Source organism: Pontibacterium sp. (assembly GCF_964228735.1).
In the GTDB taxonomy this organism is placed as follows: Bacteria; Pseudomonadota; Gammaproteobacteria; order Pseudomonadales; family Balneatricaceae; genus Pontibacterium.
Window position 1 is genome coordinate 1 of record NZ_CAXRBQ010000138.1, and the last position, 57671, is coordinate 57671.

55 protein-coding genes (1 of these 55 running past the window's edge) are annotated in these 57671 nt (G+C 53.8%); 21 read left to right on the forward strand and 34 right to left on the reverse strand.

Features of this window, described 5'->3' with window-relative positions:
• Positions 1-46: 46 nt before the first annotated feature.
• The 5 genes from zapE to ACEQ15_RS15410 form a co-directional block, all read right to left on the reverse strand.
• Positions 47-1153, reverse strand: coding sequence for a cell division protein ZapE (zapE, locus tag ACEQ15_RS15390; protein ID WP_370280113.1), 1107 nt, complete (start codon positions 1151-1153; stop codon positions 47-49).
• Between the two features lie 111 nt (positions 1154-1264).
• Positions 1265-1975, reverse strand: coding sequence for an LrgB family protein (locus ACEQ15_RS15395; protein ID WP_370280115.1), 711 nt, complete (start codon positions 1973-1975; stop codon positions 1265-1267).
• Positions 1975-2343 (reverse strand): CidA/LrgA family protein, encoded by a 369-nt coding sequence (locus ACEQ15_RS15400; protein WP_370280116.1) that lies wholly within the window; start codon positions 2341-2343, stop codon positions 1975-1977. Before ACEQ15_RS15400 ends, ACEQ15_RS15395 begins: the two co-directional genes overlap by 1 nt.
• A 30-nt stretch (positions 2344-2373) precedes the next feature.
• Complete coding sequence (locus ACEQ15_RS15405) at positions 2374-2955, reverse strand: TMEM165/GDT1 family protein (protein ID WP_370280117.1); 582 nt, start codon at positions 2953-2955, stop codon at positions 2374-2376.
• 169 nt (positions 2956-3124) lie between these two features.
• A complete protein-coding gene (locus ACEQ15_RS15410) occupies positions 3125-3607 on the reverse strand; it encodes a copper chaperone PCu(A)C (protein WP_370280119.1) in 483 nt (160 codons plus the stop codon).
• Positions 3608-3807: 200 nt separating this feature from the next.
• On the opposite strand from ACEQ15_RS15410, the gene ACEQ15_RS15415 reads away from it, so the two are divergent.
• Positions 3808-4053, forward strand: a complete 246-nt coding sequence (locus ACEQ15_RS15415) for a hypothetical protein (protein WP_370280122.1) — start codon at positions 3808-3810, stop codon at positions 4051-4053.
• Positions 4054-4158: 105 nt separating this feature from the next.
• Here the strand turns inward: ACEQ15_RS15415 and aceF are convergent, their stop codons facing one another.
• From aceF to pdhR, 3 genes are all read right to left on the reverse strand, one after another.
• Entirely contained in the window at positions 4159-6123 is a 1965-nt protein-coding gene (gene aceF, locus ACEQ15_RS15420) for a dihydrolipoyllysine-residue acetyltransferase (RefSeq protein WP_370280123.1), read from the reverse strand.
• Between the two features lie 39 nt (positions 6124-6162).
• Complete coding sequence (gene aceE / locus ACEQ15_RS15425; protein WP_370280124.1) at positions 6163-8820, reverse strand: pyruvate dehydrogenase (acetyl-transferring), homodimeric type; 2658 nt, start codon at positions 8818-8820, stop codon at positions 6163-6165.
• 194 nt (positions 8821-9014) lie between these two features.
• A complete protein-coding gene (gene pdhR / locus ACEQ15_RS15430) occupies positions 9015-9782 on the reverse strand; it encodes a pyruvate dehydrogenase complex transcriptional repressor PdhR (RefSeq protein ID WP_370280126.1) in 768 nt (255 codons plus the stop codon).
• A gap of 368 nt (positions 9783-10150) precedes the next feature.
• Between pdhR and ACEQ15_RS15435 the strand changes: the two genes are divergently transcribed.
• The 7 genes from ACEQ15_RS15435 to ACEQ15_RS15465 all read left to right on the forward strand — a co-directional run bounded on the left by ACEQ15_RS15435 (position 10151) and on the right by ACEQ15_RS15465 (position 18605).
• A complete protein-coding gene (locus tag ACEQ15_RS15435) occupies positions 10151-11221 on the forward strand; it encodes a TRAP transporter substrate-binding protein (RefSeq protein ID WP_370280128.1) in 1071 nt (356 codons plus the stop codon).
• Between the two features lie 128 nt (positions 11222-11349).
• Entirely contained in the window at positions 11350-11877 is a 528-nt protein-coding gene (locus ACEQ15_RS15440; protein WP_370280130.1) for a TRAP transporter small permease subunit, read from the forward strand.
• A complete protein-coding gene (locus ACEQ15_RS15445; RefSeq protein WP_370280133.1) occupies positions 11877-13262 on the forward strand; it encodes a TRAP transporter large permease subunit in 1386 nt (461 codons plus the stop codon). The genes ACEQ15_RS15440 and ACEQ15_RS15445 overlap by 1 nt, the downstream gene beginning before the upstream one ends.
• A gap of 124 nt (positions 13263-13386) precedes the next feature.
• On the forward strand, positions 13387-16260 hold the full coding sequence (locus ACEQ15_RS15450; protein WP_370280135.1) for an FAD-binding and (Fe-S)-binding domain-containing protein: 2874 nt from the start codon (positions 13387-13389) through the stop codon (positions 16258-16260).
• Positions 16261-16282: 22 nt separating this feature from the next.
• A complete protein-coding gene (locus ACEQ15_RS15455; protein ID WP_370280136.1) occupies positions 16283-16771 on the forward strand; it encodes a universal stress protein in 489 nt (162 codons plus the stop codon).
• Positions 16772-16796: 25 nt separating this feature from the next.
• Positions 16797-17690 (forward strand): AEC family transporter, encoded by an 894-nt coding sequence (locus ACEQ15_RS15460; protein ID WP_370280137.1) that lies wholly within the window; start codon positions 16797-16799, stop codon positions 17688-17690.
• A gap of 3 nt (positions 17691-17693) precedes the next feature.
• Positions 17694-18605, forward strand: a complete 912-nt coding sequence (locus ACEQ15_RS15465; RefSeq protein WP_370280138.1) for an ROK family protein — start codon at positions 17694-17696, stop codon at positions 18603-18605.
• On the opposite strand, the gene ACEQ15_RS15470 is transcribed toward ACEQ15_RS15465, so the two are convergent.
• The 12 genes from ACEQ15_RS15470 to gyrA form a co-directional block, all read right to left on the reverse strand.
• On the reverse strand, positions 18595-18900 hold the full coding sequence (locus tag ACEQ15_RS15470; protein ID WP_370280139.1) for a ComEA family DNA-binding protein: 306 nt from the start codon (positions 18898-18900) through the stop codon (positions 18595-18597). The genes ACEQ15_RS15465 and ACEQ15_RS15470 overlap by 11 nt on opposite strands.
• Positions 18901-18993: 93 nt before the next feature.
• Positions 18994-19704 (reverse strand): orotidine-5'-phosphate decarboxylase, encoded by a 711-nt coding sequence (gene pyrF / locus ACEQ15_RS15475; protein WP_370280140.1) that lies wholly within the window; start codon positions 19702-19704, stop codon positions 18994-18996.
• 20 nt (positions 19705-19724) lie between these two features.
• Positions 19725-20918: a lipopolysaccharide assembly protein LapB gene (lapB, locus tag ACEQ15_RS15480; RefSeq protein ID WP_370280141.1), complete on the reverse strand. Its 1194-nt coding sequence runs from the start codon at positions 20916-20918 to the stop codon at positions 19725-19727.
• On the reverse strand, positions 20908-21213 hold the full coding sequence (locus ACEQ15_RS15485; protein WP_370280142.1) for a LapA family protein: 306 nt from the start codon (positions 21211-21213) through the stop codon (positions 20908-20910). Before ACEQ15_RS15485 ends, lapB begins: the two co-directional genes overlap by 11 nt.
• A 36-nt stretch (positions 21214-21249) precedes the next feature.
• On the reverse strand, positions 21250-21546 hold the full coding sequence (gene ihfB / locus ACEQ15_RS15490; protein ID WP_282350011.1) for an integration host factor subunit beta: 297 nt from the start codon (positions 21544-21546) through the stop codon (positions 21250-21252).
• Positions 21547-21648: 102 nt separating this feature from the next.
• Entirely contained in the window at positions 21649-23331 is a 1683-nt protein-coding gene (gene rpsA, locus ACEQ15_RS15495) for a 30S ribosomal protein S1 (RefSeq protein WP_370280143.1), read from the reverse strand.
• Positions 23332-23361: 30 nt separating this feature from the next.
• Positions 23362-24057: a (d)CMP kinase gene (gene cmk, locus ACEQ15_RS15500; RefSeq protein ID WP_370280144.1), complete on the reverse strand. Its 696-nt coding sequence runs from the start codon at positions 24055-24057 to the stop codon at positions 23362-23364.
• The gene (locus tag ACEQ15_RS15505; RefSeq protein WP_370280145.1) at positions 24057-26270 is read right to left on the reverse strand and encodes a bifunctional prephenate dehydrogenase/3-phosphoshikimate 1-carboxyvinyltransferase; all 2214 of its coding nucleotides are present in this window, start codon (positions 26268-26270) and stop codon (positions 24057-24059) included. Before ACEQ15_RS15505 ends, cmk begins: the two co-directional genes overlap by 1 nt.
• Positions 26267-27370: a histidinol-phosphate transaminase gene (gene hisC / locus ACEQ15_RS15510; protein WP_370280146.1), complete on the reverse strand. Its 1104-nt coding sequence runs from the start codon at positions 27368-27370 to the stop codon at positions 26267-26269. The genes ACEQ15_RS15505 and hisC overlap by 4 nt, the downstream gene beginning before the upstream one ends.
• A gap of 13 nt (positions 27371-27383) precedes the next feature.
• Positions 27384-28475, reverse strand: coding sequence for a prephenate dehydratase (gene pheA, locus ACEQ15_RS15515; protein WP_370280147.1), 1092 nt, complete (start codon positions 28473-28475; stop codon positions 27384-27386).
• A 22-nt stretch (positions 28476-28497) separates the two neighbouring features.
• Complete coding sequence (gene serC / locus ACEQ15_RS15520) at positions 28498-29583, reverse strand: 3-phosphoserine/phosphohydroxythreonine transaminase (protein WP_370280148.1); 1086 nt, start codon at positions 29581-29583, stop codon at positions 28498-28500.
• A 62-nt stretch (positions 29584-29645) separates the two neighbouring features.
• Positions 29646-32279 carry a DNA gyrase subunit A gene (gene gyrA / locus ACEQ15_RS15525; RefSeq protein WP_370280149.1) on the reverse strand — a complete coding sequence of 878 codons (2634 nt, stop codon included), beginning with the start codon at positions 32277-32279 and terminating at the stop codon, positions 29646-29648.
• Between the two features lie 270 nt (positions 32280-32549).
• Between gyrA and ubiG the strand changes: the two genes are divergently transcribed.
• The 3 genes from ubiG to ACEQ15_RS15540 are packed head-to-tail and all read left to right on the forward strand — an operon-like array spanning position 32550 to position 34715.
• A complete protein-coding gene (gene ubiG, locus ACEQ15_RS15530) occupies positions 32550-33278 on the forward strand; it encodes a bifunctional 2-polyprenyl-6-hydroxyphenol methylase/3-demethylubiquinol 3-O-methyltransferase UbiG (protein WP_370280150.1) in 729 nt (242 codons plus the stop codon).
• Between the two features lie 6 nt (positions 33279-33284).
• Complete coding sequence (locus ACEQ15_RS15535) at positions 33285-33962, forward strand: HAD-IA family hydrolase (protein WP_370280151.1); 678 nt, start codon at positions 33285-33287, stop codon at positions 33960-33962.
• A gap of 12 nt (positions 33963-33974) precedes the next feature.
• Positions 33975-34715 carry a YciK family oxidoreductase gene (locus ACEQ15_RS15540; RefSeq protein ID WP_370280152.1) on the forward strand — a complete coding sequence of 247 codons (741 nt, stop codon included), beginning with the start codon at positions 33975-33977 and terminating at the stop codon, positions 34713-34715.
• A gap of 68 nt (positions 34716-34783) precedes the next feature.
• On the opposite strand, the gene rluB is transcribed toward ACEQ15_RS15540, so the two are convergent.
• The 4 genes from rluB to ACEQ15_RS15560 form a co-directional block, all read right to left on the reverse strand.
• Positions 34784-35629, reverse strand: coding sequence for a 23S rRNA pseudouridine(2605) synthase RluB (rluB, locus tag ACEQ15_RS15545; protein WP_370280153.1), 846 nt, complete (start codon positions 35627-35629; stop codon positions 34784-34786).
• A gap of 129 nt (positions 35630-35758) precedes the next feature.
• Positions 35759-36148, reverse strand: coding sequence for an H-NS family nucleoid-associated regulatory protein (locus tag ACEQ15_RS15550; RefSeq protein WP_282350025.1), 390 nt, complete (start codon positions 36146-36148; stop codon positions 35759-35761).
• Between the two features lie 147 nt (positions 36149-36295).
• On the reverse strand, positions 36296-36913 hold the full coding sequence (locus ACEQ15_RS15555; protein ID WP_370280155.1) for an L-threonylcarbamoyladenylate synthase: 618 nt from the start codon (positions 36911-36913) through the stop codon (positions 36296-36298).
• A gap of 55 nt (positions 36914-36968) precedes the next feature.
• Positions 36969-37814 carry a PHP domain-containing protein gene (locus tag ACEQ15_RS15560; protein WP_370280156.1) on the reverse strand — a complete coding sequence of 282 codons (846 nt, stop codon included), beginning with the start codon at positions 37812-37814 and terminating at the stop codon, positions 36969-36971.
• A gap of 64 nt (positions 37815-37878) precedes the next feature.
• Between ACEQ15_RS15560 and ACEQ15_RS15565 the strand changes: the two genes are divergently transcribed.
• The 5 genes from ACEQ15_RS15565 to ACEQ15_RS15585 all read left to right on the forward strand — a co-directional run bounded on the left by ACEQ15_RS15565 (position 37879) and on the right by ACEQ15_RS15585 (position 40371).
• The gene (locus ACEQ15_RS15565) at positions 37879-38424 is read left to right on the forward strand and encodes a septation protein A (protein WP_370280157.1); all 546 of its coding nucleotides are present in this window, start codon (positions 37879-37881) and stop codon (positions 38422-38424) included.
• 13 nt (positions 38425-38437) lie between these two features.
• Positions 38438-38737, forward strand: a complete 300-nt coding sequence (locus ACEQ15_RS15570) for a YciI family protein (RefSeq protein WP_370280158.1) — start codon at positions 38438-38440, stop codon at positions 38735-38737.
• A 162-nt stretch (positions 38738-38899) separates the two neighbouring features.
• Entirely contained in the window at positions 38900-39526 is a 627-nt protein-coding gene (locus tag ACEQ15_RS15575) for an OmpA family protein (protein ID WP_370280159.1), read from the forward strand.
• A 51-nt stretch (positions 39527-39577) separates the two neighbouring features.
• Complete coding sequence (locus ACEQ15_RS15580; protein ID WP_370280160.1) at positions 39578-40015, forward strand: DsrE family protein; 438 nt, start codon at positions 39578-39580, stop codon at positions 40013-40015.
• Complete coding sequence (locus ACEQ15_RS15585) at positions 40012-40371, forward strand: rhodanese-like domain-containing protein (protein WP_370280161.1); 360 nt, start codon at positions 40012-40014, stop codon at positions 40369-40371. The genes ACEQ15_RS15580 and ACEQ15_RS15585 overlap by 4 nt, the downstream gene beginning before the upstream one ends.
• 98 nt (positions 40372-40469) lie before the next feature.
• Here the strand turns inward: ACEQ15_RS15585 and purL are convergent, their stop codons facing one another.
• The gene (gene purL, locus ACEQ15_RS15590; protein WP_370280162.1) at positions 40470-44372 is read right to left on the reverse strand and encodes a phosphoribosylformylglycinamidine synthase; all 3903 of its coding nucleotides are present in this window, start codon (positions 44370-44372) and stop codon (positions 40470-40472) included.
• A gap of 108 nt (positions 44373-44480) precedes the next feature.
• On the opposite strand from purL, the gene mltF reads away from it, so the two are divergent.
• On the forward strand, positions 44481-45944 hold the full coding sequence (mltF, locus tag ACEQ15_RS15595; RefSeq protein WP_370280163.1) for a membrane-bound lytic murein transglycosylase MltF: 1464 nt from the start codon (positions 44481-44483) through the stop codon (positions 45942-45944).
• A gap of 5 nt (positions 45945-45949) precedes the next feature.
• Here mltF and tadA read toward each other — a convergent pair whose 3' ends face one another.
• The 3 genes from tadA to guaB form a co-directional block, all read right to left on the reverse strand.
• Positions 45950-46477, reverse strand: a complete 528-nt coding sequence (gene tadA, locus ACEQ15_RS15600; protein WP_370280164.1) for a tRNA adenosine(34) deaminase TadA — start codon at positions 46475-46477, stop codon at positions 45950-45952.
• Between the two features lie 87 nt (positions 46478-46564).
• Entirely contained in the window at positions 46565-48145 is a 1581-nt protein-coding gene (gene guaA, locus ACEQ15_RS15605; protein ID WP_370280165.1) for a glutamine-hydrolyzing GMP synthase, read from the reverse strand.
• Between the two features lie 80 nt (positions 48146-48225).
• On the reverse strand, positions 48226-49695 hold the full coding sequence (gene guaB, locus ACEQ15_RS15610) for an IMP dehydrogenase (protein ID WP_370280166.1): 1470 nt from the start codon (positions 49693-49695) through the stop codon (positions 48226-48228).
• Between the two features lie 200 nt (positions 49696-49895).
• Here guaB and xseA point away from each other — a divergent pair, with 200 nt between their 5' ends.
• The 4 genes from xseA (at position 49896) to ACEQ15_RS15630 (ending at position 53602) form a co-directional block, all read left to right on the forward strand.
• Positions 49896-51248, forward strand: a complete 1353-nt coding sequence (gene xseA, locus ACEQ15_RS15615) for an exodeoxyribonuclease VII large subunit (protein WP_370280167.1) — start codon at positions 49896-49898, stop codon at positions 51246-51248.
• A complete protein-coding gene (locus tag ACEQ15_RS15620; protein ID WP_370280168.1) occupies positions 51248-52090 on the forward strand; it encodes a peptidoglycan DD-metalloendopeptidase family protein in 843 nt (280 codons plus the stop codon). Before xseA ends, ACEQ15_RS15620 begins: the two co-directional genes overlap by 1 nt.
• A 43-nt stretch (positions 52091-52133) precedes the next feature.
• Complete coding sequence (locus tag ACEQ15_RS15625) at positions 52134-52760, forward strand: FKBP-type peptidyl-prolyl cis-trans isomerase (protein WP_370280169.1); 627 nt, start codon at positions 52134-52136, stop codon at positions 52758-52760.
• Positions 52761-52831: 71 nt separating this feature from the next.
• The gene (locus tag ACEQ15_RS15630; RefSeq protein ID WP_370280170.1) at positions 52832-53602 is read left to right on the forward strand and encodes an alpha/beta fold hydrolase; all 771 of its coding nucleotides are present in this window, start codon (positions 52832-52834) and stop codon (positions 53600-53602) included.
• A gap of 144 nt (positions 53603-53746) precedes the next feature.
• On the opposite strand, the gene ACEQ15_RS15635 is transcribed toward ACEQ15_RS15630, so the two are convergent.
• The 6 genes from ACEQ15_RS15635 to bioF all read right to left on the reverse strand — a co-directional run.
• Positions 53747-54508: a putative metalloprotease CJM1_0395 family protein gene (locus ACEQ15_RS15635; RefSeq protein ID WP_370280171.1), complete on the reverse strand. Its 762-nt coding sequence runs from the start codon at positions 54506-54508 to the stop codon at positions 53747-53749.
• Between the two features lie 8 nt (positions 54509-54516).
• Entirely contained in the window at positions 54517-54765 is a 249-nt protein-coding gene (locus tag ACEQ15_RS15640) for a hypothetical protein (RefSeq protein WP_370280172.1), read from the reverse strand.
• 129 nt (positions 54766-54894) lie between these two features.
• Positions 54895-55584 carry a dethiobiotin synthase gene (gene bioD / locus ACEQ15_RS15645; protein WP_370280173.1) on the reverse strand — a complete coding sequence of 230 codons (690 nt, stop codon included), beginning with the start codon at positions 55582-55584 and terminating at the stop codon, positions 54895-54897.
• 45 nt (positions 55585-55629) lie between these two features.
• The gene (gene bioC, locus ACEQ15_RS15650) at positions 55630-56427 is read right to left on the reverse strand and encodes a malonyl-ACP O-methyltransferase BioC (protein ID WP_370280174.1); all 798 of its coding nucleotides are present in this window, start codon (positions 56425-56427) and stop codon (positions 55630-55632) included.
• Positions 56424-57194, reverse strand: coding sequence for a pimeloyl-ACP methyl ester esterase BioH (gene bioH / locus ACEQ15_RS15655; protein ID WP_370280175.1), 771 nt, complete (start codon positions 57192-57194; stop codon positions 56424-56426). Before bioH ends, bioC begins: the two co-directional genes overlap by 4 nt.
• Positions 57191-57671: the end of an 8-amino-7-oxononanoate synthase gene (gene bioF / locus ACEQ15_RS15660; protein WP_370280176.1), read on the reverse strand. The gene runs 677 nt beyond the window's last position; only the last 481 of its 1158 coding nucleotides appear in the window; the start codon falls outside the window, past its right edge — the gene reads right to left on this strand; the stop codon is at positions 57191-57193. The genes bioH and bioF overlap by 4 nt, the downstream gene beginning before the upstream one ends.

Sequence of the window (57671 nt, forward strand, 5' to 3'; positions counted from 1 at the left end):
TTTTACTCAGAATTCCAACTTTTTGCTGAAACAGCAGATCACCGCATCAAGCACGGTGCTCGCGCGCCAGATATTCGTGGGACTGCATCTCCAACAGCCGGCTCTGGGTACGCTCGATTTCGAACTCCAGGCGACCTTCCGAGTAGATTTCGTGGATCGGCTTTTCTGCCGACAGGATCAGTTTCACGCCGCTGTCGTAGAACTCATCGACCATGTTGATAAAGCGACGCGCCGCGTCGTCGTTAGAACGTCCCAGCTGCGGCACATCACTCACAAGTACTGCGTGGAAAATCTTGGCCAACTCGATGTAATCGTTCTGGGAGCGCGGACCTTCACACAGCTCCTTGAAGTCAAACCAGACCACGTCTTCACAGCAGAGGCGGGACTGAATGCCACGACCGTTAACCTCGATCACCTCTTTTTCCACCAACTCTTCCAAGTCAGGCGCCAGACTTCTGAAGCTGGCATTCAGACTCAGGTCAGCCTGATCATCCAGAGGGCAGTGGTACAACTCAGCCTGCTCCAGTGCACGCAGACGGTAATCCACACCGCCATCTACATTAAGCACTTCAGTGTACTTGTTCAGCAGGTCGATTGCTGGCAGGAAGCGGGCACGCTGCAGACCGTCCTTATAAAGACCATCCGGTACGATGTTGGAGGTCGCCACCAGTGATACGCCGTTAGCAAAGAGCTGCTCCAGCAGACCTGCCAGAATCATCGCATCAGTGATATCAGAGACAAAGAATTCGTCAAAACAGATAACCCGCGCTTCTTCGGAGTACTTCTTACCAATCACCACCAGCGGGTTTGGCGTGCCATCCAGCTCCTTCAGCTCTTTATGAACACGCTGCATAAAACGGTGGAAGTGGGTACGCATCTTCTGCTCGAACGGCAGACTGTCGTAGAAGGTGTCCATCAGGTAGGTTTTACCGCGACCAACACCACCCCAGAAGTAGAGGCCCTTAATCGGTTCAACCGTCTCTTTCTTGAACTTGCCGGACAAACGCTGCATCAGGCCTTTTTTAGGCTCAGCTTTGACCGCCGTCAGATCATCGTACAAGCGCTGCAGGTTTTTAACCGCCATTTCCTGTGCCGGGTCGTAAGAAAAATCGTCCCGTTCCAGGTCCTTTTTATAACGCTCTAAAGGAGTCATAGCCGCCGCCCCACTCTACACATTGATTGTTCATTAAGCAGGGGCGAACTTTACCTATCTAAGCACTATTTAGCAAATGCACAAAAGGTGTAAGCCATGCTATGACTGGGCTCAACCCAAACCCAGCAAGCTGATTAACGGCGGTAGCATAAAAGCGGTAAAAGTACCGGTCATCCCCATCGCCAGACCACCAAACGCGCCTGCAATGGCGCCATATTCAAAGGCGTACGCAGTGCCCATGGCATGCGCCGCAACACCCAGCGAAAAACCACGAATCGCCGGGTCATTTACACGTAGCAACTTGCAGATACACGGCGACATCAGGCAGCCGAGCGCGCCCGTGATCAACACCAAACCTGCAGTGAGGGAGGGATAACCACCTATCTTATCGGCAATGCCGATAGCAATCGGCGTCGTTACCGATTTGGGCGCAAGGGAAAGCAATGTCTGCATGGACAGATCGAGCCAGATACCCACAGCGATTGCGGTGAGCGCAGCGACCAGCGCACCTACAGTACACGCCACCAGCAATGGAACCAGCATCGATCGTACGCGAGCTAAGTTATCGTAAAGTGGTACAGCCAACGCCACCACGGCAGGCCCCAACAGAAAAGAGATAAACTGCGCGCCTTCCTTATAAGTATCGTAGGACGTATCGGTTAGCTTGAGCACACCGATGATCAACAGCAAGCCCACTACAACCGGGTGCAACAACGGAGTCCGGCCCGCAAGCCGATTGACCCAGGACGCGAACATAAACGCCAAAATGGTAACGATGATCCATACAAGCGGTGAGGTTTGAAAGTGCACCCAGAGGTCCATCAACCCATTTCCTCCGACGCGTCATCCTTCACCTTCCGTGCATTCATCCATTTTAGAAGCAGCGTCACCAGCAACAAGGTCACGAAGGTACTGACAACCAACGCCGCCAGAATTGCCACCCACTCTGCGGCGATCAGCTGGAAATGCACCATCAACCCCACACCCGCCGGCACAAGCATCAGCGGCAGAATTGAGAGCAGCCCTTCAGCGGATGTACGCAGCCCCGGAGCGACTTCTCCCCGCACCATCAATCCGATCAGCAGCAACACCATGCCCACAACCGCGCCCGGCACAGGGATACCCAAGCCGTATACGATAAGCTCGCCCATCAACTGACAGGCGATCAGAATCAGAAAACCTACAACCACTGCACTATCCCTTTTCGCATCCCTAGAGCACTACACCGATAACACGTCCATCAATTCGTATCCGGCGAGAAGGGCAAACAGAATAAAAATCACCCCGCTCCCGCGCTGTACCCAGGCCACTGACAACCGCTGCAACAACGTACGCCCAGCCAACACACCTAAAAGTGTTGTCCCAATCAGCGCCAGTGTTGATCCAAGCCATACACCCACCGCTGATTCCACACTCGCCAGGCCCGCTACCGCTAATTGCGTTTTATCACCAAACTCAGCCAGGAAAATCAGTAGGAATACGGACACCAACAGATGCTTACCCACTTTACTGTCGCCATCGTTCTCATCTTCATCGGCGCTCCTGAGTGCCTGAATACCAAACAACAAGAACAGCAGCATCACGATAACCAACACAATCCAGTCCGGCACCCATTGGGCAACAAGCACACCTACGGTAACACCCAACAGGTTAAGTGCAGCAAATGCCAGTACTGCGCCAATCAACACCACCGCCGATCGATAGCGGGCGGCCAGTGTCATACATACCAACTGACTCTTATCCCCAAACTCGGCAATAAATACCAATAGGAATGATTTAATGAGGGGCGCTAGAAGTTCCATCAGGCTCTGTTCCGGGTAAGTCGTAAGCGCGCATTATACGAACACTCAGGCACATCCGCACCCAAACGGTAGTCTTATGGCAGCGAAAGGAATGAGGGGAGATTGGACGTACTAGCCAGGACGGTAAGACATTCGGAGTCGGCGAGCGCCAACTCCGGGACAACAGCAGTTAGTGGTTGTGATGCTTCATTTTACCCTGCATCTCTTTCACCTTGGCCTGCACAGTCAGCTCCTGACCAGCGGTAAATTTGATAGTCACAGGAACCGTTTGGCCTTTCTGCAACGGCTCCTTCAGGTTGATCAACATCACATGATAACTACCCGGCTTCATCTCTACCTTGCCGCCAACCGGCACCTGCAGACCTTTAACCTCTGACATGCGCATCACACCATCAACCATGCTGGTCTGGTGCACTTCAACTACCTCAGCAACCGGGCTGGTAGCGGATTCGACCTGCAAAACCTTGTCGCCGGTATTCTGGATCTCCATGTACGCCGCAGAATTTTTCGCCACCGGTGGCACCAGGCGCACCCACGCACCGTGTGCCATGACACCTTCCGCCATCGCGTGTCCTGCACCGGCATATGACATACCGGACATTGAGATCGCAAGTGTAGCCGCACCTGCCAGACCAATCATTTTGCGCATCATATTTGAGCTCTCCCTAAGGTTTGTTGGCATGGTATCCGAGCCCTTCCATGAGCAAAAGGCAATTTGATGCGACCTATTGTCGCGCACCACCCTGAACAAAGGCGAACCATTGATCTTGAGCACAAACATACAACCCATATTTGCTAATGATAATTATTATCATTACGATATAAGAAACCACTGAAAATTCGGAGCTAAGAATGGCGTATATCATCGATGCATGGCTGGACTGCCCCAACCCCTACCTCAAGGTACTGAACAGCATTTCCGGTAGAGAGGTGTTGAACTTTGATCAGCAAGAACTGGATCACCTCCTAGAATCCGGCGAAATCTGCTTGAATGAGCTGATGTCGAATGATCAGCAGGTATTAGAGGAGGTCGTCAGACAACTCGCCCTGTATAGCTGCCGCAAAGAGCTGTACAAGAAAGCTTTTTTGCGGTGCTAAAAACGAAAAAAGGCGGTTAATAACCGCCTTAAAATCTGCGTATCCGTCCTGGCAAAAAAGAAGCCCTCTCACGAGGGCTGAGCCAAGGGATTGGAAAACAGTGTGTTACAGCACCAGACGACGGATGTCGCTCAACAGGCTGTTAACGTAAGTCAGGAACTTACCGGCATCACCACCGTTGATTGCACGGTGATCGTAAGACAGGCACAGCGGCAGCATCTTACGTGGTTCGAACTCCTTGCCGTTCCAGCGCGGTTCGATATCCGCCTTGGAAACACCCAGGATAGCCACTTCCGGTGCATTCACGATTGGGGTAAAGCCAGTACCACCGATACCACCCAGGCTGGAGATGGTGAAGCATGCGCCCTGCATCTCGTTTGGCTTGAGCTTGCGGTCTTTCGCTTTGCCAGCCAGCTCGATCGCTTCCTGAGACAACTCGTAGATGCTCTTCTTATCTGCATCCTTGATCACAGGAACCATCAGGCCGTTTGGAGTATCCACGGCGATACCGATGTTCACGTATTTCTTGTAAACGATGTGCTCACCGTCTGCGTGCAGAGATGCGTTGAACTTCGGATGCGCTTTCAGCGCCATCGCGATCGCCTTGATCATGAACGGCAGCGGAGTCAGCTTAACGCCGGACTTAGCCGCTTCGTCCTTCATAGACTTACGGAACTCTTCCAGCTCAGTGATATCAGCCTTATCGAACTGAGTCACGTGAGGAATGTTCAGCCAGCAGCGAGACATATTGTCGCGCGTTACTTTGGCGATCTTAGACAGTTTTTCAACTTCCACTTCACCAAACTTGCTGAAGTCTACTTCCGGGATCGGCGGAATACCGGAGCCACCGGTTACCGCTGCAGCTGCAGGTTTCTCAGCCAGCTGTTTCAGCGCAGCTTTCACGTACGCCTGAACGTCTTCTTTCAGGATACGGCCTTTTGGACCGGTACCGGTTACCTGAGACAGTTCTACGCCAAACTCACGCGCCACTGCACGCACGGCAGGACCTGCGTGTACGGAGCGGTTTTTCTTCTCCAGAGAGTTCAGATCAACCGACTTGTCAGCTTTCGCTGCCGCTGGCGCGGCTGCTGCAGGAGCTGGAGCCGCCGGAGCTGCTGCTGGAGCAGGCGCTGCTGCAGGCTGTGGAGCCGCCGGTGCTGGTGCACCTGCCACTTCCAGCTTCAGGATCAGATCACCTTCATTACAGGTGCTACCTTCAGCCATTACCACTTCTTTAACCACACCGCCTTTAGGCGCAGGAACTTCCATGGATGCCTTATCGGTTTCCAGAGCGATCAGACCGTCACCTTCTTCGATGGTGTCGCCCGCTTTAACCAGGACTTCAACCACATCTACATCGGTAGAACCGGACAGATCAGGTACCACGACGTCTTCAACGCCACCGGCAACCGGCGCAGCTGCTGGTGCTGCTGGTGCTGCCGGAGTTTCAGCCGCCGGAGCTGCCGCAGGTGCTTCTGCTGCAGGTGCTGCCGCACCACCCACTTCCAACATCAGGATCAGGTCACCTTCGTTGCAGGTACCGCCTTCGGCCATGATCACTTCTTTAACCACACCGCCTTTTGGTGCAGGAACTTCCATGGATGCCTTATCGGTTTCCAGCGCGATCAGGCTGTCGCCCTCTTCGATGCTGTCACCGGCTTTCACCAGCACCTCTACAACATCAACGTCTTCGGAACCAGACAGGTCAGGAACACGTACTTCTTCAACCGCAGAAGCCGCCGGAGCCGGAGCTGCGGCAGGTGCTGCAGCCGGAGCTGGCGCAGGCGCTTCTTCAGCAGCCGGAGCCGCTTCTGGAGCAGGGGCCGCGCCACCTACTTCCAGCTTCAGGATCAGGTCACCTTCGTTACAGGTCGCACCTTCCTGCATGATCACTTCTTTAACCACACCACCTTTAGGGGCTGGCACTTCCATGGATGCCTTGTCAGTTTCCAGTGCAAGCAGGCTGTCACCCTCTTCGATGGTATCGCCTACGTTCACCAGCACTTCAACAACATCAACATCTTCGGAACCGGACAGGTCTGGAACCAGAATGTCTTCAATATTGCTCACTTCGTTATCCTCCAATTAGCCGTTAGAAGTTCAATGGACTTAAACAGTCCAAGGCGCCGGTTTTTCCGGGTTGATGTTGAACTTCTGCATGGCTTTGGCAACGTCAGCAGCCTCAACCTTGCCCTCTTCCTGCAGCGCTTTCAGAGCGGCCAGGACAACGTAGTGACGGTTCACTTCGAAGAACTCACGCAGCTTGCTGCGGGTATCGGAGCGACCGAAACCGTCGGTACCCAGTACCTTGAAGTTACGTGGGATGTATTCACGCAGCTGATCTGCGTACATACGCATGTAGTCGGTAGATGCGATAACCGGACCGTCGCGACCTTCCAGACACTGAGTCACGTAAGACTTGCGTGGCTCTTCGGTTGGGTGCATCAGGTTCCAACGCTCAACTTCCTGCGCTTCACGACGCAGTTCGTTGATGGAGGTGGTGCTCCAGATATCCGCTTCGATACCGTACTCTTCACGCAGGATAGTCGCCGCTTCGCGCACTTCGCGCAGGATAGAACCACAGCCCATCAGCTGTACTTTCTTCTCTGCAGACTTACCTTCTTCCAGCAGGTACATACCTTTGATAATGCCTTCCTCGGCACCGGTTGGCATCGCTGGGTGAGCGTAGTTTTCGTTCAGCGTAGTGATGTAGTAGAAAACATTTTCCTGATCTTTGTACATGCGACGCAGACCGTCCTGCACGATTACAGTCAGTTCGTAACCGTAGGTCGGGTCGTAAGATACGCAGTTCGGGATCATCTGAGCCATCAGGTGGCTGTGACCATCCTGGTGCTGCAGACCTTCACCGTTCAGGGTTGTACGACCGGAAGTCGCACCGATCAGGAAGCCACGTGCCTGGGAGTCACCTGCTGCCCAGGTCAGGTCCATCACACGCTGGAAACCGAACATGGAGTAGAAGATGTAGAACGGCACCATGGTGCAGTTGTTGTTCGCGTAGGAGGTCGCACACGCCAGCCATGCAGAGAACGCACCGGATTCGTTGATACCTTCTTCCAGGATCTGACCGGTTTTGGACTCTTTGTAGAACATGATCTGATCAGAGTCGTGTGGCACGTAGCGCTGACCTGCGGAGCTGTAGATACCCAGCTGACGGAACATACCTTCCATACCGAAAGTACGTGCTTCGTCCGGTACGATTGGTACCACACGGTCACCCATGTTTTTGTCTTTCACCAGGGTGCTCAGCACACGGTTCAGGGACATCTGGGTAGACATCTCACGCTTGCCGCTGTCTTTCAGGTTGTTGGAGAATGCTTCCAACTCTGGCGTTTCCAGCTTTTCAAATTCGGTACGACGTACTGGGTAGAAACCGCCCAGCTTCTCACGACGCTCGAACATGTACTTCATTTCCGGAGAGTCCGGAGATGGACGGTAGTACGGTACGTCTTTCAGCTGCTCATCGGACAGCGGAATGTTGAAGCGATCACGGAAATCTTTCAGATCGTCCAGCGCCACCTTCTTCATGGAGTGGGTGTCGTTTTTCGCTTCGCCGGATTTACCGGTGCCGTAACCTTTAACGGTCTGCGCCAGGATAACAGTTGGCTGACCTTTGTGGTTCATCGCCTGCTGGTAAGCTGCGTATACCTTGTAAGGGTCGTGACCACCACGGTTCAGGTTCATGATGTCTTCATCAGACATATCCTTCACCATCTCCAGCAGTTCAGGGTACTTGCCGAAGAAGTGTTCACGGGTGTAAGCACCACCGTTCGCTTTGTAATTCTGCAGCTCGCCGTCACAGACTTCGTCCATGCGCTTCTGCAGCAGACCTTTGTCATCTTTCTCGAACAGCGGATCCCAGTGACGGCCCCACAGACACTTGATTACGTTCCAGCCTGCGCCGCGGAATACACCTTCCAGTTCCTGAACGATCTTACCGTTACCACGTACCGGACCATCCAGACGCTGCAGGTTACAGTTGATTACGAAGACCAGGTTCTCCAGCTGCTCACGGCCTGCCAGAGAGATCGCACCCAGGGATTCCGGCTCATCACACTCACCGTCACCCAGGAAGGCCCACACTTTACGGTCAGCACGGTTAATCAGATCACGCGCAGACAGGTAACGCATTACGTGTGCCTGATAGATCGCCTGAATCGGGCCCAGACCCATAGATACAGTTGGGAACTGCCAGAAGTCCGGCATCAGCCAAGGGTGTGGGTAGGAAGACAGACCTTTACCGTCTACTTCACGACGGTAGTTGTCCATCTGCTCTTCGGTCAGACGACCTTCCAGGTAGGCACGGGAGTAAATACCCGGTGCGATGTGACCCTGGAAGAACACCATGTCTGCATCGTGCTCACCTTCATTACCACGGAAGAAGTAGTTAAAGCCGATATCGTACAGGGTTGCAGAAGAGGAGAAGGAGGAGATGTGACCACCCAGACCTTCGTCGTTGTCGTTGGCACGCATTACCATCGCCATCGCGTTCCAACGGATAAAGGAACGGATACGACGCTCCATAAACAGATCGCCCGGCATACGAGCTTCATCTTTAGGAGCAATGGTGTTGCGGTACGGGGTAGTCAGAGTCGACTGGGAAGCTACACCCATATCAGTAGCTTTTTTACCCAGTTCACTCAGAATGAAACGCGCGCGGTCGTCGCCTTCGTTTTTGGCAACCGACTCCAGGGCATCCAGCCACTCTTGCGTTTCTACAGGATCGAGATCTTCGATGAAATCTTGCACTTTGCCTTCTCCACTCGGAATTTACGCAGAAATTCTTAAACAGCCCTAATACGTGCGCTCCAGCAACCATGCTGCACCGCAACAAAGCCATCGTTATTTTTGTGTAGTTATTATATTTGTAGTAATACTACATAATCGTGACTACAAAGTCCACATTGTGTAAATTTTAGCCACTTCTTGTAGTATTAATACATTCAAACTTCAGGGGTAATATTTGCGCGTCTTAGTGCACGCTCTAATCGAGTGTTTTCCTTCTGGCCTTCAAGCAGGGCATCTTCCACATATGCCAGGTGGTGATGCGCCGCCTCACGGGCCTTTTCCGGCTCTCCGGCCAGAATGGCATCCATCAGCACTTTATGCTGACAGTGAATCTTTTCGCGGTAGTCCGCTTTGGGGTAAATGTTCTGCAAGTTATCCCAGATATGCTGACGCAACAGACTGAACAGTGCGCGCATCATATGTAGCAACACCATGTTGTGTGTCGACTCCGCAATCGCCAGGTGGAAATCCACATCAGCATACACTTCCTTGTCAAACTGCTTGGTTTCATGGAAATGCTCCAAATCAGCATAGCACTGTCTGATCGCTTCTTTATCGGCTGGCGTGCTTCGTAGCGCAGCGTAGTAGGCCGTCACACCTTCAAGTGCGTGTCGGAATTCAAGCAGGTCGTACTGCGCTTCCGGATGGGTGCGGAACAACTCAAGTAAGGGATCGGAGAACGACCCACCCAGATCTTCAGACACAAAAGTCCCGCCCCCCTGGCGACTGATCAGCAATCCTTTGGCTACCAACTTCTGCACAGCTTCACGCAGGGATGGGCGCGATACCTCGAACTGCTTCGCCATTTCCCGCTCAGGAGGCAATCGCTGCCCCGGCTTCAGACTGCCCTCCAAAATCATGGCCTCCAACTGCTCCATGATTACATCTGAAATTTTGGGCTGCTTAACCCGTTGATATGCCATGCAAAATAACTCCCACAACCATATTGGTAAGACCAATAGTGTAATCGCTTCATCAAGCCAATTTCAAAAAACTTCCAACCACCATTAATCCTACCAACAGACCATTTATGTCTAAAATTGGTAATACCAATGCTATTGAATAAACCATATCTGATCAGGAATCAACCAAAACACCCTATAAGCCAGAAAAAACGCTGAATAATAAATACGAGCAAAAATTGATTGACAAATGATCACCTATGAAAATAAAGTACAAAACCATCTGCTGGTAAATTGGTATTACCAATCAGCAACAAGACAAGCAGTAACCATGATGGTTCTGTCCAAACGGTTCTAATAAAAACAACTAAACATCTAGAGGATGTGTCATGAAAAAGTTTGCTAAGTCCATGATTTCCGTAGCAATCCTGAGCGCAGCAGTGGCTAGCGTATCTGCTCCGGCACAGGCCGCTGACAAGATTCTGCTGAAAACCCCTGTAGCATTTGGTACTCACCTGCCAGCACTGGGCACACCAATCAAGTGGGTTTCTGAACAGCTGAAACTGGTCAGCGACGGCAAAATGAAGATGAAAATCTACGAGCCGGGCAAACTGGTTAGCCCTCCTGAGATCCTGGACGCTGTATCTTCCGGTAAAGTGAACTCCGGTTACTCCACTGCGGGTTACTGGCAGGGCAAAATGCCTGCAGCAGCACTGTTCTCTGCAGTTCCTTTCGGTCCGGAAGCGGGCGAATACATGGCATGGCTGTACTACGGTAACGGTATGAGCCTGTACCAGAAGATGTACGACACCGCGGGTTACAATGTTAAAGTCGTGCCATGTGCGATCATCTCTCCTGAAACCTCCGGCTGGTTCTCTAAGCCGATCGAAAAACCTGAAGACCTGAAAGGCCTGAACATGCGCTTCTTCGGTCTGGGTGCTTCCGTAATGGAGAAACTGGGCGTAGGTACTGTTCAGCTGCCAGGCGGTGAGATCTTCGGTGCGCTGGAGAAAGGTGCAATCGATGCAACTGAATTCTCCCAGCCTGCAATCGACCAGCGTCTGGGTCTGCACAAGATCGTTAAGTACAACTACTTCCCAGGTTGGCACCAGCAGGCAACCGTATTCGAACTGCTGATCAACAAAGACACTTGGGGCAAGATGTCCAAAGGCCAGCAGGCGATCGTAGAAACAACCTGTAAGGCGTCTATGACCAACGCGATCGCGGAAGGCGAATCCATGCAGTTCGAAGTTATGCAGAAAGCTGCAGACAACGGCGTAGAGATCCGCTACTGGAACCAGACCATGCTGGACACTTTCAAGTCCAAGTGGGATGAAGTTGTAGCAGAGAAAACTGCTGCAGATCCTTTCTTCAACGAAGTTTGGACTGACCTGAGCACCTTCCGTAAAGGTTACGACCTGTGGGAAGCAAACGCATTCCTGCCACGTGCTCAGAAGTAATCCAACAACACTTCTGTAAGGCCAATGTCGTGAGACAGCGGCCTTAGCTCAACGGGCCTTCGGGCCCGTCTGCATTCCCAGGGAACGGGCCATAACAACAAAGACTGTGTATAAGGGTGGGTATTCCTGTGACTGAAAACGAAAAGCTTCCATCAGTGCCGCTGGCCGATGGCATTGATCGCTTTATTCAGCGCATCGGCTTAACCGTCGCCTGGGTGTATGTAGCCCTGGTTCTGGTTATTATTCTTCAGGTTATTTTGCGTAAAGGTTTCGCCAGCGGACTGATCGCGTTGGAAGAGCTTCAATGGCATCTGTATGCCGTTGGTGTGATGTTTGGTCTGTCATATGCACAGACAACCAATTCCCACATCCGTGTTGACCTGTTCTACTCGAAGTTTCGTGCTAAAACCAAGCACCTAATCGAGATCATCGGCATCCTGGTTCTTGTGCTGCCGTTTATCGTTATCGTTTTTTTCCACAGTCTGGATTTTGTCGCCGACTCCTGGCGTATTAACGAACATTCAGATGCTCCATCTGGCCTTCCGTGGCGCTGGCTGATCAAAAGTACCATTCCTATTACTTTTGCCCTGCTTGGACTGGCGATGATTTCCCGCCTGATCCGTGACTTTACTTTGCTGCTGCGAGGAGATGCTTAATGGACATCAATGAGATTCTTGTCATTGCGATGTTCCTGTCGTTCATCGCACTGCTGTTTACCGGTATTCCTGTCGCTTGGGTGCTCGGTGGTATTGGCGTAATTTTCGCTGGTGCCGGTTACTTGGCCGATATGTACATGGACACCATGACCGGTCTGGATTACACCACACTGGGTCTTGTAGTTAACCGTCTTTGGAAGATCATGGATAACTGGATATTGGTAGCCCTGCCGATGTTCATATTCATGGGGATCATGTTGGATAAATCCGGCGTTGCTGAACGTCTGATGCAGTCCATGCAGGAGTTGTTCGGTCGCGTACGCGGCGGCCTGGCGATCACGGTTACTGCGATCGGTATCATCCTGGCAGCCTCTACCGGCATCATCGGTGCGTCGGTCGTACTGCTCGCCGTAATGTCCCTGCCGTCCATGACCAAACAGGGATATGCCATGCCACTGGCGCTTGGTACGATTGCCTCGGCTGGCACACTGGGTATTTTGATCCCACCAAGCATCATGCTGGTAATCATGGCGGACCAGTTGGGGCTGTCCGTAGGTGACCTGTTTATGGGTGCGGTAATTCCGGGCCTGATGCTGGGTGGCTTCTATATCCTGTACATCCTGATCACCGGTTTCGTGAAACCCGATGCGGCGCCGATTCCACCAGACGCCAAGCCGATCACAATGGGTGCCTTCATCAATGTGATGAAAGCGGTTCTACCTACGCTGGCGCTGATCTTTGTCGTACTGGGCTCCATCTTCGCCGGTATCGCAACCCCAACCGAAGCCTCCGGTGTAGGTGCATTCGGTGCAACCCTGCTGGCGATGTACAACAAGAAGTTCAACTTCAAGGTCCTGAAAGAAGTTGTCGGCGGCACCATGAACACGACTGCCTACATCTTTGCGATCTTTATCGGTGCGACCTGTTTCGCTCTGGTACTGCGCGAGCTGGGCGGGGACGAGATGATTGAGTCCTTCCTGACCGGTCTGCCATTTGGACCTTACGGCATCATCTTCTTTATCCTGGGTGTGATCTTCCTGCTGGGCTTCTTCCTGGACTGGATCGAAATCACGCTGATTATCCTGCCGCTGCTGGCACCGGTAATCTCTGCCCTGGGCCTGGATATCAACGGCTACGGTGTTGTGGATAATCCAGAGCTGGTGTGGTTCGTGATGTTGGTGGCGATGGCCTTGCAGACATCGTTCCTCACGCCGCCGGTCGGATTCGCGTTGTTCTACCTGAAGGGCGTATGCCCACCAAATGTGAAGCTGTCCGACATCTACAAGGGCGTTATTCCTTTCATCATCCTGCAGCTGATCGGCTTGCTGATCCTGGTTTTCTGGCCACAACTCGTCCTGTGGCTGCCGGCAACGGCTTACGGCTAAACACGGCCAATCCCTTGGCCGCCACTACCGCCCGCGTAGTGGTGGCCTTTTTTCCCTATAAGAAAAACACATAAGAATAACTGTCGAATAACAGACAGAAGAGCGTTGGTGAGGTTAATGGGCTATGAAACAGCAGTATCAGGCGTTTCATGATCAGTTGAAATCCTTTATTCCAGACACACGTCTGATCAGCGATCCGCTGAGAACACTGGCATACGGTACCGATGCCAGCTTTTACCGTCTTGTACCGCAGATCGTAGTACGCGTTGAATCTGCCGACGAAGTGTCCCGTATTGTTAAGCTGGCATCTGATAGCCAGATCCCTGTAACTTTCCGCGCCGCTGGCACCAGTCTGTCCGGTCAGGCAATCACCGATTCTGTACTGATCCAACTCGGTGATGGCTGGAAAGGTTACGAGATTTCCGACGATGCCAGCAGCATCAAACTGCAACCGGGTGTGATTGGCGGTCATGCCAACAAATACCTGGCACCGTTTAACAAAAAGATCGGCCCGGATCCGGCATCTATCAACGCCGCAAAAATTGGTGGTATCGCTGCCAACAACGCCAGCGGTATGTGCTGTGGTACAGCGCAGAACAGTTACCGCACGCTGAAGAGCATGAAACTGGTGCTGTCCGACGGCACTCAGCTGGATACCGGTTGCGAACAATCTCTTGCTGCATTCCGTGAGTCCCACAAAGGACTGCTGGACGCATTGGATGCCCTGGCACGCCAGACCCGTGAGAACGACGCGCTGCGCCAGCGTATCAACCACAAGTACCGCCTGAAGAATACCACCGGCTACTCACTGAACGCCCTGGTGGATTACGAGGATCCGATCGATATCCTGCAGCACCTGATGATCGGCTCCGAAGGCACACTGGGCTTTATGTCCGAGATCACTTACCACACGGTAGACGAATTCCCGGACAAAGCTTCCGCCCTGATCTTCTTCGACACTGTGCGCACCACCTGCGAAGCGGTCGCGATCCTGAAAAATACCCCGGTGTCCGCGGTGGAGCTGATGGACCGTGCCGGCCTGCACTCTGTGGAAAACAAAGAGGGCATGCCGGATTTCATCCGTGAATTGCCGGAAGACGCCGCTGCCCTGCTGGTAGAAACCCGTGCACCGGAAGCGGGCCTGCTGGCGGATCAGGTAGCGCAGATCAAGGCATCGATCGCGCACCTGCAAACCTCCAAACCGGTTGAGTTCACCACCGATCCAGAAGAGTACGCCAAGTACTGGGCAATCCGTAAAGGCCTGTTCCCGGCTGTGGGTGCGGTCCGTATGACCGGTACGACGGTGATCATCGAAGACGTGGCCTTCCCGGTAGAGCAACTGGCGGATGCCGTGCACGACCTGCACCAGATCTTTGAGAAGTACCACTACGACGAGGCTCTGATCTTTGGTCACGCGCTGGAGGGTAACCTTCACTTCGTATTTACCCAGGCTTTCGACAACGACGAAGAGCTGGCCCGTTACGAAGGCCTGATGGACGACGTGGGTAAGATGGTCGTGGAGAAATACGACGGCTCCCTGAAAGCGGAACACGGTACCGGCCGAAACATGGCCCCCTACGTTGAGATGGAATGGGGCGCTGATGCCTACGCTCTGATGTGGGAACTGAAAGAACTGCTCGACCCGCAAGAGATCCTCAACCCGGGCGTTATCCTCAACCGTAACAAGCATGTGCATCTGGAAAACCTGAAACCGATGCCTGCCGCCGATGAGATTGTGGATAAGTGTATCGAGTGTGGTTTCTGTGAACCGACCTGTCCGTCCCGCGATCTGACCCTGAGCCCACGTCAACGCATTGTGCTGTGGCGTGAAATCGCGCGCCTGGAAGCCACTGGTGAAGATGCAGAGCGTCTGGCCGAGCTACGTAAAGAGTATCAGTATCAGGGTACTGATACCTGTGCGGCTTGTGGTTTGTGTTCTACCACCTGCCCGGTGGGTATCAACACCGGCAACCTGACCCGCTCTATCCGCAGCCGCAACAACGAGAACCACACCAAGCTGGCACAGTGGGTGGCGGACCACTACGGCGGTGTCACCAAAGCCACTAAAGCGGCCTTCAAGGTCGCGGACGCAACCCATGCGGTATTGGGCACCAAAGCGATGTCAGCCGTGACCGGTTTTGCCCGCAAAGCCAGTGGTGGCATGGTGCAGCAGTGGACACCGTCCATGCCTACGGCCGCGCCTAAGATCGAGACCCACAAACCGATCACCAATCCAAACGCACCGAAGGTCGTTTACCTGCCAAGCTGCGCCAGTCGTACCATGGGCCCAGCCCGTGGTGATGAGGATCGCACCTCGCTGGCCGATAAAACCGAAGCACTGCTACGCAAGGCTGGTTTTGAGGTGATCTATCCAGATGATATGGACAAACTTTGCTGTGGCATGCCGTTCCAGTCCAAGGGGATGTTTGAGGCGGCGGACTCCAAGTCCAGCGAAGTTGAACAGATCCTGATGCAGGCGACCAACAACGGTGAGATCCCGGTGTATTCGGACACCAGCCCGTGCACCTTGCGTCTGCGCGAGAATATCAGCGAACAGATCAAGTTGTACGACACCGTCGATTTCATCGACCAGTTCCTGCTTGACCGTCTTGTGTTCGAGCCAATCAACGAGCCGGTTGCCCTGCACATTACCTGCAGCGCAACCCGCATGGGCCAGGCCGAGAAGCTGAAACGCATTATGAACGCCTGCTCCAACGAAGTTGTGATCCCGGATCAGATCACCTGTTGTGGTTTTGCCGGCGACAAGGGCTTCAGCACACCGGAACTGAACGCATCTGCGCTACGCACACTGAAGGACAGTGTGAGCAAATGTAAGACCGGTTACTCCACCAGCCGCACCTGTGAGATCGGCCTGAGCCACCATAGCGGCATCGATTACAAATCGATCGTGTATCTGGTTGACCGTGTCACTCAGCCAAAATTGAGCGCTACGGCAAGTACTGACGAAAACCAACGTATTCAGGCCACATCGGCCTGATTCGATAGCAGAGGAAAAAACGATGGCACTTCCAGCGATGAATACCATCCTGTACACCACTTCCCTGGGCAAACATACCCGTCCGGTTTTCCGTCATGCGGTAAACCTGGCACACCAGTTCAACGCTAAAATCGTCATGCTGCACGTGGTTGAACCGATTGGTGAACTGGGCCACGCACTGATCCAGAACTATCTGGATGAGTCCCTGGTGCAAAAGATGCACGATGAAGGTATCAACGCCATTAAAGATCAGATGCGCGAGCGCGTAGCGGCTTTCTGCGCTGACGAACTGCAGAGCCTGCCGGAACCGTTCGATCTGGACATCGAGCACGTGGTCATCGAAGGCAACCACACCGACTCTATCCTGCATGAAGCCAAAGCAATTGATGCGGATATGATCGTAATCGGTTCGGAAAACACCTTCGGCCACCACAGCCACACCACGCAGCAAGTGGTTAAAGGCGCAAAAGTACCTGTACTTGTGGTGCCAACCGGTAAAAAATACGCCTGATTTTTCCGGCTAAGGACACACCGAAATGGAAGACACTTCACTCGCCCTAATCGAACGCATCTTCCTTACGGTGTTCCCTCTGGTGGCGGTCGTTTCTGTCGGCTTCTTTTACGGGCGCGCCCGTAAGCCCGACATGAGCACCGCCAACCAGATCAATATGGACCTGTTCTGCCCGGCACTGATTTTCTCGGTGCTCTCTTCCAAGTCTTTTGATCCGGGAACCTACCAAAACCTTGCCATTGGCGCTGCAGTCGTTGTACTCGGTTCCGGCTTGTTGCTCTGGCCCCTGTGCCGACTGATCGGCGTGAAAGCCAAAACATTCCTGCCACCGATGATGTTCAGCAACAGTGGCAACCTCGGCCTGCCACTAATCGTACTGGCGTTTGGCGAAGAAGCCCTGCCGGTAGCGGTACTGCTGTTCCTGATCGAGAACACCTTGCACTTCTCCGTAGGCGTATACCTGCTGGATCACCGCACCCATCCGCTGTCGCTGTTTCGCATCCCGATGATCCAGGCGTCCGTCCTCGGTATCCTGTGGGGCACGTTTAACCTGCCGCTGCCTGAGGCTGTCGGCACATTTATCAGCATGCTGGGCCAGATCTCGATTCCACTGATGCTCTTTGCCCTCGGCGTACGGATGATCAGTGTGGATTTCAGCAAATGGCGTATCGGTTTGCTTGGTGCTGTGCTTTGCCCACTCAGTGGAGTTGTGATCGCACTGGCGCTACAACCGGTGTTGCAACTGAGCGATACGCAGTTTGGTTACCTGATCCTGTTTGGCGCTCTGCCACCGGCCGTACTGAACTATATGGTCGCCGAACGCTACAACCAGGAACCGGAACAAGTTGCCTCCATCGTATTACTCGGTAATATGGGAAGTCTGATAGCAATCCCATTAACCTTGGCTTTTGTGTTGTAGACGATGCGTATCGGTATTGATCTGGGTGGCACTAAAATAGAAGCAGTGGCGCTGGATCAATGCGGCGAGACCCTATTTCGAAAACGGGTTAACACTCCACAAGGTGATTACGCCGCAACCTTGGACGCTATCTGCGCGCTGGTTCAGGAAGCCGATCAGATTCTGGGAAGCCGCGGTTCAGTGGGTGTCGGCATCCCCGGCACTATCTCTCCTTCAACCGGTCTGGTTAAAAACGCCAACTCCACCTGCCTTATCGGCAATCCCCTCGATCAGGATCTAAGCGAACGCCTTGAACGCCCTGTACGGTGTGCCAACGACGCCAACTGCTTTGCCCTGTCCGAAGCCACCGACGGCGCGGCTGCCGGTGCCGGGTCTGTGTTTGGCGTCATCCTGGGTACCGGCGTCGGCGGTGGGCTGGTAATCAACGGCCAGATCGTGTGTGGCCCGAACTCCATCACCGGCGAGTGGGGCCATAACCCCCTCCCCTGGCCCAATAACAGCGAATCCTCCGCTGCTCCCTGTTATTGCGGCCAAACCGGCTGTATAGAGACCTGGTTAAGTGGGCCTGCGCTGAGTCGACAATATCAGAAGCTCAGTGGCCTTGATCTCAGCGCAGATCAGATCTGGAAGCTGGTCCGTGACAATGATCCGCTGGCACAAGCGATCAGCCAGCAGTACTACCGTCGTCTGGCAAAAAGCCTGGCGTCGGTTATCAACGTTATCGATCCGGAAGTAATTGTATTAGGCGGCGGCCTGTCCAACGAAAGCTCGCTGTATGAGGCAGTACCTGCCTTGTGGGGGGAATACGTCTTTTCGGATAGCGTGGCAACCCGTTTGGTGCCCGCGCAGTTCGGCGACGCCAGTGGAGTCCGTGGCGCCGCCTGGTTATGGCCACAAACGCCGGTTAAGGCTTAACCTCCGCTACGGCCGGTTTACCTACAATGATCAGATGGCGATTTTTCTCCACTGTCGCTTTTCCGATCCCTTTCACTCTGGCCAGATCATCCACATTCACAAACGGTCCGTTTGCACTGCGATAGTCCACAATGGCCAAGGCTTTCTTTTTGCCGATACCGGAAAGGTTTTGAGCAATCTCTTGAACACTGGCTGTATTCAGATCGATAGGCTCGGGTTGAGCCGCGATTGAGGAAAAAGAGAAGGAAAGAAAAAGCACGGCGAGCAGCGCCCGCACTGAACCAAGCAGGGTCATACAACAATCTCCATATCGTTAAAATAAAAAGGCCGGTTAATCCATAACCAGCCTTTTCTTTGTATCAAATCCCCCTGCAAGGGGCAATACCCTTTAAACCAGTGCGGCTATTTCGCTTTCAATATCAGCCAGGGCCTGTACCGGTTCGTCGGCCTTGGTAATCGGGCGACCAATCACCAGATAAGTACTGCCTGCTTCCAGTGCCTGTGCCGGTGTCATAATACGCTTCTGGTCGCCGACCGCCGCATTAGCTGGACGAATACCCGGGGTTACCAGCTGGAATTCTGGCGAGATAATTTCGCGCAGGGGCTGTACTTCCTGCGCAGAACATACGATGCCGTGCAGGCCACTCTCTTCGGTCAGTTTCGCCAGGCGTTTTACATGCTCCAATGGTTCGATATCCAGACCGATATCTGCCAGGTCCTGGCGCTCCATGCTGGTCAGCACTGTTACACCGATCAGCAGAGTCTCACTGCCGTTAACCTGTTCCAGTTCGTTGCGTGCCGCTTCCATCATACGACGGCCACCGCTGGCGTGGACATTCACCATCCACACACCCAGCTCAGCTGCAGCACGTACAGCCTTGGCTGTGGTATTTGGGATATCATGGAACTTCAGATCCAGGAACACTTCGAAACCCAGCGCATGCAGAGCTTCTACCACCGCCGGTCCGCTGCGGGTAAACAACTCCTTCCCTACTTTCACCCGACACCGTGCCGGATCAAGACGCTGCGCCATCGCCAATGCTTCAGCTTGGCTAGGGTAGTCGAGCGCAACGATAATACGCTTGGAATCTTTAATCATTAAAGCTCTCTCAAGTTAAGTTATTCGCCTTCCAGACCCTGAATAGGTCTGGTCGTGCTCCATTTTTTACAGGATGGACACTGCCAGTGCAGTGTCTTGCCGGAAAAACCGCAGCTGTTGCAACGATAGATCGGCTTCGACAGCTCCAGCTGTCCCGTCAAACCACGCAATACCCGTAAGCTGTCCCGCGCGCTCTCTGCGCCGTGTTCGATATGCATGTCGATCAGGCGGTTAAAACCTTTTACCGACGGCCGCTTCTTCAGCTCTTCGGTGATAAAGCTGCCCGCCACATAGAGCCCCTGCTCGTCTTTGATCTGCTCAGCCACCGCCAAGGTGACACTGGTCGACGGAGCCTTGGACATGCATTGCTTCAGATAGACATTAAGCTCTTTTTCATTACGCAGATGACCATAACAGGTACGCAGCATGGCCAAGGTCTCGCTCACAAAGACCGGATCGCGATCCGCCACCTGCTTTAAATGTTTGATCGCCTGACGCCATTCACTCTGATCCATGGCAATACGGGCATACAGCAGGCAACTACGCCCCCCCTGCGGATCGTAAATTTCACTACGCCGCAGGTAGGACTGAGCATCACGGTATTGATGGCGCTGAATCAGTGCCTCTGCCATCTCACAGCAATAGTGCGCCAGTTCACAGCTTAGCTTCTTACGTTCGTCCATCGGCAGCTGATCGGCTGCCGCTAGCGCCTTTTCCCACTCCGCCTCTTTTTCGTAGAGGGAGATCAACAGACGTTGAGCGTTTACCAGTGTTTCACGTACCGGACGCTGGCGGATAATTTCCAGCAGCAGGTTCTCGGCACGGTCCAACAGGCCAATAGCGTAGTAATCGCGCGCCAGTGCCATCTGCACACGCAGGAATTCACTGCGATCAAGGTCCGGACGTGCTAACAGATTCTGGTGAATCTGAATCGCACGTTCCACGTCGCCCTTACGACGAAAGAGCTTGGCTAATGCCAGATGGGCGGGAATGGTATCAGAATTGATTTCGAGCGCACGGATAAAGCTTTCGATCGCTTCATCGGTACGCTCGTTCAATAGGTAATCAAGTCCGGCGAAGTAGTCCCGACTGATATTATTGGAAAGGCGCTGATACTGCGCCTTATTGCGTTCCCTGCGTCCTAGCCACCAACCTGCGGCCACCGCCAGAAAAAGCGGAACGATCAGCAGGTAGTTTTCTAACTCAGGCGGCATTCTTCAAACCAGCTGTTCTCAGCTGATCCAACTCCTTCTGTGCATTGGAAACACGGCGACGCTCGGCACGCAGACGGGTGCGCAGCAGCAAGATACTCACAACGCTGATAGCCATCCCCAGGATGCCACCCAGGATAAAAGTTGCTACCAGCCACAGGGACAAGCTTGCTTCCGGCAATTTGATCAGCACCAGATCTACCGCCACCATTTGGGTGTTGTTGATTGTGAACATCACGCCCACAAACAGGAACAACAGACACAGCAACCCGAGGATTGCACCTTTAATCCAACGCACTTATCTAAACCTCTTATCTTGAACCGTTTCCGGGTATCAGTAACCCTGCTCCAGGCTGGAGTTTACCTGTTCTCGCAGCTCCTTGCCTGGTTTGAAGTGTGGAACGTGTTTAGCATCCAGCTCCACTGACTCACCCGTCTTTGGGTTTCGTCCGACACGTGGGGCACGGTAGTGCAGGCTAAAACTACCGAAACCACGAATCTCAATCCGGTCACCTTGAGACAACGCCTCGGTCATCTGATCGAGCATCGCCTTCACCGCCAATTCTACATCCTTTACCGACAACTGGTCATGTCGATCAACCAAACGTTCTATTAATTCTGATTTGGTCATGGCTAGCCTCTGGATTTTCGTTTTTATTGCTTGAGTCGCCCATGGTCCGCGACAGCAGAATCCCTACAAACGAAAGAGGAGAGCAATGCTCTCCTCCATGAATCAGGACTTATCTTTATTCATCTGTGCCTTAATCAGATCACCAATGGTGGTCGGACCGGACACATCAACAGATTGCTGATTCACAGACTGCATCGCAGCTTTATCCGACTGCATCTCTGCCTGTTTAACCGAGATATTGATCAGTCGATTACGACGATCCACGCTACTGATCATCGCTTGTACTTCATCCCCTACATGGAACGCAGTGGTCATATCAGCAATTGCATCCCGACTCGCATCGGATGCTTTCAACAGCGCTTCGACCCCTTCAGCCAGTTCTACGCGCGCCTGTTTTGCTTCTACTTCGCGGATTACACCGCTGACCTTACTGCCTTTACCATTCTGGTTTACAAATTCCGCAAACGGATCGGTCGCCAGCTGCTTCAGGCCCAGTGCGATACGCTCACGCTCTGGGTCAACCGACAGCACTTGCGCCTCAACTTCATCACCTTTGCTGAAGTTTTTCACGGCAACTTCACCCGGTTCGTCCCATGAAAGATCAGACAGATGAACCAGACCATCGATGCCGCCGTCCAGGCCAATAAACACACCAAAGTCGGTGATCGATTTGATCTTACCGCTGAGACGATCACCTTTCTTATGGGTGGCGGCAAACTGCTCCCAAGGGTTCGCCTGACACTGTTTCATGCCAAGCGAGATACGGCGGCGCTCTTCATCGATATCAAGGATCATGACCTCAATTTCGTCCCCGATCTGTACAACTTTGGAAGGGTGAACGTTTTTGTTGGTCCAGTCCATCTCAGAGACATGCACCAGACCTTCAATGCCGGATTCGATCTCTGCGAAGCAACCATAATCGGTCAAATTAGTGACTCGTGCCTTGACGCGACTGCCTATATTGCAAGTTTTCTTCAACTGCGTCCAAGGATCGTCCGCCAGCTGTTTCAGACCCAGCGATACACGATTGCGCTCGCGATCAAAGCGCAGCACCTTCACATCGATCTCTTCGCCGATCTTCAACACTTCGCTTGGATGTTTAACACGCTTCCAGGCGATGTCTGTAATGTGCAGCAGGCCATCCACACCACCCAGGTCGATAAACGCACCGTAGTCAGTGAGGTTTTTAACCAGACCTTTAACCACACTGCCCTCTTCCAGCTGCTCGAGCAGTTTTTCACGCTCAATGTTATACGCAGCTTCAAGCACAGCACGGCGAGACACAACAATGTTGTTGCGCTTGGCGTCCAGTTTGACCAGTTTAAATTCGAGATCCTGCCCTTCGAGATGGGTTGTGTCACGCATTGGGCGCACATCAACCAGAGAGCCTGGCAGGAAGGCTTGGATACTGTTCACGTTGACCGTGAAGCCACCACGTACTTTACCGGTAATGGCGCCGGTGACGATTTCATCCTGTTCAAAAGCTTTCTCCAGCTCTTTCCAGGCTTCAGCACGTTTGGCTTTTTCGCGGGAGAGGACCGTAGATCCGAAACCGTCCTCTACCGCTTCAAGGGAAACCTGGACCTCATCACCAACGGCGATGGTCAGTTCCCCTTTGTCATCAAAGAACTGCGCTTTGGGGATCACCCCTTCAGACTTGAGGCCCGCATTTACAACCACGAAATCACTATCGATTGCGACAACAACGCCGGTAACAATAGAACCGGGAGCCATATCCAGATCCTGGAGGCTCTCCTCGAAAAGTTCTGCAAAACTTTCGTTCATAGCTGTACGATCCTCACCATCTAAACAGAGTTAGCGGAGCCCTTTGTGTCGTACCTCTTCCAGTACAGCGGCCAGCACCTCGTCAATTGAGAGCTTGGTCGAATCAAGAATGATCGCGTCCTGCGCTGGTTTCAGAGGTGCCACAGAGCGGTTCATATCACGCGCATCACGGGCTTGAATGTCCTCTAATATAGCTTGAAGACTAGCACCCACCCCCTTGTTAATCAACTGGTTATAGCGTCGGTTGGCGCGCTCTTCTGCGCTGGCATCCAGATAGATTTTTAGCGGCGCATCGGGGAAAACAACGGTTCCCATATCGCGCCCATCAGCGATCAGACCCGGCTCGGTGGCGAACTCACGCTGGCGGTTCAGCAGCGCTTCACGCACTTCAGGGATAGAAGCAACAACGGAAGCATCACCACCGACTTTCTCGGTACGGATGGTGTCGGTCACCTCTTCACCTTCCAGTACGATGCGGATGCCATCGCTACCCTCTTCAGCGCTGAACTGAACATCCAGGTGTTCTGCCAGTACGGTCAGCGCTTCCTTGTCTTCCAACGCTACCCCATGGTGGTGGGCGGCCAGTGCAACGAGACGGTACAGCGCCCCGCTGTCCAGCAGGTTCCAGCCCAGCTCCTGAGCCAGCAGCTGGCAAAGGGTACCTTTGCCGGAACCACTTGGTCCGTCAACGGTAATAACCGCCGCTAATTCTTTTCCCTCAGACATCAGCTGTCTCCCTTAATCACGTTTAATCCCACTTCCTGTGCCAGTTCAATAAAGGTTGGGAATGATGTCGCCACATTGGCGCAATCGTTAATCTTAATTTCACCGGTGGAGCGCAGTGCCGCAATGGTGAAGGACATCGCGATACGGTGGTCACCGTGGGCGAATACTTCGCCACCGTGCAGCTCACCACCCTGGATGATCGCACCGTCCGGTGTACCTTCAATATCTGCGCCCAACGCCTTCAGGCCATCAACCATCGCCTGGATACGGTCACTTTCTTTTACGCGCAGCTCTTCCGCACCGGTTACGACTGTTTCGCCTTCCGCACACGCCGCCGCGATAAACAGGGCCGGGAATTCGTCGATTGCCAACGGCACCTGATCTTCAGGTACGCGGATACCTTTCAACGGTGCGTAACGAATACGGATGTCAGCCACGGGCTCTCCACCCACTTCGCGTTCATTCAGCAGTTCCAGGTCAGCACCCATCAGCTTCAGGATATTGATCACACCCACACGGGTCGGGTTGATACCCACGTGCTCCAGGGTCAGATCGGAGCCTGGGGTGATTGCCGCTGCGACCAGGAAGAAGGTTGCGGAGGAGATATCTGCCGGGACGTCGATCTCGGTTGCAGTCAGCTTGCCGCCGTTACTCACAGAAACTTTGCTACCTTCCACATCAACTGCGTAACCGAAACCCTGCAGCATACGTTCAGTATGGTCACGGGTCGGAGCCGGTTCGGTTACCGAGGTTGTACCATCCGCATACAGACCTGCCAGCATCAGGCAGGATTTAACCTGCGCACTCGCCATCGGCATATCGTAGTGGATCGCTTTCAGCGGCTGACCGCCTGTGATCTTCAGCGGCGGACGACCGCCCTCACCGGTTTCGATCTCTGCCCCCATCAGACGCAGCGGTTTAGCGACACGTTCCATAGGACGCTTCGCCAGGGATTCGTCACCACTCAGCTCCGTATCAAACTGCTGTGCGGACAACAGGCCGGAAAGCAGGCGGATTGTGGTACCAGAGTTACCCACATAGATTGGCCCCGGTGGTGCCTGAAGGCCGTTCAGGCCAACACCGTGAATGCGTACCTTGCCCTGATTTGGCCCTTCGATAACAACACCCATGTCACGAAACGCCTGCAGGGTTGCCAATGCATCTTCACCTTCCAGGAAGCCGCTCACCTCAGTGATACCTTCCGCCAGGGAACCCAGCATAATGGAACGGTGAGAGATCGATTTGTCACCCGGCACACGGATGGTTCCTGCGACGGAGCCACCTGGCTGCGCGCGGAAAATTACGTTTTCATTATTCATATTATTTGAAGATGCTGTATCTGAAAGAATTCGGGAAAAATGTTCGCGGGCGGCTTTGGCACGGGTAAAAGTGCCCAACATCATATCGCCATCGCCCTCTTCGATCGCAGTTCGCAACCGGGCCAGCCCCGCAGTAAAACGGTCCAGCTGCCGCAACAGCGGCTCTTTGTTCGCTAGACAGACATCATGCCACATGGTCGGATCGCTGCCCGCGATACGTGTAAAGTCTCTGAAGCCACCGGCGGCATAACGGAAAATATCCAGGTTTTCCTCTTCGCGCGCCAGCGTATCCACCAGTGAGAAGGCCAACATGTGTGGCAGGTGACTGGTCGCTGCCAGCACTTCGTCGTGACGTGCGACATCCATGCTAAGGACTTCTGCCCCCGTATACCGCCACATCTGATCAACCTTCGCGGTTGCATCGGGATCGGAATCCGGGAGGGGTGTGATTATTACCTTATATCCGTTAAAAAGCTGTGAATCCGCCGCGGCAACACCACTTTTTTCTGAACCGGCAATCGGGTGGCCCGGGATAAAGGTGTTGGGTACTGTACCAAACACACGCTCCGCCGCTTCCACCACGTTACCTTTGGTGCTGCCCACATCGGTCAGGATAGTGCCGTCGGTCAGGTGCGGTTTAATCTGTTCCAGCACCGCCTCGGTCGCTTTCACCGGAACCGCCAGCACGATCAGGTCGGCACGGGAAACCTCTTCTGGAAGCCCCGTGGCCATTTCGTCGATGACACCCAGACGCAAACCGGTTTGCATCTCTTTCTCATCACGATCATAACCAACGATGCAGGCGCCAGCGTTCTGCTCCCGCAGGGCTTTCGCCAGCGAGCCTCCAATCAACCCCAAGCCAATGACCAGGACTCTGTTCACCCAACTACTCACGCAGACAACACCTTAGCCAGAGCATCCAGACAACGCTGGTTCTCATTCGGCAGACCAATACTAATTCGCAGATGATTTGGCAGTCCGTAGTTAGCTACGGGTCTGACAATCACCCCTTCATGTAACAATGCCTGGTACAGTGGTCCCGCATCCTGCTGCATATCCACCGTCAGGAAGTTGCCTGCTGAGGGGATCCACTCCAAGCCAAGCTTTTCCAATCCCTGCTCGAGTTGAACCATACCTTCGCTGTTAAGGCGCACCGATTCGGCCAGGTAGGCATCATCGTTAAGCGCCGCAACCGCCGCCGCCAGTGCAATGGCATTCACGTTAAACGGTTGACGGATACGGTTCAGCAGATCGGTAATGGCGTCGTTTGCCACAGCGAAACCTACACGCATTGCAGCCAGACCATAGGCTTTGGAAAAGGTGCGCGTCACCACCAGATTCGGGTATTCCGCCAACAGGTTCAGACCGTCAGGAAAATCTTCCAGTGCCACGTATTCGGTATAAGCCTCGTCGAGTACAACGATGATATGTGACGGGACTTTATCCAGAAAAGCACGCAGCTCTGCCTCACCCAACCAGGTTCCGGTCGGATTGTTGGGGTTGGCAATAAAGATCATGCGGGTACGCTCGGTGATGGCCGCAGCCATCGCATCAAGATCGTGCCCATAGGCTTTGGCCGGAGTGACTACAGCATTGGCCTCCATCGCTTGAGTCACCAGCGCATACACCAGGAAGCCATACTCCGAGTAGATCACCTCATCACCAGATCGGATAAATGTACGGCCAAGCAGATCAAGTACATCATTTGAACCGTTACCCAAGGTGATACAGTTTTCAGCAATATCAAACTTGCGACTCAGTGCACGCTTCAACTCAAAGCCGTTGCTGTCGGGGTACCGGCTCAGCTCGGTGACCACATTACTCACCGCCTGACGGACCTGTACGCCCGGTCCTCGCGGGTTTTCATTGCTGGCTAGCTTGACGATATCGCTGATACCCAGCTCCCGCTCAAGCTCCTCTACCGGCTTACCCGGCAGATACGGGTGTAATCCCTGCACACCCGGTGTGGCCAATGCCTTAAAGTCACAGCTCATAACGCGGTGCTCCTTACAGTACCGCGCAAGGGTAAGAGCCCAACAATTTCAGCTCGTCGCTGCCAGCGGTGACTTCAGCCAATACTTTCTTCACAGCCTCATCGGAGCTGTGGCCTTCAAAGTCGATGTAGAACATGCAGCCATTGCTCAGTGCGCGGGTCTCAACACGGGTCAGGCTGATCTGGTGACGGTAGAACGGCTCCAGCAGCTGGTACAGGGCACCCGGCTTGTTCTTGGTGGACACCAGAATCGATGTTTTATCCACACCACTGGAATCCACAACCTGGTTACCCACAATCAGGAAGCGGGTGCGGTTGTCCGGCTGATCTTCGATGTTGCGTGCACCGATCTCCAGTTCATACAGCTCTGCCGCCATATCACCGGCAATCGCTGCCATGGTACCGTCGCAATCTCCGATCATGCGGGCAGCTTCGCCGTTGGACATCACAGCTACACGCTCGGCATCCGGCAGGTGACTGTCAAGCCAGGCACGGCACTGTGCCAGGGACTGGTGGTGAGCTACCACACGGGTAACACCAGACAGATCAGCACCGTCTTTCAGCAGCAGGTGCTGATGCACCGGCAACTCAACTTCACCACAGATGGTGACGTCGTAACGCTTAAACAGGTCCAGTGTGTGGTTAACGATGCCTTCGGAAGAGTTTTCGATCGGCACCACACCGTAGTGGGCATTGCCGGACTGCACTTCACGGAACACTTCACTCACAGAGTTCAGCGGTACACTCACCGCTGAATGGCCAAAGTGCTTCAGTGCAGCCTGCTGAGTGAAGGTACCGGCAGGGCCCAGAAACGCCACGCGCATCGGCTCTTCAAGCGCCAGACACACAGACATCACTTCACGGAACAGACGTGCCACGTCTTTGTCCGGCAGTGGACCGGCGTTGCGCTCCATTACACGACGCAGCACTTGTGCTTCGCGCTCAGGTCGATAGAACACCACCTCTTCATCGCCCTGATGCTTAAGTTTAACCTCGGCAACTTGCTGGGCGCATGATGCGCGCTTATTCAGCAGTTCGTGGATCTGCTTATCGATGGAGTCGATCTGCTGACGCAGGACGCCTAATTCCTTTTCCTGATCACTCATAACAAACTCTTCTTACTTAACTCTAGGCGGTGTGTTGTTCTGCAAACTGCTGCATGAATGCGATCAACGCATCCACGGAGCTTTCAGGCACAGCGTTATAGATGCTGGCACGCATACCGCCCACTGAACGGTGACCTTTAAGGTTCAGCAGACCTGCTTCCTCAGCCGCGCTCAGGAAGGCCTTATCCAGGCTGTCATCCGCCAGTGTGAAAGGGACGTTCATCCAGGAACGACCGTTGATTGCTACCGGGTTGTTGTAGAAGCTGCTGTTGTCGATAAACGCATACAGCTTGTCAGCCTTGCGCTGGTTGACCTCCGCCATCGCTTCCAGCCCACCCTGCTCTTTCAGCCACTTGAACACCAAGCCGGCCAGGTACCAGCCAAAGGTTGGTGGTGTGTTGAGCATGGAGTCGTTTTCCGCATGCACGGTATAGTTCATCATGGTTGGCGCAGATTCAGCACAACGACCCAACAGGTCTTCACGGATGATGACTACCACCAGACCCGCAGGTCCGATGTTTTTCTGCGCACCCGCGTAGATCATGCCAAACTTGCTCACGTCCAGCGGGCGGGACAGGATGGTGGAAGACAGATCCGCCACCAGCGGCACATCACCGGTCTCCGGGATGTAATCGAATTCCAAGCCACCGATGGTTTCGTTAGGCGTGTAGTGCACGTAAGCCGCTTCCGGATCCAGCTTCAGCTCATCCTGTGCAGGAATGGTAGTGAAGTTGGTTGCCTCGGTAGAGGCAGCAATGTTTACGTCACAGTATCGCTGCGCTTCCTTGATCGCTTTCTTCGACCAGACTCCGGTGTTGATGTAGTCCGCTTTGGACTTATCACCCAGCAGGTTGAGAGGAATCATACCGAACTGTGCGGTAGCACCTCCCTGCAGGAAGATCACCTTGTAGTTGTCAGGAATCACCAGCAGGTCACGCAGATCCTGCTCTGCCGTTTCCGCTACGGAGACAAACTCCTTGCTGCGGTGGCTCATCTCCATAATGGAGAGACCGTTACCGTGCCAATCGAGCAGTTCTTTCTGTGCGATTTCCAGTACAGCTTCCGGCAGTGCCGCCGGGCCAGCGCTAAAGTTGTGCTTACGTGTCATAGTCGCCTTAAATAAACCATCAGTGTGCAGGTAAAAAGTGCGGCAATAGCCGCACTTTTGGTTTATGCGTCGTCTGACGCTTCCGGGGTTTCTGCAGCATCTGCCTGCTCGGCAGCTGGCTGCTCAGCGTTGGTATCGTCAGGCACTTCTGCCTCGTCGTCCTCGCTTTCCTCCGGTTCTTCAATACGGGCCAGGCCCACCAGACTTTCGTCTTCAGCAACACGGATCAGGGTAACACCCTGGGTATTACGTCCCAGCTCCGAGATCTCCTCGGTGCGGGTACGTACCAGTGTGCCCTGGTCGCTGATCAGCATCACGTCGTCACCTTCGAAGACCTGGACAGCCCCTGCCAGATCACCGTTACGCTCGGACCACTGCTGAGCAATCACGCCCTGACCACCACGGCCTTTCACCGGGAACTCATCGATGGCGGTACGCTTACCGTAACCGTTGACGGATGCGGTCAGAATTACGCCGTTCTCCTGCGGAATGATCAGCGCGATCACGCGGGTCTCATCCGCCATACGGATACCACGGACACCGCGTGCGGTACGGCCCATCGGACGAACGTCGTCCTCGTGGAAACGCATCGCTTTACCGGCGCTGCTCATCAGCATCACATCGTCGTTACCGTTGGTGATTGCTGCACCGATCAGGCGGTCGCCTTCGTTCAGATCCAGTGCAATCAGCCCGGATGTACGCTGACGAGAGAACGCACTCAAGGTTACTTTCTTCACGGTACCCAGTTCGGTCGCCATGAAGACGAATCGATCATCGCTGTATTCGTTAACCGGCAGGATAGTGGTGATACGCTCACCCTCTTCCAGCGGCAGAATATTAACGATAGGACGGCCACGAGCCGTACGGCTGGCTTGAGGAATTTCGTATACCTTCAACCAGTACACTTTACCGCGGCTGGTGAAACAGAGAATCGTGTCATGGGTATTCGCCACCAGCAGGTGTTCGATGAAGTCTTCATCTTTCACTGCCGTCGCAGATTTACCCTTACCACCACGGCGCTGCGCCTGGTAGTCAGTAATCGGCTGGGTCTTGGCGTAACCACCGTGGGAGATGGTCACCACCATGTCCTCTTCGGTGATCAGGTCAGCCACGGTCAGGTCCTGACGGGATGCAATGATCTCGGTACGACGCTCGTCACCGTACTCTTCCAGAACCGCTTCCAGTTCTTCGCGGATCACTTCCATCAGGCGTTCGTGAGAACCCAGGATTTCCAGCAGCTCGGCAATACGTTCCAGTAGCTCCTGGTATTCGGCGATCAGTTTTTCATGTTCCAGACCGGTCAGACGGTGCAGACGCAGTTCTAGAATTGCCTGTGCCTGTGTCGGGGACAGGTGGTAGTGACCGTCACGCAAGCCGTACTGCTCGTCCAGATCTTCCGGACGGCAGGCATCTTCACCAGCACGTTCCAGCATGGAGACCACATCACCCGGTGCCCACGCCTGAGCAATCAGCCGCTCTTTCGCTTCCGCTGGAGTTGGCGAGCTCTTGATCAGCTCGATCACCGGATCGATGTTCGCCAGCGCAATCGCCAAACCTTCCAGGATATGGCCACGCTCACGCGCTTTGCGCAGTTCGAATACGGTACGGCGGGTTACCACCTCGCGGCGGTGACGAATGAAGTTTTCCAGCAGGGACTTCAGATCCAGCGTACGTGGCTGGCCATCCACCAGTGCCACGACGTTGATACCGAACACGCTCTCCATCTGGGTCTGCGCGAACAGGTTATTCACGATAACCTCTGGTACTTCACCGCGACGCAGTTCGATCACGATGCGCATACCGTCCTTATCGGACTCGTCACGCAGCTCGGTGATACCTTCCAGCTTCTTCTCTTTAACCAGCTCGGCGATCTTTTCGATCAGACGGGCTTTGTTCAGCTGGTATGGGATCTCGGTAACGATGATGGATGCTTTACCGCGTGAGTCTTCCTCCACATGGTGCTTGGCACGCACGTAGATACGACCACGTCCGGTGCGGTACGCCATCAAGATACCGGCACGACCGTTGATAATGCCGCCGGTCGGGAAGTCTGGCCCCGGGATGTACTCCATCAGTTCGTCAACGGTCAGATCACCGTTTTCGATCAGGGCGATACAGCCTTTCACCACCTCGGTGAGGTTGTGAGGTGGGATGTTGGTTGCCATACCCACCGCAATACCTGCAGAACCGTTCACCAGCAGGTTCGGTACACGGGTTGGCAATACTTCAGGAATCTTCTCGGTGCCGTCGTAGTTGTCTACGAAATCGACGGTCTCTTTCTCCAGATCTGCCAGCAATTCGTGGGAGATCTTGTCCATGCGGATCTCGGTGTATCGCATCGCCGCAGCGGAATCACCGTCAACCGAACCGAAGTTCCCCTGGCCATCGACAAGGGTGTAGCGCATGGCAAAGTCCTGCGCCATGCGAACGATGGTGTCATATACGGCACTGTCACCATGGGGGTGGTATTTACCGATTACGTCACCCACCACACGCGCAGATTTTTTGTACGGCTTGTTCCAGTCGTTGCCCAGTTCATTCATCGCGAATAATACGCGGCGGTGAACCGGCTTGAGGCCGTCACGAACATCAGGAAGTGCTCGGCCCACGATGACACTCATGGCGTAGTCCAGGTAGGACTGCTTGAGTTCATCCTCAATATTTACTGGCAAAATCTCTTTGGCTAGTTCACCCATTCACTATCCTTCGATCAGCTCATCCGGCGACTGAATCCGCCGGTTCTTTATAACCGGACGAGTATACCACATCAGAATCACAATGCCTGTAAAATGAAGACATTAGGTACATATAGTTGAAAGCATAAAAATCGCTCCTACGGCCTTAGAAAAGCTCTCAGAGGCATTCCCCCATTTTCAGTTGTGCAAAAGTTGGACGATTTTCCCTGCTATGCGCTCCTCCGCACCAGTGGTAAAATGACCGCTCACCAAGGGAGACCTGCTGTAACCATGAGCACGAATAGCCAAGCCGAAAATCTGAATGTCGACCACGAAGAGATCGCCAAGTTTGAACAACTGGCCAGTAAGTGGTGGGACCGCAATAGTGAGTTTAAACCCCTGCACGACATCAACCCCCTGCGCGTGGGCTTTATCGACCAGATCGCACGTCTGGCCAGCAAAGAGGTACTGGACGTAGGTTGCGGTGGCGGCATTCTGTCCGAATCCATGGCCCAGCGCGGTGCCACCGTGACCGGTATCGATATGGGCGAAGCGCCATTGAAAGTCGCTAAGCTGCACGGTCTGGAAAGCGGCGTAAAGGTCAGCTACAAGCAGATCCCGGTTGAAGAGTTGGCGGCACAACAGCCAGAATCATTCGACGTTGTCACCTGCATGGAGATGCTGGAACACGTCCCAGATCCTTCCTCCATTGTGCGCGCCTGTTCACAGCTGGTTAAACCGGGTGGCTACGTATTCTTTTCCACCCTGAACCGCAATCCTAAGGCATACCTGTTTGCGATCATGGGTGCAGAACAGATCCTGAAGCTGGTGCCAAAGGGCACCCACGACTTTAAGAAGTTTATCCGCCCATCCGAACTTGGCACCTGGATTCGCCAGAGCGGACTAACGAGCCTGGAGATGACCGGCCTGGTGTATAACCCGCTCACCAAAGCGTACCGTCTGAATCCGCGCGATGTGGACGTGAACTACATGATCGCCACCCGCAAGCCAGCGGAGTAACCACAGATGAACCAGCCACTGGAAGCGGTACTGTTCGATCTGGACGGTACCCTGCTGGATACGGCACCCGACTTTCACTGGGTGATTAATAAATTACTTCAGGAAGAGCAGCGCTCACCGGTATCGCTGGAGTTTCTGCGCCAGCACGTTTCCAACGGAGCCCGGGCCATGGTCTGCGCTGCCTTCGAAATCGAGATCAACGACGCGCGTTTTCGCGATCTGCACCAGCGCATGCTCGATCTCTACCTGCAACACCTGGATGTGCACACGGTACCCTTTAACGGCATCAGCGACCTGCTCAACTGGCTTGACCAGAACGATATCCCGTGGGGCATCGTGACCAACAAACCTGAGCTTTACACGCTACCAGTCATGCGTGGCCTGGATCTGCACGACCGCGCCGGCAGCATTATCTGCCCGGATCACGTGACAGAGCGCAAACCCCCTCCGGAACCACTCTTCCTCGCGTGTAACCAGATCGGCTGTACACCAGAAAACGCCCTCTACGTGGGCGACCATATCCGTGATATCGAGAGCGGACGCCGCGCGGGGATGCGCACGATCGCTGCATGCTACGGATACATCGACACCGATACCAACACCCAGGACTGGGAAGCCGATCACTACGTGGACTGTGCATCGGAAATTAAGCCCCTGCTACAATCAATCTATGCTTTAAATTAAGGAACGGGATCCATGTTTGATTATCAAGCTCCTGAACAACTACTCGAGGGCCGCATCATTCTGGTCACCGGCGCTGGCGACGGCATTGGTCGCGCTGCAGCCAAAACCTATGCAGCTCACGGTGCAACCGTCGTACTGCTCGGCCGCACGCTGGAGAAGCTCGAAAGTCTGTACGATGAGATTGAAGCAGCCGGTTATCCACAGCCTGCTATTGTCCCATTGAACCTGGAAAGCGCGACTGAGCACGAGTACATGGAGCTGGCAAACACACTGGAACAGGAGTTCGGACGTCTGGACGGCCTGCTGAACAATGCTGGCTCTCTGGGTGTTCGCACCGCTATCGAAACCTATGATCCAACCATCTGGACTCAGGTAATGCAGGTGAACGTCAATGCAGCTTTTATGTTGACCCAAGCTCTGCTACCACTGCTGCAGGAATCCGATGACGCCTCCGTCATCTTCACCTCCTCCGGTGTTGGTCGCAAAGGTCGTGCCTACTGGGGTGCTTATGCAGTCTCCAAGTTTGCCACTGAAGGCCTGATGCAGGTAATGGCTGACGAGCTGGAAAACACCAGTCCAATCCGTGTGAACTGCATCAACCCGGGCGCTACCCGTACCCAGATGCGTGTCACGGCGTACCCAGGTGAACCGCCTCAGACCAACCCGACACCGGAAGAGATCATGCCGGTCTACCTCTATCTGATGGGGGAAGACAGCAAAGAGGTGAACGGTCAGTCACTGAACGCGCAGTAAGCCCAGTAACAGTCATAAAAAAAGCAGCCATCGGGCTGCTTTTTTTTGGGGCATGACTTACGGAACGATCAGTCCTGACGGCGCTTACGATCCTCTGAGCGACGGGTACGCTGACGCTTATAGCGGCGTTTCATCTGCTCTTTCTCAGCAATCGACAGTGAACGTGACTTCTTCGGCGCCACCTCCATCATCTTGCTCAGCTCCTTCACCTCTTTTGGCGTCATCTCACGCCAGGTGCCCGCTCGCACATCACTCGGCAGGAAAACCGGGCCATAACGCACACGCTTCAAGCGGCTAACCTGCAGCCCCTGTGATTCCCAGAGACGACGTACTTCGCGGTTACGCCCTTCCATGACCACACAGTGGAACCATTTGTTGGCACCTTCACCGTCAAAGTACTGCACATCGGTAAAGCGCGCCATACCGTCTTCCAGCAACACACCTTCAGTCAAGGTCTGCAAAGTATTGTCTTCCACCTCCCCCAACACTCGTACCGCATATTCACGGTCAATATTGGCAGACGGGTGCATCAGGGCATTAGCCAGCTCACCGTCAGTGGTAAACAGCAACAAACCGGAGGTATTGATATCCAGACGACCAATCGCGATCCAGCGCCCCTCTTTCAGAGGCGGCAGGTGACGAAATACCGTCGCCCGCCCTTCAGGATCGTGACGGGTACAGATCTCACCCACCGGCTTGTTATAAATCAGTACCCGGCGTGTGGCATCTTTACCAAACACCAGCTTTACTTCGTGACCGTCTACCTTAACCACATCCTGCGGTCCAATACGGTCACCCAAGGTCGCACTTTCGTTATTTACGATAACGCGACCGTCTTGTATCCAACGCTCCATCTCACGACGTGAGCCAATTCCAGAGCGCGCCAAAACTTTATGTAGCTTTTCATCAGCCATGTCAGACGCTCCAACATATCATTGATAATGAGATCAGCAAGGGCCGGCATGCCCAAGCCTCAATAAACGAAAAAAGCTCGCAGGGGCAAACCTCGCGAGCTTCTCTATTCTAACAGAACGAAGAGCAAATTATTTGATCAGGCAATCTTCTTTTGTGTTGCCTTTATCAAAGAACTTCTGAAATGCTACAGGCGTGCGGCCACGGCCGGACCATTCGTGCGTAACACCTTCGTCATCCGTGATTCGGTATTTCGGCTGAACCTTTTTCTTCGGTGCAACATCAATGGCACCCAAAAGGTCTTCCAGATCGATACCAGCATCCTTCATAGTCTGGCGGATTACATCGATCTTTTCTTCACGAGCCTGTCGCGCAGCTTCAGCAGCTTCCTCTTCCGCGCGCTTGTCGTCAGCAATCTCTTTTAAATCTGCCAGTACTTTTTCAATTTCTTCTACAGACAGGTCAGCGCATTGCTTACGCAGAGAGTTCTTACGAGTCAGCGTTTTTAGGAAATCGGACATTTTTCTATTCACCAATAATTCAATGTAAATACGTGCATATCTTTATAGTTATTAGATTAGAAAAAATCCAAAAAAAAAGCGAAAAAAATTTAAATTTTTTCGCTCTTTTTTCGATTTGCTAAAAATACAGTGCAAATGTAATAAAAATCACAGTCCCGCAAGGGAACCTGCACCCTCTCGGATAATTTCCGGCGTATCATCTACCAGATTTACAACCGTGGTTGGTTCCATTCCACAATAACCACCATCAATAACCAGATCCACCTGATGCTGCAGCACCTCACGAATTTCATAAGGGTCCATCATTGGATCAGTTTCGCCCGGCAAAATCAGCGATGTACTCATAATCGGCTCACCCAACTCTCGCATCAATTCAAGTGCAATCTCGTTTTCCGGGATACGTAAGCCAATGGTACGCCGTTTCGGATGTAATAGCCGACGTGGCACTTCCGAGGTCGCTTTCAATATAAAGGTATAAGCACCCGGCGTATGAGATTTAAGGATGCGATAGGATTGGTTACCCACCTTGGCATAGGTACCAATCTCGCTCAGATCACGGCATACCAAAGTAAAGTTATGTTTATCATCTAACTGACGTATGCGCTTAATTTTCTCCAGTGCACTTTTATCACCGAGATGACACCCCAGTGCATACGCACTGTCGGTCGGGTAAACAATCACGCCGCCACGATTAATGATCTCAACCGCTTGTTTAATCAGTCGTTTCTGCGGGTTTTCCGGATGTATCTGAAAGAACTGGCTCACTGCAGCTATCCACGTCAGTTATATTAGGGCCAGTTTACCCTGTTCTTGCCTGTGCCTAAAGCAACTTTGCCAGCACGTGATTGGAGTCATCAAGCACGGACGGGAATTTACCAATATCGGTCCATCCATAGGACGGCGAATGAAAATCACTGCCTGCTGATATCATAATGTCCATCTTGCGTGCTAAACGTTCCAGGTCGGCCTGGTGGTTTGGTGAGATTCCGGTATAAGAAACCTCTATGGCTGATCCGCCTTCTGATACAAAGTCAGCTACAACAGATCGTATTTTTGTGAACGTCATCTTGTATTTAGTCGGATGGGCAAGCACCGCCTCACCACCAGCGCCTTTTATTACTGCAATTGCTTCATCAAAACCCGGCCAGTCCATTTTCACATCGCCGGTTTTACCTGCACCAAGATATTGCTTAAACGCAGCCTGCTCACTGTTAACTACGCCTATATCAACCAACGCTTTGGCTATATGCGGGCGCCCGATAATTGCATCAGCCGCATGTGTTTTAACCGCGGCATAAAGTGGCTCACGAGATATTCCGGCTTTAATCAGGCGTTCACATATCTTATCCGCGCGTTTCTGACGCAATTCATTTAGCCCCAGGAGATAACTGTTTAAATTACAATCATCCGGATCTACACCGAGCCCTACGATATGCAGCATGCGATTATTCCAGTTCGCCGTCAGTTCAAGCCCTGGAATAAACTTAAGTTGTAAATTCTGCTGTTCAATAATTTTCTTCACACCATTCAATGTGTCATGGTCAGTAAGAGCCAGGACCTCAACCCTTCTATCCTGCGCTCTTTGCAAAAGCTCTTCGGGCGGCAAGCTGCCGTCGGATGCGGTACTGTGACAATGGAGATCATATTTGGGGAATTGAGTAGACATGAGTGTTTATAACTGACCTTTGCAACCTTATACTCTAGACTTTACCAGATATTCAGCAGGCGCTATGAAACTACTACTCGATTTTCTTCCGGTCATCATTTTCTTCGCCGTATATAAGGCCACTGATGACATCATCATAGCCACTGCGGTACTGATTCCTGCGACACTGCTCCAGATGCTTTACACCTGGATTCGCACCCACACCATCGAAAAGATGCAGCTGGTAACACTGGTACTTGTGATTATCCTGGGTGGTGCGACGGTGCTCCTGCAGGACAAGACCTTTATCCAGTGGAAACCAACCGTCGTAAACTGGCTGTTTGGTCTGGCCTTTCTGGGCAGCCAATTCATTGGCTCCAAGCCGATTGTACAGCGCATTATGGAAAGCAACCTGGAACTACCGGACTTCGCCTGGCGCAACCTGAACTACGCTTGGGTTGTTTTCTTTGTAGTTATGGGCATTCTCAACCTGATTGTTGCCTACAACTTCAGCGAAGAGACCTGGGTGAACTTTAAGCTGTTCGGCATGCTCGGCCTGACACTGATCTTTATTCTGGCGCAGGGACTCTACCTATCGCGCCATATCCAAAATACCGATAACCAAGACTAATCGGAGCACGACTGTGTATTACGTAATTTTCGCAGAAGATGTAGAAAACAGCCTTGAGAACCGCCTGAAGTCTCGTCCAGCCCACCTGGAACGCCTGGAAACACTCAAGCAACAGGGCCGATTATTCGCAGCAGGCCCGCTGCCTGCCATCGATTCTGAAGATCCAGGTGAAGCAGGCTTTACCGGTAGCTTGGTTATTGCTGAGTTTGATTCTCTGGATGCGGCGCAGGCCTGGGCCGATGCCGATCCATATTTTGCGGCCGGAGTATATAAAAAGGTAACCGTTAAGCCGTATAAAAAAGTTTTACCCTGAAACTAAAGAAGGGTTTCAGTAACCGTTTAGTTCGCAGTAGCATCACATAAGCGCCTGCTTAATTAGAAGTACTTAAACTTTCTGTTCAGTTTGAGTTAAGCGCGGTGAAGGTGTACTTCGCATACTGCAAATTATTCATCCGCCAAGTACAAGGAACGAAACATGAAAAAGATCGCAATCGCTTCAGGCATTCTGCTGGCAGCTACAGCAATGACTGCTCAGGCTCACCCTGAACACGAAGGCTACGTAACTCAGACGACCGACACCATCTGGCGCACCGGTTTCGGTGAGTGCTGGCGCAACGGCTTCTGGAAAGAAGAAGACGCAATGCACGCAATTGAGGGCTGTGACGGCTACAAGAAACCTGTAGTTGCTGAACCTGCACCAGCACCAAAACCAGCTCCGGCCCCAGCTCCAAAACCTGTTGTTAAGAACATGCAGGTAACTGAACAGCACATCGTATACTTCGACTTCGACAGCGCAGAAGTGAAAAGCGTTGCCGAGATCACCTCTTACGTTGCTGGCCTGACCAAGCTGGAAGGCATCACTCTGAGCGGCCACACCGATAAGCTAGGTGCAAACGAGTACAACATGGCGCTGTCTCGCAAGCGTGTAAACGCTGTTGCTGATGCACTGGTTGAAGGCGGTGTTGATCGCGGCCTGATCACTACAGATTACCTGGGTGAAACCAAGCCTGTTAAAGCCTGTGCAAAAGACACCAAAACCTGCCTGGCAGAAAACCGTCGTGTAGAAGTGACTATCAACGGCGTAAAACAGGTTCAGCAGTAATCTGTTTCGGAGGGGCTTCACGCCCCTCCATCTGTTATTAGAAGAATAAATATGAAATCACTACTGTCCGCATTCGCGTCACTCATTTTGTTACTGAGCGTCAGCCACGCGTCGATTGCAGCAAGCTACCAGGAACAGAAAGTTGTTTACCATATGAATTATGGAGACAGCCACCGCATCGCCGAGACCATGGTTAATATCAGCAACCATCTCAGTGAAGTGGGTGATGAACGGGTGGATATCAAAGTAGTGGTTCACGGTAAAGCGATCGAATACTTCCTGGCCGCTGCAGAGGACGAAGCCAAACAGATGACAATCGATTCACTGCGTCTGCGTGATGTGCAATTTATCATCTGTGGTAACTCACTGGATGGCTACAAGGTCACTCGCGAAGATCTCTACGAAGTAGAAGAGGAAGACGTTGTTAAGGCTGGCCTGCCTGCCATCGTTGATCTGCAACAGAAAGGCTACATCTACGTACGCCCATGAAATTGCCCCGCTGGCTGGAATGGCTTCCTCTAGGCCATGTTGAGTCAATCGATCCTGCTGACCTACCTTGCCCCGCTGAAGTACTGGCCGAGCAATTCCATCTGCTTGATGTGCGCACACCCGCTGAATGGTCGCAAAGCCGCATTCACGGTAGCATCAATGTACCACTGCACCGCTTCTCCTTATCCTCTCTGGATCTGGATACGATCAACAAACCCGTGATCTGTATCTGCCTCAGCGCCCATCGCAGCACCCTAGCCGTTAGAAAACTGCGCCGTGCAGGCATCGAAGCCTATGAACTGAAAGGCGGCATGCTGAACTGGTGGCGCTTACACCTGCCGACTGAAAAGAACTGATCTCTCCCCTTCACCACCAATATCCCCAACACGGTAAAATTCGCCCACAAAAAAGGCGACCCGAAGGTCGCCTTTTTTAGTGCTTAAGATCGGCTCAATTAGCCAACCCAAACGCGTGCGTTACGGAACATGCGCATCCACGCACCGTCCTCATCCCACGCATCAGGCGCCCAGGAGTTCTGCAGGGCACGGAAGACACGCTCAGGGTGCGGCATCATGATGGTCACACGACCATCCGCAGAGGTCACACCGCTGATACCCTCTGGAGAACCGTTCGGGTTCGCTGGGTAAGTTGTAGTTACCTTGCCGTAGTTATCCACATAGCGAAGTGCAACTGCACCGCTACCCTGCAGACCTGCCAGATGTGCTTCATCTTTGAACTCCGCACGACCTTCACCGTGTGCTACGGCAATCGGCATACGGGAGCCCTGCATACCCTGCAGGAAAATCGAGTTGCTCTCTTGTACTTCAACCATCGCTACACGTGCTTCAAACTGCTCGGACTGGTTGCGTACGAAGTGCGGCCACAGGTCGGTACCCGGGATCAGCTCGTGCAGGTTAGACAACATCTGACAGCCGTTACAGATACCCAGTGCGAAGGTGTCTTCACGGTTGAAGAAAGACTGGAACTGGTCACGTGCGCGGCTGTTGAACAGGATGGACTTCGCCCAGCCTTCACCCGCACCCAGTACGTCACCGTAGGAGAAACCACCACAGGCCACCAGACCTTTGAATTCGTCCAGCTCGCGACGACCTTCCAGGATGTCGCTCATATGTACGTCAACCGCATCGAAACCGGCGCGATCAAATGCCGCTGCCATCTCGATCTGGCCGTTAACACCCTGCTCTCGCACGATTGCCATCTTCGGACGGTTGCCGGTCTGGATAAACGGCGCAGCCACATCTTCATTGATGTCATAGCTCAGCTCTGCATGCAGACCTGGGTTTTCTGCGTCCAGCAGTGCATCAAACTCCTGCTTCGCGCAATCGGAGTTATCACGCATCGCCTGGATCCGGTAAGAGGTTTCCGCCCACCAACGCTGCAGCTGTACACGGCTCTCTGCGTAGATCTCTTCATCGTCGAAATGAACACAGATCTGGTCATCTTCATTCGGGGAACCGATCACTTTCGCGATCTCGCCCAGACCCGCAGCATTCAGTTCAGTCAGGACCTGTTCGGTGTTTTCTCGTTTCACCTGAACCACTGCACCCAACTCTTCAGCGTACAGCGCTGCTGCAAATTCACTGCTGTCAGCAGCCAGCATATCCAGATTCAGATCCACACCGGTGCGACCGGCAAAAGCCATCTCAGCCACAGTCGTGAACAGGCCACCGTCGGCACGGTCGTGGTAGGCCAGCAGCAGATCCTGTGCATTCAGCTCCTGAACCGCCGCGAAGAATGCTGCCAACTGTTCAGGGTTATCCACATCCGGTACATCCTGACCCACTTCGTTAAATACCTGAGCCAGTGCTGACAGACCCAGACGGTTCTGACCGTTCCCCAAATCCAGCAGGATCAGGTCGGTTTCACCCTGGTCGGTACGCAACTGCGGCGTCAGTGTTTTACGTGCATCGGTCACCGGTGCGAAACCGGAGATGATCAGAGACATCGGCGCTGTTACGGACTTGTCTTCACCGCTGTCGTCCCACACGGTACGCATGGACATGGAGTCCTTACCTACCGGGATGGTGATACCCAGCTGTGGGCATAGCTCCATTCCCACCGCTTTCACGGTGTCGTACAGTTTTTCGTCTTCACCCGGGTGACCCGCTGCACACATCCAGTTCGCAGACAGCTTGATGTCGTTGATCTGCTTAATCGGTGCAGATGCCAGGTTGGTGATGGTTTCACCGATCGCCATACGACCGGACGCTGGGGAATCAACCAATGCCAGCGGGGTACGCTCACCCATCGCCATCGCTTCACCAGCGTAGGTGTCGTAAGAAGAGGTCGTTACCGCGCAGTTCGCTACAGGCACCTGCCAAGGACCCACCATCTGGTCACGGGCAACGGTACCAGTAATGGAACGGTCGCCGATGGTGATCAGGAAGGACTTGGATGCCACTGCCGGCAGCTTCATCACACGCTCTGCCGCGTCTTTCAGATCGATAGCAGAAGCGTCAAATGCTGGTACTTCGTAGCTCTTACGTTCTACGGAGCGGTGCATCTTCGGTGGCTTGCCGAACAGTACACTCATCGGCAGGTCAACCGGCTTGTTCTCAAAGTGAGTGTCACCCAGAGTCAGGTGGTGTTCTTCGGTTGCTTCACCAACAATCGCATACGGGCAACGCTCGCGGGCACAGATCGCTTCGAAGCGCGCCAGATCTTTTGGCTCAACCGCCAGAACGTAACGCTCCTGCGCTTCGTTACACCAGATCGCCAGCGGGGACATGCCCGGCTCATCATTGTTGACGTTACGCAGCTCAAAGTTACCGCCACGGTTGCCATCTTTTACCAGCTCTGGGAATGCGTTGGACAGACCACCCGCACCCACGTCGTGGATAAAGGCGATTGGGTTCTCGTCACCCTGCTGCCAGCACTGGTCGATCACTTCCTGACAGCGGCGTTCCAGTTCCGGGTTGTCACGCTGTACAGATGCAAAGTCCAGGTCTGCAGATGAGGTACCGGAGGACATGGAGGACGCAGCACCACCACCCAGGCCGATCTGCATCGCAGGACCACCCAAACAGATCAGCTTCGCACCAACCGGAATATCACCTTTTTCGACGTGCTCGCCACGGATATTACCCAGACCACCAGCAATCATGATCGGCTTGTGGTAACCACGCATTTCTTCACCGGCCGCACCGTTCACCTTCTGCTCGAAGGTACGGAAGTAACCGGTCAGCGCCGGACGACCAAACTCGTTGTTAAATGCAGCGCCACCAATCGGACCTTCGATCATGATGTCCAGTGCGCTAACAATACGGTCTGGTTTGCCGTACTTGGATTCCCATGGCTGCTCAAAGCCGGGGATGTTCAGGTCGGATACGGTGAAACCGGTCAGACCCGCTTTTGGCTTGGAACCTTTACCGGTCGCGCCTTCATCACGGATCTCACCACCGGAACCGGTTGCTGCACCGGAGTGCGGTGCAATCGCCGTTGGGTGGTTGTGGGTTTCCACCTTCATCAGGATGTGGATATCTTCTTCGTTGTAACCGTACTGCTTGGTTTCTGGATTCGGGAAGAAGCGACCCGCTTTTGCACCCACGATTACGGATGCGTTGTCCTTGTACGCGGACAGCACGTTGTCACCGCCCAGCTCGTTAGTGTTCTTGATCATACCGAACAGGGACTTCTCCTGTGCTTCCCCATCAATATCCCAAGACGCGTTGAAGATCTTGTGGCGGCAGTGCTCGGAGTTAGCCTGCGCAAACATCATCAATTCAACGTCAGTTGGGTTGCGGCCCAGCTCGGTAAAGCTGGTTACCAGGTAATCGATCTCATCTTCTGCCAACGCCAGACCCAGCTCAGTATTTGCTGTTTCCAGTGCCGCACGGCCACCACCCAGAATATCCACAGTGGTCAGTGGTGCCGGAGATTCTTCCACAAACAGAGCAGCTGCTGCATCGATGCTTGGCAACACAGCTTCAACCATACGGTCATACAGCTCAGCCACAATTGCGTCCTGTGCGGCTTGATCCAGATCGCCGGATGCCTGAATATAGTACGCCACACCACGCTCGAGACGCTTAACGCTGCTCAGACCACAGTTGTGGGCGATGTCAGTTGCCTTGGAAGACCAAGGAGAGATAGTGCCCGGGCGGGGAACAACCAGGAATAGCTGGCCGGCAGGTTCTTCAACGTCAGCTTTTGGTCCGTAGCGCAGGATGCGGTCCAATACCTGTTGTTCGTCTGCTGATAGGTCCTGCTCCAGATCCGCAAAGTGCATGAACTCGCTGTACAGTGCTGTAACAGCAGGAACTTTGGACTGGAGAGCAGACAGCAGCTTTTCGTGACGGAAAGCAGAAAGAGCAGGTGCTCCACGCAATGCTAGCATGTTTTTTACAAGCCTCTTGAAGGTTGCCGGGCAAGCCGTGGTTACAGGAGAAAATTAGGCGGTAATTTTACCCGAAAGACCCCTACGGATACCAGAAATAGCGCGCTTATGTTGTTTGACTTTAAACGCAAGAAGGATGTCATCGATCTGATCGGGATTCTGATCCTGCTGATTATCCCGGCGATCCTCAGCTATAACAGCAAAACTGAGCTGCAGGCGATCCGTGAGTCCGGCAGCCTGAAGCTGGTAACCCGCAATACGCCCAGCACCTATTTTCTGGAGAAAGGCGAACCGGCAGGTTTCGAATACGAGCTGGCTAAAGCCTTTGCTGAACACATCGGAGTAAAGTTAGAAGTCACCGTAGCCCCCAGCTTTAGCGACCTGTTCACCCTGATCAAAAACCGCGACGCTGATATTGCGGCCGCTAACCTGACCATCACACCACAACGTCAGGAGAACTTTGCATTTTCTCCGCCCTACCTACACACCAGTTCGGCCCTGATCTACCGCATCAAGCAAGGCAATCCGGCCCCCAAAAAACTGGAATCAGTATTCGGCCGAACCATCGTCGTACCTGCCAACAGCAGCCATATAGAAGTCCTGAAGAAGCTAAAGGCCGATAACCCGGAGCTCACCTGGCAGGAGAGTGACGAACCCGCCATCGACCTGCTGGAACAGGTCCACGAGCGCAAAGTGGACTTTACCGTGATGGACGAGGTTACCTACAACTCCCACAGCTCCTACTTTCCAGGCGTCAACAAAAGCATGCTGCTGAACGAACCTCAGCCGCTGGCCTGGATGTACTCCCCGCATCCGGATAACTCACTGAAGTTGGCGCTGGAGCGTTTCTTTGCCAAAGAGAGCACCCAGGCACTGATCAAGCAACTGAAGATCAAATACTTTCAGCGCGAGAACCGCCTCAACTTCTTTGACACCATCACCTTCCGCAACCAGATGGAAAGCCGCTTCCCGAAGCTGGAAGCCTACTTCCATGATGCCGAAGCCGAAACCGGTATCAACTGGCAACTGTTGGCGGCGATCGCTTATCAGGAGTCCCACTGGAACCGCAAAGCAGTTTCTCCCACCGGCGTGCGCGGCATCATGATGCTGACCCGGGCGACTGCCAAAGAGATGGGCATTAAGAACAGAACCGACGCGGAACAAAGTATCCGCGGCGGGGCACGCTATTTAAAGAAGGTCATCGCGAAGATTCCGGAGCGCATCCAGGGAGAGGATCGTATCTGGTTTGGCTTGGCCAGTTACAACGTGGGTTACGGCCATCTGGAAGACGCCCGCATTCTGACCCAACGTGCGGGCAAGAACCCGGATAAATGGAAAGATGTACGTGAATTCCTGCCCCTGCTCACCAAACCGCGTTACTACAAGACCGTTAAACGGGGATACGCACGCGGTTATGAGCCGGTGATCTATGTGAAGAATATCCAGCGTTATCTGGATCTGATTCGCTGGGAGTTCCAGCTGCGCCAGATGCGCGAGGCGAGCAAGCAAGACTCTCTGCCAGACAGCAGCCAGAGCGCCAGCTCACTTAAGGAAGCCCCACTCACACTCTGAGGCACTTAAGAGGGAGTATTTTTCGCCGCATTTTCCCGTGCCGCCTGCTTCGCTGCTTTTTTCTCAGCTCGGCGCTGCTGAAAAAACAGGCTGATACGTTCGCTGCAGCGCTCCGCCAGCACACCACCGTGCGATTCCACACGGTGATTCATCCAGGGCTGTTCAAATACCTGTCCGTTACTGCACACTGCACCGGATTTTGGTTCGGTCGCACCGTAGATTACGCGTCGAATGCGGGCATGGACGATTGCACCTGCGCACATGGTGCAGGGCTCGATAGTTACGTAGAGATCAGCATCCACCAAGCGGTAGTTCTCCACTTTCTGCGCCGCCGCCCTAAGCGCCATAATCTCCGCATGGGCGGTTGGATCGTGACCACTGATCGGATGATTCCAGCCTTCACCGATCACTTCACCATCCAACACGACGACGGCCCCCACGGGCACCTCACCCACCTCAGCGGCACGCTCGGCCAGCGTCAATGCGGTTTGCATCCAGTGTTCATCTTGGGCAGTCAGGTCTGTATCGGTCATACGCGTAGTGGATCAGTTACTTATCAACAGGCAGAAAAAAGCCCGCGAGTACGCGGGCTTTTTATTATGCCAAAGAATCGCTCGGAATTATTCCCACTCGATGGTTGCAGGCGGCTTAGAGCTCACATCGTAAGTCACACGGGATACGTGTGGAATCTCATTGATGATGCGGCTGGATACAGTTTCCAGGAGCTCGTATGGCAGGTGCGCCCAACGCGCGGTCATAAAGTCGATAGTTTCTACAGCACGCAGTGCAATTACGTACTCGTAACGGCGACCGTCGCCCACAACACCTACAGACTTAACCGGCAGGAATACGGCAAACGCCTGGCTGGTCTTGTGGTACCAGTCAGCGTTGTGCAGCTCTTCGATGAAGATCGCATCCGCTTCACGCAGGATATCCGCGTACTCTTTCTTCACTTCACCCAGGATACGTACGCCCAGACCCGGACCCGGGAATGGGTGACGGTAAACCATGTCGTACGGCAGACCCAGTTCCAGACCGATCTTACGCACTTCGTCTTTGAAGAGTTCGCGCAGTGGTTCCACCAGCTCCATCTTCATATCTTCCGGCAGACCACCTACGTTGTGGTGAGACTTGATCACGTGTGCCTTACCGGTCTTAGCCGCGGCAGACTCAATCACATCCGGGTAGATAGTACCCTGCGCCAGGAAGTTAACGTCTTTCAGCTTAGCCGCTTCGTCATCAAACACTTCGATGAAGGTGTTACCGATGATCTTACGTTTCTTCTCAGGATCGTTTTCACCACCCAGGCGACCCAGGAACAGATCTTCAGAGTCGGCACGGATCACACGAACACCCATGTTCTTCGCGAACATGTCCATCACCTGGTCACCTTCGTTCTTACGCAGCAGGCCGTTGTCTACAAATACACAGGTCAGCTGATCGCCGATCGCCTTGTGCAGCAGCGCCGCTACAACGGAGGAATCCACACCGCCGGACAGACCCAGCAGCACTTTTTGGTTACCAACCTGCTCGCGAACCTTTTCGATCTGGTCAGCAATAATATTTGCCGGATTCCACAGCGCTTCAGTACCACAGATCTCCAGAACAAAACGCTCCAGAATACGACCACCCTGCTTGGTGTGGGTTACTTCCGGGTGGAACTGTACGCCGTAGAAGTTTTTCTCCGGGTGGCACATCGCCGCAATCGGTGCAGAGTCAGTAGACGCGATAATACCGAAACCTTCCGGCAGCTCGGTGACCTTGTCACCATGGCTCATCCACACGTCCAACAGAAGGGAGCCGTTGTTCGCCAGATGATCTTCAATACCTTCCAGCAGACGGCTAGGGCTGTCACCCAGACGCACCTGCGCGTAACCAAACTCACGCTTGTCGGAAGACTCTACTTTACCGCCCATCTGCGCCGCCATGGTCTGCATGCCGTAGCAGATACCCAGTACCGGAACACCCAGCTCAAATACCACCTCAGGAGCGCGAGGTGACTCACCCTCTGTTACAGACTCAGGGCCACCCGCCAGGATAATACCTTTCGGATTAAAATCACGAATGTCCTGTTCATCCAGGTCCCAGGCGTAAATCTCACAATAAACACCAATCTCACGTACACGGCGCGCAATCAGCTGAGTGTACTGGGAACCAAAATCCAGAATCAGAATGCGTTGAGCATGAATATCTTGTGTCATCTACTGTCACTCCAGTGGAGTATCTAAAAACGAAAATGGGGCGGCTTTACACCACCCCATTGATCATAATGGATAAATTATTAACCGACGCGATAGTTAGGCGCTTCTTTGGTGATGCTCACGTCGTGAACGTGGCTCTCAGCCATACCCGCGTTGGTGATGCGTACGAACTGCGGCACAGTACGCATGGTAGTGATATCTGCGCTGCCGGTATAACCCATCGACGCGCGCACACCACCCATCAGCTGGTGAACAACACCGGCCATCGGACCTTTACACGGTACACGGCCTTCGATGCCTTCCGGTACCAGTTTTTCCACGCCAGCTTTCGCGTCCTGGAAGTAACGGTCGGAAGAGCCAGACGTCTGACCCATCGCGCCCAGAGAACCCATACCACGGTATGACTTAAAGGCACGCCCCTGGAACAGTTCAACTTCACCCGGCGCTTCGTCGGTACCCGCCAGCATGGAACCAACCATTACTGCGGATGCACCTGCTACGATCGCTTTGGACAGGTCACCGGAGAAACGGATACCACCATCCGCCACAACCGGTACACCGTATTTTTCCATCGCAGTCGCAACGTTCGCTACAGCACTGATCTGTGGTACACCAACACCGGCAACGATACGGGTAGTACAGATGGAACCTGGGCCAATGCCCACTTTCACACCGTCTGCGCCTACTTCTGCCAGCGCAATCGCCGCTTCAGCCGTTGCGATGTTACCGCCGATGACCTGTACCTGTGGGAAGTTTTCCTTAACCCAAGCTACACGATCGATAACACCCTTGGAGTGGCCGTGCGCGGTATCAACGATGATTACGTCAACACCCGCAGCTACCAGTGCAGCTACACGATCTGGGGTTTCTGGGCCAGTACCCACTGCAGCACCCACGATCAGGCGACCCTGACTATCTTTTGCTGCACTTGGGTAAGCTTTTGCTTTGTTCATGTCCTTTACGGTCATCATGCCGTGCAGGCCACCTTCTTCGTCAACAACCAGAATCTTCTCGATGCGGTGTTTACGCAGCAGGTTACGAACTTTGTCTTTGTCCACGCCTTCTTCAACGGTCACCAGACGATCTTTTGGCGTCATGATGGATGCAACAGACGCATCCAGGTGGTTTTCGAAGCGCATATCACGGCTAGTTACGATACCAACCAGCTCACCGTTATCCACAACCGGGAAGCCGGAGAAGCCCATCTGGTCAGCCAGCTTTTGCAGCTCGCCCACAGTCATGTCGGAAGTACAGGTAACAGGGTCGTTTACAACACCTGCTTCATATTTCTTAACGCGGCGAACTTCTTCTGCCTGTTGTTCAATGGTCAGGTTCTTATGGATGATACCGATACCACCCTCCTGAGCCATTGCAATCGCCAGACGAGATTCAGTTACAGTATCCATCGCCGCAGACACCAGAGGGATGTTCAGTTCGATACCCTTGGTCAGACGGGTTTTCAGGGAAACGTCCTTAGGCAGTACTTCGGAGTAGCCTGGGACCAGCAACACATCGTCAAAAGTAAGTGCGTCTTCAGCGATTCGCAACATTCGCAGCCAACCTGTATTTCGTTGAAAAAATTAAGAGCGGAATTATACAGCCATTAGACTTTTTGCTCAATCAATCCTGACCATTCCGCAACGATAAATTCATTTACCTAATGCTGCCCTTATTCGATGACAGCAATATAACGATTGAAAGAAGATCACAGGCGCTGTAGCGGCACCAAAGTTGGTTTAAGATGGGCGCCATGTATAACGATAATCCCAACACCACCCGCGCCATTTCAGTTTCTGAACTGAACAAGCAGGCCCGTTCGTTGCTGGAACGCTCCTTCCTGATGATCAGCGTTGAGGGCGAGCTCTCCAACTTTGTCCGTCCCAGCTCCGGCCACTGGTATTTCACCCTGAAAGACGACAAGGCTCAGGTGCGCTGCGCCATGTTCCGCAATCGCAGCCAGTTCCTGAAATACCAGCCGAAAAACGGCGACCGCGTGCTCGTCCGAGCCAAGGTCAGCCTGTACGAAGGCCGTGGCGACTTTCAGCTGATCTGCGATTACATGGAGGAAAGTGGTTCCGGTCGTCTGCAACAAGCCTACGAAGAACTAAAAGCCCGGCTGCATCGGGAAGGCCTGTTCGACAGCCAGCATAAGAAACCACTGCCGAGCCACCCGGCGCACATTGGGATTATCACCTCCCCAACCGGGGCAGCCATCCACGATATCCTGACGGTGCTGAAGCGCCGCTTCCCCGGCTTGCCGGTTACGCTTTATCCCACAGCGGTACAGGGCGAGGAAGCAATCGTACAGATTGAACGCGCGATTGAACTGGCTAACCGCCACAACATCTGCGACGTATTGATCGTAGGCCGTGGTGGCGGCTCACTGGAAGATCTGTGGGCTTTCAACGAAGAACGTATTGCCCGCGCAGTATTCAACAGCCAAATCCCGGTGATCAGCGCCGTTGGTCACGAAGTAGATGTGGTCATAACCGACTTTATCGCCGATGTGCGCGCACCGACCCCATCGGCGGCGGCCGAGATGGTGAGCCCCGACCAGCACACATTGCAGCTACGCCTGAACCAGGCGAAACAACGCCTGGCGTCGCAACTCAAGCGCCAGCTCTATTTCCGTCGGGAACGGCTAATGGCACTGCGCGCCCGTCTGCGCCATCCCGGTGACCAGCTACGCCAGCAGGCTCAACGTCTGGATGACTTGGAACAACGCATGCAGCGGGCAATGCGACATAAACTCAGCGACCGTCAAAGCCGCTTGCAGCAGTTACAGCAGCGCCTGCAAAACCAGCAACCGAGTCAGCAGATCAACCGCTATCGCCAGCAGGTGGTCCAATATCAGCACCAGCTACAGCAACTGCTTCAGGCACGGCTGACTCAGGCCCGAATGGAACTAAAAGCCCAGGCCGGGCGTCTCCATGCGGTAAGCCCACTCGCCACTCTGGATCGAGGTTATGCCATCGTCCAGGACGAAAACGGCAAAGTGCTGCAGGACAGCCAGCAGGTACAGGTGGGCGACCAGATTCAGACACGCCTGCAGAAAGGACGACTGCAGTGTACCGTTGACCAGATAATCACGGAGAATTGTTAATGCGTTTGCTCACTTCACTGCTCGCCCCAGCGGCTTTACTGATTGTAAGCACACTGCTGCAAGCGGCTGACCTGCCGAAAGAATCCCGCGTACCGGGTGGCATCGCGGTTGTACCGCTTCCAGGCTTGACCTCATCAAAAGCCCCGCAGGCCGATTTCCGCGGTAACCGCGTGATGGTTGTCAGCGCACAAGGCACGGCATTCGAAAACCAGACTCGCTGGCTTGCCGTTGTGGGCATCCCGCTGAAAGCCAAATCAGACCAGAAACTGGTGATCTCTGCCGGTGGTGAAAAGTATCCGTTCACCATCGAGAGCAAAGAGTACAAAGCCCAGTACCTGACCATCAAAAACAAGAAGCACGTTAACCCGGATCCGGAACAGGTGAAGCGCTGGCGTCGCGAGAAAGCGGAGATGGTGGCCGCCTTCAAGCACTGGGAATCGATCGAACAGCCTCCGGTGAAATTTGAGCTGCCCGCCAAAGGCCCGTTCAGCAGTCCGTTTGGTCTGAAGCGTTTCTATAACAAGCAGCCACGCAACCCACACAGCGGCCTGGACATCGCCGCACCAGTGGGCGCACCAATCATCGCACCGGCAGCCGGTACTGTGCTCACTGTGGGGGACTACTTCTTTAACGGCAAAACCGTAATCATGGACCACGGCCAGGGCCTGACAACCATGTACTGCCATATGAGCCGTATCGACGTAAAACCGGGGGATAAACTGCGAACCGGCGACCAGCTGGGGGCCATCGGCAAAACCGGCCGTGTAACCGGTCCCCACCTGCATTGGAGCGTAAGCTTGAATAATGTGCGGGTCGACCCAATATTATTCCTCGACAACTAATTTGGTGGGCAACCCGCCCCCCACTCTATCTTTGGAAAGACACATGTCCGAACTGAAACTGGAAACCATCGAACAGAAAGCGAGCTACGGCATCGGTCGTCAGATGGGCGATCAGCTGGCTGCAAACAGCTTTGAAGGCGTTGACCTGGACGCGCTGGCAGCAGGCATCCGCGACTCCTTTAACGGCGAAGCACTGGCTATCGAAGTTAACGAAATTCAGGACGCGTTCAACGTAATCAACGAGCGTATCCAGGAAGCGCAGAAGAAACAGGCCGAAGAGTTCGTTAAAGCAGGCGAAGAGTTCCTGGCTGATAACGCAAAACGCGAAGGTGTTGTTACTCTGGAATCCGGTCTTCAGTACGAAATCGTTGAAGCAGGTGAAGAGAACGGTGAAAAACCATCAGCCAGCTCCAAAGTACGTACTCACTACCACGGCACGTTCATCGACGGCAAAGTATTCGACAGCTCCTACGATCGCGGCCAGCCTGCTGAGTTCCCTGTTGGCGGCGTAATCGCTGGTTGGACCGAAGCACTGCAGCTGATGACCAAAGGTGCTAAGTGGCGCCTGTACATCCCTTACAACCTGGCATACGGTGCTCAGGGCTCCCCAGGCGGTATCCCTCCATACTCCGCACTGGTATTTGATGTAGAGCTGCTGGAAATCCTGTAAGCAGCCCTGCCTGTCCAGCCGGTCACTCGTACCGGCTGGTTCAGCTCCCCCACGTTATCCACAACCCGGAGATGCAATCCGTGAAACTCTTCCATCAGGTTTATGGTGAAGGCGAACCACTGATCATCATGCACGGTCTGTTTGGTACCTACGAAAACTGGGGTACCCAGATCAAAGCGTTGGCCGAGCACTTTCAGGTGATCGCTGTGGATATGCGCAACCACGGCCGTTCCGATCACGATTCGGTGATGGATTATCCGGCGATGGCCGCAGATATTGTCGAACTGATGGATGATCTGGGTCTGGAGAGTGCAAATATCCTGGGCCACTCCATGGGGGGCAAAGCCGCCATGCAGCTGGCACTGAATCACCCCGAGCGGCTTCGCAAACTGATTGTGGTTGATATTGCCCCGGTGGAATACAAACCGCACCATGACGATGTATTTACGGGCTTGTACGCAGTGCAGCTGGATCAGCTGAAATCCCGCGGTGATGCCGACAAGCAATTAGCAGCCCATGTGGATGAGCTGGGCGTACGCGCCTTCTTACTGAAAAACCTCTATCGCGATGAGAACAAACAGTTCCGCTGGCGCATGAACCTGGATGTGCTGCGTGACGAATACGTCCACATTGGTGCGGCGCCATCCGGTACACCGTTTCAGGGTACTACCCTGTTTATTAAGGGCGAAAACTCCCACTACCTGCTACCCGAGCACCGCGATCAGGTACTGACCCTGTTCCCTAACACAAGCTACAAACTGATGCAGGGCGCTGGTCACTGGCCACACGCAGAGAAGCCATCGATCTTTGGTAAAATTGTGCTGGGATTCTTACTGGATTGATTTAGCAAGTTCTTAAGCAAATTAGCAGCAGGTTAGGAAAAGGAGCGAAATGCTCAGACCTGCTGCTCAATAATACTGCCTTCAGGGAAGACTTTGGTAAACACGCCAGTTTCCACCAGGCGACGTTCCATTTCCAGACGGTTTTCATCCAGGGTTTTCATCCAGGGTTTTCACCCCACCCTGTTCCGTCTCTGGCTGGTTTTCAAACCCGCCACTGGAGGCGGAGCTTTCAGACTCTTCACCACCATCTTGCGCCGATGCGCTTTCAGGTGTCATTCCCGGTTCAGATGCCGCTTCAGGACCACCGGTTTCACCCGCTTCATCACCTTCACCGCTTCCATCCTGAGTCGCCAACTCGGCCAAGGCTTCGGCCATCAGCGCCTGCGCTTTTGCTGCCACCTGGCGATCCTGACTGGACGGCTCTGCCGGGGCTAATGCCGCTGCTATGACGGTACGCATCTTCTCGATGGTAGCCTCTGGATCGTTGGGGATTGCCGACGTATCGACGCTGACCTCACCGCTGGTTGCATACATCCGTCCGTCAGGACCACGGGTGTACTCCAATTCAGGCGCACCGGTGTACTGCCCCCCCACATTGGCATGGGCCTGTTCGTGCTGGCGCACCTCCCTGTCACGCGCTTCCAGCTCCTCAACAACCTGCAACTCCTGTTCGGTCAGCTCGGAGCTACCAGCGGAGTTCGATTTTTTCTCTTCGGAAGCCGCAGTGGAGGCAGAACTGCCCGATCCACTCTCTACTTTTTCAACAGGCTTAGCAGAATGCTCAAGATCTGCAGAGGTGGTGACAGCCTGAGTGCTTTCAGGCTGCACAGGAGTCTCACCCGCTGGACGAACCGTGGGTGATGATAATAGCGGTGGAGAAAGTGCGCTGGCGGCGTTCAGTTCCATAGCGAGTATCAGACGTGAATGTTGATATTTCCGCCTACAGTTTCAGACGCGGCTGTAACCACTTTGGTGGTGGCGGCTTCAGTTTCCTGCACAGTAGTGCCTTTTACAGCACTGACACTGGCAGGTTCACGACCTGTCGCTTCTTCAGCATGGTCTGGTTTACCGCTGCCATGCAGGTCCCCGGATGCTTTAGCGACATTATCCAGGGTTCTGTTCTGCCCGATTACGCCGGATTGTAATGCGTTGGTGACGTTCATAGGACCACCCCCTTACCTTCCATTTGATCATCAGCTGCAGCGTCTTGAATCTCCAACGACACATAGGCGCTACAACAAATACTACTTCCAGCAAGACAGTTTAGATCAGTTTTGGCGTTTGGTCACGATTTAGCCAGCCAACAATCGATCGATATCAATATACTCGGCGATGTTGTCCGGTGTCGGATCTTCAAGGTGAGGAATCTCAGCCAGCAGCGGCGCGCGCAGCATATTGGCAATGGTATCGCGATTTTCGTCGTAACTATCCATAGCAGGATCAACTTTGTTGGCGATCCAGCCGGCCAACGGTACACCGTCTCGGGCAATGCTTTCTGCCGTCAGCAGTGCGTGGTTGATACACCCGAGTTTCATGCCAACCACCATAATCACCGGCACCTGCAGCGACTTAGGAATCTGCGCCATGGTTTCACGGTAGCTCAGCGGCACTCGCCAGCCACCTGCACCTTCCACCAACACGAAGTCTGCAGGCTGCATCATGGCGCCACGACAAAAAGCCGCAATACGCTCACCAGAGAGCACCCGTCCTTCGTTCATCGCAGCGATATGCGGTGCGATCGGTGATTCAAAGGCGATTGGGTTCACCTGCTCGTAGCTCAACTTTACGCTGGCGGTATTCTGCAAAATAACCGCATCGGAGTTACGCAGGCCGTCGTCGGTCTTTTCACAACCCGCCGATACCGGCTTCAGGCCAATCGTGCGTTTACCCGCCTTGTTCGCGGCAGCCAGCAATCCGGCCGTTACAATGGTTTTACCCGCATCGGTATCAGTTCCGGTGATAAAGAAACTACGCTTTGCCATCTTATTCGTCACTATATAGATAGGTTGGCCCAAGGCCTGTTAATACTAGTTGGTCTGACGCTTGGTGAGGACGCCGTAATATACGTGATAGGTTGCCGGCAGATAGCCTTCAGCATGGCGCTGTGCTTCGTAAGCTTCACTGAACGCCTTGATCCGCGCACGCCCGGTCAGACCGGACGGCTGGCCCGCATTCATATTGTGGGCACCTATCCCTTTGAGCTCATTGGTCAGATCCCGTAAACGTGCGTAACGGCACACCCGGTACTCGGTTTCCAATGAATCCACATGCAGAATTTCCGGCATATCGTGCCGCAGATCAGACCAATCGATAAACCGATTCACATGCACCTGGTCATCCACCTGTGCCCAGGCTGTACGCAGCTCATGCAGGGTATCCGGCCCCAGTGTACTAAACACAAACTGACCACCGGGTTTCAGTACCCTCGCAATCTCGGCAAACAGATTGTCGGTGTGCTCGCACCATTGGATCGCCAGGCTGGTAAAAATCAGATCAACACTGCTATCCGCCAGCGGCAGGGCTTCCGCATCACCGCACAACCACGCAGTGTCGTCCAATGGGCGCTTTTCACGGGCGTAGTTGAGCATCCCTTCCGCCAGGTCCAGGCTGACAATAAACGCCTGTGGATAACGCTGTTTGATCAGCGGCGTGAAATACCCGGTACCACTGCCCAGATCCATCACCACCGGCGGCTTGGTGTCCGGTAGTCTTTTAAGCAGCTCATGCCCTACACCGCGCTGCAACTCTGCCACGGAATCGTAGGAACACGCAGCACGACTGAAGGAGTCGGCCACCCGCTTTTTATCGAAGGACGCCGGGCTCATGCACGGGCCTCGGACAGGAAAGCAATTACCTCGTCACACCAACTCTCGGCATGAGAGATAAAGGGCAGATGCCCCGCACCTCCGTACACTGCGGTCTTCGCAACAGGATTCAGTGCTGCACAGCCTTCAGCGGCACTCGCCGGCACCAACAGATCATTTTCACCAAACTGCAGCAACACAGGCATGCTCAGCTCAGCCAAAGCATTACGGACGTCGGTTTCCAACAGGGTCAGTGCAGGCGCCAGTGCGGATGGCTGATCCTCTTTCACCAATTGCTTCAGCAGCTTGAGGGTTTCGCGCCCCGCTTCCGCACCTTGGGTTTGCAGCATGATGAAACGGGTCAGTGTTTTGGCTGGATTGTCTGCCAGGGCACTTTTGAAGCCCTGGTAGGTTTCGGTATCCATTGCGCTGGCCCAGTCATCACGGGCAACGAAGCATGGGTTAGACGCAACCATCACCAACGCACTTACACGCTCAGGCGCTTTCGCCGCGGCAGCCACAGCCAGTTGACCACCCAGAGACCACCCCAGCCAGTGGGCTTGCTCAGGAGCTACAGCCAATAGTGCATCGACCGCAGCGTCGAAGGTTAGGTTATCCAGTGCCGGCGATTGCCCCAGCCCAGGCAGGTCAATCAGCGTGATGCTGAAATGGTCTTCCAACGCGGGCAAAACCCTCTGCCAGATAGAGGAGTTCATACCCCAACCATGCAGCATAACCAGTCTTGGCTTGTCAGGATTACCACGCTGTTCGGTGTACAACTGAATCATCGACTAACCTTCTCCAAAACATCCAACAAACGAGTCACCTGTGCTTCGGTGTGACTGGCGCTGAAGGTGACACGCAAGCGGGCACTGCCCTGCGGCACAGTCGGCGGACGGATCGCACCGATAAAGATCCCTTCCGCTTCGATCGCCGCGCTCATGCGCATCGCTTCGGCGGAATCACCCACCATGATCGGCTGGATCGGCGTCGGAGAATCCATCAACTCCAATCCGAGTTGCTCGCAGCCGTCGCGGAACTGTTTGATCAGCGCTGCCAGTTTCTCCCGGCGCCACTCTTCATCGCGCAGGATCTTCAGACTGGTCAGAGTCGCCATCGCCACCGCAGGCGGCATACTGGTAGTGTAAATATAGGTGCGTGCATGCTGCACCAGGGTCTCAATCAACTCTTCGCTACCGGCGACAAACGCACCTGAAGTACCAAAGGCTTTACCCAAAGTACCTACCAAGACCTGAACATCGTCC

Bases quoted from the DNA above. Each gene is read 5' to 3' on its own strand.
- rluB (WP_370280153.1), bottom strand. From the start codon at position 35,629: ATGGCTGATGAAAAGCTACATAAAGTTTTGGCGCGCTCTGGAATTGGC.
- ACEQ15_RS15560 (WP_370280156.1), bottom strand. From the start codon at position 37,814: ATGTCTACTCAATTCCCCAAATATGATCTCCATTGTCACAGTACCGCA.
- lapB (WP_370280141.1), bottom strand. From the start codon at position 20,918: ATGCCGCCTGAGTTAGAAAACTACCTGCTGATCGTTCCGCTTTTTCTG.
- ACEQ15_RS15630 (WP_370280170.1), top strand. From the start codon at position 52,832: ATGCAATCCGTGAAACTCTTCCATCAGGTTTATGGTGAAGGCGAACCA.
- cmk (WP_370280144.1), bottom strand. From the start codon at position 24,057: ATGTCTGAGGGAAAAGAATTAGCGGCGGTTATTACCGTTGACGGACCA.
- ihfB (WP_282350011.1), bottom strand. From the start codon at position 21,546: ATGACCAAATCAGAATTAATAGAACGTTTGGTTGATCGACATGACCAG.
- guaA (WP_370280165.1), bottom strand. From the start codon at position 48,145: ATGACACAAGATATTCATGCTCAACGCATTCTGATTCTGGATTTTGGT.
- ACEQ15_RS15635 (WP_370280171.1), bottom strand. From the start codon at position 54,508: ATGGAACTGAACGCCGCCAGCGCACTTTCTCCACCGCTATTATCATCA.
- ACEQ15_RS15445 (WP_370280133.1), top strand. From the start codon at position 11,877: ATGGACATCAATGAGATTCTTGTCATTGCGATGTTCCTGTCGTTCATC.
- ACEQ15_RS15395 (WP_370280115.1), bottom strand. From the start codon at position 1,975: ATGGACCTCTGGGTGCACTTTCAAACCTCACCGCTTGTATGGATCATC.
- ACEQ15_RS15625 (WP_370280169.1), top strand. From the start codon at position 52,134: ATGTCCGAACTGAAACTGGAAACCATCGAACAGAAAGCGAGCTACGGC.
- gyrA (WP_370280149.1), bottom strand. From the start codon at position 32,279: ATGGGTGAACTAGCCAAAGAGATTTTGCCAGTAAATATTGAGGATGAA.
- mltF (WP_370280163.1), top strand. From the start codon at position 44,481: ATGTTGTTTGACTTTAAACGCAAGAAGGATGTCATCGATCTGATCGGG.
- ACEQ15_RS15550 (WP_282350025.1), bottom strand. From the start codon at position 36,148: ATGTCCGATTTCCTAAAAACGCTGACTCGTAAGAACTCTCTGCGTAAG.
- bioH (WP_370280175.1), bottom strand. From the start codon at position 57,194: ATGATTCAGTTGTACACCGAACAGCGTGGTAATCCTGACAAGCCAAGA.
- ACEQ15_RS15450 (WP_370280135.1), top strand. From the start codon at position 13,387: ATGAAACAGCAGTATCAGGCGTTTCATGATCAGTTGAAATCCTTTATT.
- pyrF (WP_370280140.1), bottom strand. From the start codon at position 19,704: ATGATTAAAGATTCCAAGCGTATTATCGTTGCGCTCGACTACCCTAGC.
- zapE (WP_370280113.1), bottom strand. From the start codon at position 1,153: ATGACTCCTTTAGAGCGTTATAAAAAGGACCTGGAACGGGACGATTTT.
- ACEQ15_RS15405 (WP_370280117.1), bottom strand. From the start codon at position 2,955: ATGGAACTTCTAGCGCCCCTCATTAAATCATTCCTATTGGTATTTATT.
- bioD (WP_370280173.1), bottom strand. From the start codon at position 55,584: ATGGCAAAGCGTAGTTTCTTTATCACCGGAACTGATACCGATGCGGGT.
- pheA (WP_370280147.1), bottom strand. From the start codon at position 28,475: ATGAGTGATCAGGAAAAGGAATTAGGCGTCCTGCGTCAGCAGATCGAC.
- guaB (WP_370280166.1), bottom strand. From the start codon at position 49,695: ATGTTGCGAATCGCTGAAGACGCACTTACTTTTGACGATGTGTTGCTG.
- ACEQ15_RS15535 (WP_370280151.1), top strand. From the start codon at position 33,285: ATGAACCAGCCACTGGAAGCGGTACTGTTCGATCTGGACGGTACCCTG.
- ACEQ15_RS15410 (WP_370280119.1), bottom strand. From the start codon at position 3,607: ATGATGCGCAAAATGATTGGTCTGGCAGGTGCGGCTACACTTGCGATC.
- serC (WP_370280148.1), bottom strand. From the start codon at position 29,583: ATGACACGTAAGCACAACTTTAGCGCTGGCCCGGCGGCACTGCCGGAA.
- hisC (WP_370280146.1), bottom strand. From the start codon at position 27,370: ATGAGCTGTGACTTTAAGGCATTGGCCACACCGGGTGTGCAGGGATTA.
- bioC (WP_370280174.1), bottom strand. From the start codon at position 56,427: ATGAGCCCGGCGTCCTTCGATAAAAAGCGGGTGGCCGACTCCTTCAGT.
- xseA (WP_370280167.1), top strand. From the start codon at position 49,896: ATGTATAACGATAATCCCAACACCACCCGCGCCATTTCAGTTTCTGAA.
- ubiG (WP_370280150.1), top strand. From the start codon at position 32,550: ATGAGCACGAATAGCCAAGCCGAAAATCTGAATGTCGACCACGAAGAG.
- ACEQ15_RS15455 (WP_370280136.1), top strand. From the start codon at position 16,283: ATGGCACTTCCAGCGATGAATACCATCCTGTACACCACTTCCCTGGGC.
- ACEQ15_RS15415 (WP_370280122.1), top strand. From the start codon at position 3,808: ATGGCGTATATCATCGATGCATGGCTGGACTGCCCCAACCCCTACCTC.
- ACEQ15_RS15540 (WP_370280152.1), top strand. From the start codon at position 33,975: ATGTTTGATTATCAAGCTCCTGAACAACTACTCGAGGGCCGCATCATT.
- purL (WP_370280162.1), bottom strand. From the start codon at position 44,372: ATGCTAGCATTGCGTGGAGCACCTGCTCTTTCTGCTTTCCGTCACGAA.
- ACEQ15_RS15585 (WP_370280161.1), top strand. From the start codon at position 40,012: ATGAAATTGCCCCGCTGGCTGGAATGGCTTCCTCTAGGCCATGTTGAG.
- ACEQ15_RS15465 (WP_370280138.1), top strand. From the start codon at position 17,694: ATGCGTATCGGTATTGATCTGGGTGGCACTAAAATAGAAGCAGTGGCG.
- ACEQ15_RS15460 (WP_370280137.1), top strand. From the start codon at position 16,797: ATGGAAGACACTTCACTCGCCCTAATCGAACGCATCTTCCTTACGGTG.
- ACEQ15_RS15565 (WP_370280157.1), top strand. From the start codon at position 37,879: ATGAAACTACTACTCGATTTTCTTCCGGTCATCATTTTCTTCGCCGTA.
- ACEQ15_RS15435 (WP_370280128.1), top strand. From the start codon at position 10,151: ATGAAAAAGTTTGCTAAGTCCATGATTTCCGTAGCAATCCTGAGCGCA.
- ACEQ15_RS15470 (WP_370280139.1), bottom strand. From the start codon at position 18,900: ATGACCCTGCTTGGTTCAGTGCGGGCGCTGCTCGCCGTGCTTTTTCTT.
- rpsA (WP_370280143.1), bottom strand. From the start codon at position 23,331: ATGAACGAAAGTTTTGCAGAACTTTTCGAGGAGAGCCTCCAGGATCTG.
- ACEQ15_RS15620 (WP_370280168.1), top strand. From the start codon at position 51,248: ATGCGTTTGCTCACTTCACTGCTCGCCCCAGCGGCTTTACTGATTGTA.
- ACEQ15_RS15640 (WP_370280172.1), bottom strand. From the start codon at position 54,765: ATGAACGTCACCAACGCATTACAATCCGGCGTAATCGGGCAGAACAGA.
- pdhR (WP_370280126.1), bottom strand. From the start codon at position 9,782: ATGGCATATCAACGGGTTAAGCAGCCCAAAATTTCAGATGTAATCATG.
- tadA (WP_370280164.1), bottom strand. From the start codon at position 46,477: ATGACCGATACAGACCTGACTGCCCAAGATGAACACTGGATGCAAACC.
- ACEQ15_RS15575 (WP_370280159.1), top strand. From the start codon at position 38,900: ATGAAAAAGATCGCAATCGCTTCAGGCATTCTGCTGGCAGCTACAGCA.
- ACEQ15_RS15580 (WP_370280160.1), top strand. From the start codon at position 39,578: ATGAAATCACTACTGTCCGCATTCGCGTCACTCATTTTGTTACTGAGC.